We start from the raw sequence: 55,325 nt of genomic DNA on the forward strand, positions 1-55,325 counted from the left end.
TCACCCGGACCGGGCGGGGCACCCTCACCCGGCGGCGACGGAGGGTGGTGGGACGCGAGAGCCGAGGGAGGAAACGACATGGCGGTCCGGACCACGGTGCGTCCCTCGCCCGAGGACGTGTTCCCGATCCACCCCGCGTACGGCTACCGGATGCGGCGGCAACGGCATCCGGTGGGTGTACGCGGCGGGCCGCGGCCCGCCCCGGGCGGACCCTGGCTGGACGACACCGCGCGACACCGGGTACGCGCCGACTACGAGCTGCGGGACCGGCAACTCGCCCGGGCCCTGGTGGCGGCCGTCAGCCAACCCGGTGACTCGGCGGAGAACCTGGCCGGTCAGCTGGAGCAGCGGATGGACACTTTGGTGCAGCGCGCCGGGTTCGCCCGCTCCATCAACGAGGCCCGGGACCTGGTCGCCCACAACACGTTCACGGTCGACGGCGGCAAGGTCAACCGGGGCTCCTACCTGGTCAGCCCCGGGCAGACCATCCAGGTCCGGCCGGACCGGCAGTGCCGCGCCCCATTGGCGGTCGCGATGGCCGGTCACACCGCGGGCGACACCCCGCCGTACCTGGAGGTGCGGCCGGAGCACGGCACCGCGACCCTGACCCGGGAGCCGCAGCGGCAGGAGGTGCCGGCGCTGCGGGACATCCCGCTCGCGGTCCGGACGATAGAGGGGAACCCGTTGTGAGCATCGTGCCGACCGATCGACGTGTGTCCAACTACCGGCAGCAGACCCGCCGCCCGCAGCTCACCCCCCGGCAGCGCCGGCGCGTGGAGCAAAAGGAGGCGAAGGTGCAGCGGCTGCAGGCACGCGGCCCCGGACGCTGACCCGAGGGCACCCGGTGGCGGCCGCCGCGACAGCCGCCACCGCGGCTCAGCCCCGGCCGCAGCCTCGCGAACCGTGATCAGCTCCGGTTGCGGGAGGTGGCGGTACCCAACGCATGCCCTCCAGCGACACCACTCGTTCAGCCCTGCTCGGGCGCGGGTACGGTGATCGCCCACCGCTCGTGGTCCCGCCACTCCCCGTCGATGAAGAGGTAGTCCGGCGAGAAGCCCTCCAGCCGGAAGCCGAGTCGGCCGGCCAGCCGCCTCGACGGCTCGTTGCCGGGCTGGATGTTCGCCTCCAGCCGGTGCAGCCCGAGCGCGGTGAAGGCGTGCGCGATCACCAGCCGGACCCCGGCCGAGGCGTGCCCGGTGCCGGCGTACGGGAGGAAGGCCGCGTAGCCCAGGTAGCCGCCACGCAGCGCGCCCATGACGATGCCGCTGATGTTGGCGTAGCCGGCGATCTCCCCGGTGGCCACATCGCAGAACAGGTAACCGGAGTCGTTCCGCCTCCGGATCTTGCGCAGGTACGCCGCGTACCGCTCGGGGTCGTCCGGTGCCGACAGCCAGGGGTGGTGCAGGTCCCGGCTGCGCCGGGCGGCGGCGACGAACTCCGCCTCGTCGGCGGGTCGTGGGCGGCGGATGCCGACCCGCCCGTCGGTATGCAGATATCTCACGTTGCCCAACTCTCGGCCACCGGCCCGCCCGCTGTCCAACCGGGTCGGCACGGCGACCGGCGGTCTCGTCGCCCAGGCGACCGGGAGCATCCTGGCGCCGTTCTGGTTGGCCGCCGGCGCGCTGACGGTACTCACCGCGCTGGCCTGGCGGCGGCTGGCCGACACGGCCGGCTGACCCGGCGCCGCCGTTCCACGAGATCTTGGACAGTTACCGTCCGTGCGGGACGGTAACTGTCCAAGATCTGCCGTCAGGTCTTTAGAGGGCCGTCACAGCGGGCCCGGGTGGGGCTGGTCGAAGGGCATCGGCACCTCCAGGTAGGTGGCCCCGCGCAGGTCCAGCCAGGCCCGGTCGGGCGCGCGGACCAGCCGCAGCATCACCCCGCTGCAGGCCGGACAGCGGGCCACCAGGCCGGGAGCGTGCGAGTAGACGTGCAGTCCGGCCATCGGGCCGACCGCGCCGCAGGACGCGCACCGCCCGGTGGCGGCGCTCAGGTCGATCGCGAAGAGTTCCCGCAACGGCCCGTCGAGCATGTTGCCGTCCACGTAGGACATCTCGGTCATGCGTCCTCCTCGGTGCTCAGCCGGTCGGGCCGAAGCGTTCGGTCTTCACCCGCCCGGTCGGGTGACCCAGCCCCACCAGCAGGTCCGCCACGGTTTCCACGAAGCCGGTGGGGCCGCAGACGTAGCAGTGCGGCTCCAGGTCGGGCGGCCAGCCGTGGGCGCGTACGTCGGCCAGGTTGATCCGGTGCGGATCGCCGCGCCAGCCCTCGGGCGCCTGCCGGGTGTAGACGTACGCCACGTCGAGGCCCTGGTCGTCGCGGACCCGGCGGCGTAACTCGTCGGCGTAGAAGACGTCGGTGGGGGTGCGGACCGAGTAGATCAGCCGGAACGGCGTCCGGCTGCCGGCGGCGCGGCGGGCCCGGAGCATCGCCATCAGCGGCACCACGCCGGAGCCGCCGGCCACCAGCAGCACCGGCGCGGTCTCGTCGGTACGCCAGACGAACCAGCCACCGACCGGTCCGCGCACCTCCACCGGGTCGCCTTCGGCGTACACCTCGGTCAGGTACGGCGACACCTCGCCGTCCGGCACCCGCTGCACGGTCAGCGCGATCCGCTGCTCGTCCACGGGCGCCGCGAGCGAGTACGAGCGGGCCGCCTGGTAGCCGTCGGCGGCGGTGAGCCGGACGTCGAGGTGCTGCCCGGGCAGGTGGCCCGGCCAGCCGGGCACGTCCAGCACCAGGGTCTGCGCGGTCGGCGTCTCGATCCGGCGCTCGGCGAGGCGGGCCACCCGCCAGGTCAGCGGCGTGGCGCCCCGGCCGCCGGCGGTGGGCGCGGACACCTCAGTCGCCCTGGTAGCGCTGTTCGCGCCAGGGGTCGCCGTAGTCGTGGTAGCCGGCGGTCTCCCAGAAGCCGGGCTGGTCGTCGACGAGCAGCCGGACGCCACGCACCCACTTCGCCGATTTCCAGAAGTACAGGTGCGGGACGAGCAGCCGGGCCGGGCCGCCGTGTTCGGCGGGGAGCGGGCCGCCGTCGACGGTGTGCACCACCCAGGCCCGCCCGCCGCGCAGGTCGTCCAGCGGCAGGTTGCTGCTGTAGCCGCCGTACGAGTGGGCCAGCGCGTAGCGGGCGCTGGTGTCGATGCCGTCGAACAGGGTGTCCAGCGAGACGCCCCGCCAGGTGACGCCGAGCTTCGACCAGCGGGTCACGCAGTGGATGTCGACGGTGGGGGTCTCCTGCGGCAGGCCCATCAACTCGTCCCAGGACCAGCGGTACTCCGCGCCGGTCTCGGCGGTGACGACGAACTCCCAGGTGTCCAGCGGCACCCTCGGCGTCGGGCCGGCGGAGAGCACCGGCCAGTCCTCGGTGAGGTACTGCCCCGGCGGCAGGGCCGGCTCGGCCGAGCGGGGCCGGCCCTGGAACCCCGGCGACACGATTCCCACCCGTCTGTCGTACCACCTGCCGGCACCCCGGCCGGCCGCTTCCGGCCAACTCCCCCGCCGAGCCACGCCCTAGCAAGAAGGGGACCCTTCTCGACAGCAGGCGTTAATAAGGTGCCCTTCCTTTCCCCCGGGTGGTGTGGAGGCTGGTCAGGGTGACGACCAGCAGGACACCGATGATCACGCCGAGCGAGGCGAGCGTGGGGATCTGCGGCACGCCCGGCCAGATGCCGTGCGCCCAGTGCAGGCCGAGCTTGCCGCCGATGAAGGCGAGGATGACGGCCAGGCCGTAGCTGAGGTGCACGAGGCGGCTCAGCGCGGCGTGCAGCACGAAGTAGAGCGCGCGCAGGCCGAGCAGGGCGAACGCGTTCGTGGCGAAGACCAGGTACGGGTCCTCGGTGATGCCGTAGACGGCGGGCACCGAGTCGACGGCGAAGACCACGTCGGTGGCGAGCACCGCGACCACCACGAGGGCGAGCGGGGTGAGCGCCCGCCGGCCCTGTTCCCGGACGGTCATCCTGGGCCCCCGGTATTCGTCGACCACCGGCATGAACCTGCGGAGCAGCCGGACCGACCGCATCCTGTTGATCTCGATCTCCTGCTCGTGCCCGGAGAGGGCGTCGCGGAGCAGTTTGGCCGCGGTGGCGATCAGGACGACCGCGAAGAGCAGGAAGGCGAAGTCGAGCGTCTGCAGCGCGGCGGCGCCGACGGCGATGAATACCGCGCGCAGCACCAGGGCGCCGGCGATGCCGTAGAGCAGCACCCGCTGGGCGAGCACGGCGGGCACCGCGAACGCCGCCAGCAGCAGCATGAAGACGAAGAGGTTGTCGACCGAGAGGGACTTCTCCACCAGGTATCCGGTGAGGTACTCCACGCCCTGCTCGGAGCCGTAGCGGAACCACAGCCCGACGCCGAAGGCCAGCGGCAGGGCGAGGTAGAACGCCGACCAGCCCAACGCCTCGCGGAGCGACACCTCGTGCGGGCGGCGGGTGACCAGAAAGTCCAGCACCAGCAGGGCGAGTACGCCGGCGACCGTCGCGGCCCAGAGGGTGGGGGTGCCGATCGACGACAACGCGCCGGCGGACAGGTACGACAACTCGGGCACAGAGGCTCCTCGAACACCGTGTCATGTTCGAGGTCTCCTTCACCCACCTGCGTGGGCAACCACCCGGGGCGCGCACCGGGGCACGCCGTACTGACCGGGATGGTTCGTGGGAAGTACTCCCCTCGCCGCGCACCAGATTAGGGCAACCCGACCGCGCCCGCCAAGTCCGCCGCGGTGGAACCTGTCCAGATGATTGCCCTGGTCAACCGCTGCATGGATGGCCGGTGGTGGTACGTCTGTGCCCGAACGTCCTATCGTGGCGCGATGGATAACCAGGGGCCGCTCACCGGCGTACGGGTCATCGAACTGGCCGGCATCGGGCCCGGCCCGTTCGCCGCGATGATGCTGGCCGACCTCGGCGCGGAGGTGGTCCGCGTCGACCGGACCACCTCCGGCGGGTTCGGCGACGTCCCCGGCGACCTGCTGAACCGCAACCGCCGCTCGATCGCCGTCGACCTCAAGTCGGCCGCCGGGCGCGAGGTGGTGCTGGCCCTGGTCGCCGGCGCGGACGCACTGGTCGAGGGATTCCGGCCCGGGGTGACCGAACGGCTCGGCCTCGGCCCCGACGAGTGCCTCGCCGCCAACCCCGCACTCGTGTACGGGCGGATGACCGGCTGGGGCCAGGACGGCCCGCTCGCCCACACCGCCGGCCACGACATCGACTACCTGGCGCTGACCGGCGCGCTGCACGGCATCGGCCGGGCCGGTGAGCGTCCGGTGCCGCCGATGAACCTGCTCGGCGACTTCGGCGGTGGCGGGATGATGCTGGCCCTCGGCGTCGTCGCCGCCCTGTACGCGGTCCGCGCCGGCGCCCCCGGTCAGGTCGTCGACGCGGCCATCGTGGACGGTGTGTCGGTGCTGGCCGCCCAGATCCGGGCGATGCGCCGGGCCGGCATGTGGCAGGACCCGCGTGGGGTGAACCTGCTCGACGGCGGGGCACCGTTCTACGACACCTACGAGTGCGCCGACGGGCGGCATCTCGCGGTGGGTGCGCTGGAGCCGCGGTTCTACGAGGAACTGGTCCGGCTCACCGGTTTCCCGCTCGACGGCGAGGAGGTCCCGGACCGGAGCGACCCCGCGAACTGGCCGGCGCTGCGTGCGGCGTGGGCGCGGCTGTTCCGTACCCGGACCCGGGACGAGTGGACGGAGCTGTTGTCCGCCACCGACGCCTGCGTCGCGCCCGTGCTGGACTGGGCGGAGGCCCCCGACCACCCGCACCTGGCGGCCCGGGGCGTCTTCGTCGACCACGGCGGCGTCACCCAGCCGGCACCCGCGCCGCGCTTCTCCGCGACTCCCACCTCCGTACGCCGGCCGCCGCCGCGGCCCGGCGAGCACACCGACGAACTGCTCACGGAGGCCGGCTTCGACGCCGAGCGGATCGCCGCGTTGCGCGCCGCCGGCGCGGTCGCCTGATCCGGCCGATCGGGCTGACCCGACCGGCCGTCGGCGGCACCGGCCAGCGGCGGACGGCGCCGCCTGCGGGGCTCAGCGCCGCATCGCGCCGGGCGCCAGGGCCGGCTCCACCATGTCCCGGTAGTCACGTGGCATCTGGACGACCACGTCGTCGAACTCGCCGCCGGTGACCGCCTCGCGCAGGGTGGTGAAGACCGCCCGTACGGCGTTGCGCGCGGCGTTGCCGTCGACACCGGCCCGCTGCCCCACCCGGGCGATGAATTCGGCCGCCCCGAACCGGTCGGCCGCCTCGGTGTCGGGGTGCGGCTTCAGGATCCGTTGCAGCGGCTTCGACAGCTGCGCGGCCAGGTCCAGCACCTCGCCCCCGGTCAGCCGCTCGGCGAGGGTCTCCAGCGTGGCCCGGGTCAGGTCGGCCGCCCGATCCGGGGACGTTCGGGTCCGCTGTGCGACCTTGTCGACGAAGGTCTCGTAGTTCATTCGGTCGTCCCCTCTCACGGCTGCCTCGCGCCTCGCCGCCTACCCGCCGGCGCGCGACGGAAACGGCCGCGAAATTCGCAGCGGTCGTGCGTGACCGGCCGCCCGCCGGGTAACCGCCGCCGGTCGTGACCGCAACTACAGGCGCGAGGAGCTCGACCCATGGCGAGTTACACCGACGTCCTTGACTACCTGTCGGCGCTGGACTATCCGGCCGGCAAGGACGACGTCATCCGCGAGGCCGAACGGGAGGGTGCGCCCCCGGACGTGTTGCAGGCGCTTCGGGCGCTGCCTCCGGTGGACTACGCCAACGGCACCGAGGTGGCCCGGTCGGCCGGCATCGACGCCGCACCCGAGGTAGGCCGATCGCAGCGCGCGGCGCAGTCCCGGGACAAGCGCCACAATCGGGTTTCGCAGCACCTACGCGGCATCTGACACCCCCCGGTGCGCGGGACGGACCGCCACCCGGGCCGGCACATCGCGGCCGGGGCCCAGCTCGCCGTGATGGGACTGGTCGGGGTCGTCTGCGGTGGACTCGTCGGGGCGCTCATGTCGCTGGCGCTCGGCCCGTTGGTGGGCTGGGACGCCGCCGCGCTAGCCTGGCTGGTCCTGGTCTGGAGCCGGCTGTGGCGGTTGGACGCTGCGGCGACGGCCCGGCTGGCCCGGCGCGAGGACCCGAACCGGGCCGTACGGGACGTGCTGCTGCTGGCCGCCTGCCTGGTCAGCCTGTTGGCGGTGGGAGTGCTCCTGACCGCCGGTCGCCCGGTGCGGCCCGGCCTCCCGTTGGATCTCAACCGCGGCGTGGGCGTACTCAGCGTGGTGCTCTCCTGGTTCGTGGTGCACACCGTCTTCATGACGCGTTACGCCCGCCTCTACTACGGTGGGAAGCCGGGAGGCGTCGACTTTCACCAGAGCGAGCCGCCCTGCTTCACGGACTTCGCCTACCTGGCGTTCACCGTGGGCGCCACGTTCCAGGTCTCCGACACCGACCTGGGCAGCACGGAGCTGCGCCGGACGGTGCTGGGCCACACGCTGCTGTCGTATCTGTTCGGTGCGGTCATCGTGGCCACGGTGGTGAACCTGCTGGCCGGGCTGGCGGGATAGCCGCCGTGGACAGGCGGGCGCCCCGGGTCACGAACCGCGACCTGGGGCGCCACGCACACCTGTCCCTGCCGGTGTCCGCGCCCGAACCGGGTCGCGACCGCCAGGCGGTGAGTGTTCGCCCGAACCGGGCGGGCATCGCTGCCACGATCATCGTACGTTAGAAAATCAGCCGATCGGGTGACTATCGCGAGATTGTGGCCGGACGCACGTCGGGGTCACCCGGTCAGCTCCGCGTACCGCTTCTCCAGGTCCACTCGGGCCAGCGCACCCACCAGCCACGCCAACCGCTCCGACTCACCGCTCCCGGCAAGCCCGGCCAGGTCGTCGGCGGACCGCCCGAGGCCGAGCCGGCGGGCCGCGACGAGTGCTCGGCGGTCGGCGACCGGCGCCACCTCACGCCACACCGCCTGCGTCTCGCGCAGGAAGAGGTCGATCACCTGATCGTCCACCCCGGGCAGAGCGGCGAGCAGCCGCCGCTCCTGAGCCGGATCCTGTCGCGCCGCCGTACGCAGCCGGCGCAGGTCGCCCCGGTAGCGGTCCACGATCGCCCGAGCGAGGTCGCCGAGGGTGGCCGCGAGCGCGTCCACATCGCCCCGTTGACCGGCTTCGCGCAGCACGCGTACCCGGTCGGCCTGCAGCGACCGGGCCATCCGGGCGGCACTGTCCCAGCCGTTGTCCCGCAACGCCAGCGCGGCGTCGACCGCCTTGCGGAAATCTCCGCGCCGGGCGAGCAGAACGGACAGGTAGAGCACCTGGAACAGCTGGGACGGGTTGTTGGTGACCCGGAACCCGTACCGTTCGGCGAACCCGCGACCGTCCCCGGCAAGCCGGCGGACCAGTCGCTTCTTCTCCTCGATGCTGGAAACCACACTGGTCGGCATGCCCGCGGATACCCGGCCCGGGGCCGGGCATTCAGCATTCAGCGATCAGCCGTGCAGGCCACCGCGCCGGTCCCGGGCCTTCAGCCGGGTGGTGGGCAGCGCCGGGGCCGGCAGCGGAGGCGCCTGGTCGTCGGCGACCGTGCCGAAGCGCCGACCCGCCATCCAGTCCTCCCGGGCCGCGACGACCTCCTCGTGCGACCGGCCGACGAAGTTCCACCACATGACCAGGGGCTCCTCGAACGGCGTCCCGCCGAGCAGCAGCAGCCGGCTGCCGGGGGCGGCGCGCAGGTTCAGCGTGTCCCGACCGGCGCCGAGGTAGAGCAGCGCGCCGGGAGCGAACGGCACCCCGTCCACTTCGGCGGAGCCGGACATCGCCAGCAGCCCGTACTCGAAGTCGGGGCGCAGCGGCAGGCTGACCGGTGCCGACCCGCGCACCTCGAGCTGCGCCCCGACCAGCGGCGTGTGCACCACCGCCGGGGAGCGCTCGCCGCCCAGCTCGCCGACCAGCAGCATCACCGCCAGGTCGCCGTCGCGCCACCCGGGCAGCTCCGCGTGGTGGGCGAAGTCGGCCGCGCCGGCGCGGGCCGGGTCCGGCAGCGCCACCCAGAGCTGGACACCGTGCATCACCGGCGGATGCACCGCCGGGGACCGTTCCGAGTGGGCGATGCCGTGGCCGGAGGTCATCACGTTGAGTTGCCCGGGGCGGATCGGTTGCACGTTGCCCAGGCTGTCCCGGTGCAGGATCTCGCCGTCGAGCAGCCAGGTGACGGTCTGGAGCCCGGTGTGCGGGTGCGGCGGCACCTCCATGCCGGGCCGTTCGGCGACGTCGTCCGGTCCGAAGTGGTCGACGAAGCACCAGGCCCCGACCATCCGCCGCTGCCGTTGCGGCAGCAGCCGCCGCACCGTGGTGTAACGGCCGAGCGGCACGTCGTGGCCGGGCAGCAGGACACTGCCCGGGTCCGTCGGTCCCACGCCGGGTGGGAGGGTCTGCGCCGGCAAGGATTCGGTACGGTCCACCGCCCGACTGTACGCGCCGTCTCCCGCGCCGGTCGCCGCGTTCGCCGTGACGGCGGACACCGGCACGCGGAGTGTGCCAGCCGGGGCGCGGAGCGTGCCGAGGCCCGCCGGCCGGGGCTGCGGGGCTCTAGGTCAGGCGGGACCGTACCTTGGCCGCGCACCCCGACACGACGGAGCGCGCGTCCAGCCCCAGGCTCTCGATCGCGACGAGCGCCGTGAACACGACGTCCGCCAGTTCGGCCGCGACGTCGTCGCGGGTGTGGGTGACGCCCTTGCGCGGGTTCTGCCCGAGCACCCCGATCCACGCGGCGGCCGCCTCCCCCGCCTCCTCGGTGAGCTTGAGGATGCGGCAGGTCAGCTCGGTGTCTCCGGTGCCGTTGGTGGTATCCAGCCAGTCACGGGAGGCTCGGGCGGTGCTCCAGATCAACTCGTCCACCCCGACAAGTGAACCCGATGGCGGTGATTATGGTATCCGGTGACGGTCAGCGCGGACCGATACGGCAAGGGACGACCGGGCTGCCGCCCGGTGAACCGGAAGGGACGTGTCGGTTATGCCGGAGACCGTCGAGACGGTGTTCGCAAATGTGGTCAACCGCAACCCGGGTGAGCCCGAGTTCCACCAGGCGGTACGGGAGGTGCTGGAGAGCATCGGCCCGGCCATGGCCCGCCACCCCGAGTACGCGAACGCGCGGATCATCGAGCGAATCTGCGAGCCGGAGCGGCAGATCATCTTCCGGGTGCCGTGGGAGGACGACAAGGGCCGGGTCCGGGTGAACCGCGGTTTCCGCGTGGAGTTCAACAGCGCGCTGGGCCCGTTCAAGGGCGGCCTGCGTTTCCACCCGTCGGTCTACCTGGGCATCGTGAAGTTCCTCGGCTTCGAGCAGATCTTCAAGAACGCGCTGACCGGACTGCCGATCGGTGGCGGCAAGGGCGGGTCGGACTTCGACCCGAAGGGCCGCTCGGACCGGGAGGTGATGCGCTTCTGCCAGAGCTTCATGACCGAGTTGTACCGGCACATCGGCGCGGAGACCGACGTGCCGGCAGGTGACATCGGGGTCGGTGGCCGGGAGATCGGCTACCTGTTCGGCCAGTACAAGCGGATCACCAACCGGTACGAGTCGGGGGTGCTCACCGGCAAGGGCGTGGCCTACGGGGGCGCGCAGGTGCGCCGCGAGGCCACCGGATACGGCGCGGTGTTCTTCGCCGAGGAACTGCTGAAGCAGTGCGGGGACAGCCTGGAGGGCAAGCGGGTGGTGGTCTCCGGCTCGGGCAACGTGGCGATCTACGCCATCGAGAAGGTGCACCAGCTCGGCGGTCGGGTGGTGGCCTGCTCCGACTCGGACGGGTACGTGCTGGACGAGGCCGGCATCGACCTGGAGCTCCTGCGCGAACTGAAGGAGGAACGCCGGGTCCGCCTCGACAACTACGTCAAGCACGTGCCGCACGCGGTGGCGGTCTCCGGTCGTACCGTCTGGGAGGTGCCCTGCGATCTCGCGCTGCCCTGCGCGACGCAGAACGAGATCGGCGGCGCGGAGGCGGCGGCGCTCGCGGCCGGCGGATGTGTCGCGGTGGTCGAGGGAGCGAACATGCCCACCACGCCGGAGGCGGTCCGTATCCTGGCCGGCGCCGGGGTGAAGTTCGCCCCGGGCAAGGCGGCGAACGCCGGCGGCGTGGCGGTGAGCGCCATGGAGATGGCGCAGAACGCCAGCCGGGACTCGTGGACGTTCAGCCAGTCGGAGAAGCGGCTGTGGGAGACGATGCGGGACATCCACGCCCGCTGCTGGGCCACCGCCGAGGAGTACGGCCTGCCTGGCGACTACGTGGCTGGCGCGAACATCAACGGTTTCCGGCGGGTGGCGGAGGCGATGCTCGAACACGGCCTGGTCTGAGCAGCGGACCGGCCACCGATCTCGGACAGCTACCGTACGGCGACGTACGGTAGCTGCCCAAGACTCGGCAGACGCCACCTCAGGAGACGGGGCGCAGCCCCGCCTCGAAGGCGCCGCGCATGTCCACGTACCCGTTGATCCGCTTTTCGATCTCGGCGTAGTGTGCCCGCCGATCGGCGGGCACCGCCGGATCCTTGGCCGCGCCGGCCAGGTCGACCACTCGGGCTGCCGGCTTGTACTCCATCCAGGTCGGCAGCACGCTCACGTTGGTGACCTCCCAGCCGGCAGAACCGGTGCGGGTGAAGGTGAACTCGGGCACCACGGCGTCCTGCGTGTTCTCCGGGGAGCCGTCGTCGAACCGGGCGGTGAGGTTGCCCATGCCGTAGGCGACCCACTTCCGGCCGATCTTCTCGAACGGCTGCACCACGTGGACGTGGCACCCGATGATCAGGTCGATGTCGGGCGAGGCGAGCAGCGTTTGGGCCAGGTCCAGCTGGTCGTCGTTCGGCGCGTTCTGATACTCGGTCCCCCAGTGCATGGAGAGTATGACGATCTCGGCACCGGCCGCTCGCGCCCGGTGCGCAGCCGCGAGGATGGCCTCCTGGTCGATAAGGTTCGCCGCCCACGGCTTGCCCTCCGGCAGGGGGATGTCGTTGAAGCTCAGCGCGTACGACAGCTGCGCGACCTTCACGCCCGCCACGTCGAGGATGTTCGTCCGGGCCGCCTCGTCCGCGTTGCGGGCCGTGCCGGCGTGCCGCAGCCCGACCCGGTCGAGGTTGTCCAGGGTCCGGGTGATCCCCTCCATGCCCTCGTCGAGCGAGTGGTTGGACGCCGTGGAGCAGGTGTCGAACCCGGCCCAGGCCGCCGCGTCGGCCAACTCCGGCGGCACGCTGAAGGCCGGCCATCCGGTGAACGGACCCTGCGGGTCCGCCAACGGTGTCTCCATGTGGCAGATGGCGAGGTCGGCGCCGCTCACCCGGGGGCGGATCGCGGCGAGCACGCGACTGAAGTCGTGGCCGCTGCGGCCCGCGTCCTGCGCGTCGGCGGCGGCCTGCTCGGTGAGCGGCGGATGCACCAGCAGATCGCCGGCGGCCACCACGGTGAGCTGGTTCTTCGGCCCCGAGGCCGGGGACGTGGCGCGCGGCGTGGCGGAGGTACGCGGAGCGACACGTGCCGGTTCGGTACACGCTGCCGCCAACAGCACCAGGATCACCACAATGCCCAGTTTCATCCTCATCCTAGGACTTTGTCCCGGTGTCCACCGCGTCGAGGGACGAACCCGAAAGGACCCCTCCCAGGAGGGAGGGGGCCTTTCGGGTCCATGGTGACGAAACTCCGGTGACCACTCCATGTCCCGCAAAGGGCGGTTTCCACCGCCGGTCGTGACCACCACATCCCGCACACGGAGTCGATCAAGGCCAGTCGAGGCGGGCCGGCCGGGTCAATCGTTGTCCTGGCCGCCGCCGCTCAGTTGTTCGTAGGCGTCGAGCAGCCCCCGCAGGGTGGCGGCGGCATCAGCATCGATCTTCCCGTCGTCGGCCGCTTCGGCGATCCGTTCGCGCAGGTCGGCGAGGCGCTTGTGCTGGTCCTTCGGCTTGCGGGCCAGGTCGGCGGCCTTCTTCCGCAGGTCCTCGGCGGTCTTGCGGTCGATCTTCTCGTCGGCGTGCAACTGAGCGAGCACCTCGACGAACTGGGCGGCAAGCTCGCGCGGGGTGGCCGGCACCGGCTGGGTGGTGGCCGACTCCGGCGGGTCGGACGGTTCTGGAGAGTCGGACTCCGGTGCGGCCCCGTCGGCCGGCGTCGTGGCGGCCGTGTCGCCGGCCTTCGGCCGGTCCGGGCCGTCGCCGAGGAACAGCGAGCCGACCAGGCCGATCAGGAGCGCCACTCCGGCGGCGACCAGCAGGCCGAGGAGCCGGTTGGACCGAGCGGGCGGCCGGGACGCGGCCACCGGCGGGCCCGGGCGCACCGGCACCGCGGCGGCCCGGTCGATCAGGGTCCGCGGATGCTCGGGCCGGGTGATCGTGGGCAGGATCGCGGTGGGCGGATCGGCGGGCTTGCCGGCGCCGAACCGGGCGGCGAGTTGACCGGCGGTGGGCCGTTGGGCCGGGTCCACGGAGAGGCAGGCCAGGGTGAGTTCGGCGACGTCGGCGGGTAGCCCGGGGACGTGCAGCGGCGGGATCGGCGTGTGCCGGGCCTGCACGTCGAGCACGTCCTGCCAGGTCTGCACGGGCAGCGGGGCCCGTCCGGTGAGGGTGCGGTAGAGCAGCGCACCGAGGGCGTACACGTCGCTGGCGGGATTCGGCGGGCCGGGTGCCATCCGTTCCGGGGCGAAGTACGCGGGGGTGCCCATCAGCAGCTCACCGGTCTGGCCGGAGAGGGGGTGCCGGGGCCCGGCGAGGGTGGCGATGCCGAAGTCGAGCACCTTCGCGCCGGTCTCGGTGAGCATCACGTTGCCGGGTTTGATGTCCCGGTGCACCACGCCGATCCGGTGCGCGGCGGCGAGGGCGGCGGCGACCTGACCGGCCAGCCGGACCGCCTCGGGCCAGGCGAGCGGCCCGCCGGCCAGCCGGTCGGCGAGGGTGTGTCCCTCGACCAGCTCCATCACCAGGTAGGGCACCAGGCTGCCGTCGGGCAGGGTGGCCTCGGCGTAGTCGTACACCTGGGTGACGTGCGGGTGGGTGAGCCGGGCCGCGGCGCGGGCCTCACGCTGGATGGTGGCGCGCAGCTGCGGGTCGGCGGCGAGCTGCGTGGCGAGGGCCTTGACCGCGACGGGGCGGTGCAGCACCTCGTCGTCGGCGCGCCACACCTCGGACATCCCGCCGAGCCCGATGCGCTCGCGTAGGACGTACCGATCGTGCAGCCGCAGTGCTGGCGTGAACGGCGACATGGTGGTCCAGTCTGCCTGGCGCGCCGCGCAAGGCAACAGCCCGGTGCCGGTCCCGCCCGGCGGGTGCGTGACGGTCGGGGGCGCCCCCGGGTGGTGGCCGGGGGCGCCCGCCGATCACCGGGTCAGGGGCAGCAGGGCGGCGCGGGGGCCGGGCGGGGTTCCATGCGGTCGGCGAGCCGGCGCAGGGCACCCGCGGCGGCCAGCCGGGTGGGGGCCAGCCGGGGCGTACGAGGCCGGTCGGGGCGGACGGGCGCGTCGGGGCGGGCCGAGTTGACGTGCCGGGTCACGGCGTCGACGGCGAGGACGAAACCGGTGTGGTGTTCCATGGTCAGCTCCTTTGGGCGGGACCGGTGGAGGTGCGGACGACGAGGTCGGTGGGGAGCAGGACGCGCCCGCCGGCCGGGTCGGCCGGCGGTTCCAGCAGCAGCGTGGCGGCGAGGCGGCCCTTCTCCTCGGCCGGTTGACGGACGGTGGTGAGCCCGGCGGAGGCGGCCTCGGCGATGTCGTCGAAGCCGGTGACCGAGACGGGATGCGCCAGCCGCCGGCCAGTCCGGTCGAGCGCGTCGAGCACGCCGAGGGCGAGCACGTCGGAGCAGGCCAGCACGGCGGTGGGCGGCCGATCGCCGGCCAGGGCGGCGTTGACGGCGGCGGCACCGGCGGCGCGGGTGTTGTCGGCGGCGTTGAGCACGGTGACGGCGGACCAGTCCACCCCGACGGCGGCGAACGCCTCGGCGAAGCCGGTGAGCCGGCCGCGCGTCGTCGGGTGCGGGGCGTCGGCCGGGCCGGTCAGGCGGAGCGGCCCGGCGGGGGCGTGGGGCAGCACCCTGTCGCCGAGGAGGGCCACCCGGCGGTGACCGAGCGCGGCGACGTGCTCGGCGACGGACCGGGCGGCCGCCCGTTCGTCGATGCCGACGTAGCGGTCGGCCGGGCCGGCGTCCGCCCGAGGAGCGGTGGTGACGTACGGCAGCGCCCGACCCCGGATGGCGTCGAGGGCCCAGTCCTCGTCACCGGCACAGTAGACGCAGAAGCCGTCGACGGCGGCGTTGTCGATGGCGGCGCGGACCCGGGCGCGCTCGGCGGGCAGCGGCACCAGCAGCAGGTTGCTGCCGTGCTGCTCGACCGCCTCGCTGACGCCGGCGAGGAAGCGCACCGCGAACGGGTCTGTGAACGCGTACGACAGCCGGGAGGTGAAGAGGACACCGACCGCCCCGACGACACCACGGCGCAGCGAGCGGGCGGTCGGGTTGGGGCCGGGGTAGCCGAGGCGTCCCGCCGCGTCGAGAATCCTGGCGCGCAGGTCGGCGGAGAGCTGGTCGGGCCGGCTGTAGGCGTTGGAGACGGTGCTCCGGGAGACGCCCACCGCGTCCGCGACGTCCTGCAGGGTCGGCATCATCGGCCCCTTTCTGAATCGATCCAGTTACTGGATCGATTCAGAGACTACCCGCACGGGTCGGCGAGGGTCAATGGGGAATCGGGTCAGCCCGGGTAGAGCTCGTCGCGGATCCGGGTCAGCAGCTCGCGGGTCTGCTCCGGCGGCACGGCCTCCACACAGAGCCGCTCCATGGCCAGCGCGTAGTAGTCGAGGTCGTCGCGCTTGTCCAGATAGATCGCGCTGGTGAGCTGTTCGATGTAGACGATGTCCGGGAGGTCCTCGTCACCGAAACGGAGGATGCTGAACGCGCCGCTGGCCGCGGCGTGGCCGCCGGCGTCGAAGGGGATGATCTGGAGCCGGACCTGCGGCGCGGAGGTGGCCTCGATCAGCGCGTCGAGCTGGCCGCGCATCACCTCGACACCGCCGATGGGCCGGCGCAGCGCGGCCTCGTCGAGCACCGCCCAGAGCTGGGGCGGGCCGCCACGGTGCAACACCCGCTGGCGGTCCATCCGCAGGTTGACCCGCCGGTCGAGCTCCGCCGGCGGGGCGCCCCGGTGGCCGAGCAGGATCACCGCCCGGGCGTACTCGGGAGTCTGCAGCAGGCCGGGGACGAACTGGACCTCGTACGTGCGGATCAGCGCGGCCGCGGCCTCCAGCCCCAGGTAGGACTGGAACCAGGAGGGCAGCACGTCGCCGTAGCGGTGCCACCAGCCGGGACTGTTCGCGTCACGGGCCAGCTTGAGCAGCGCCCCGCGCTCCTGCAGAGCGGTGACGCCGTAGAGGGTCAGCAGGTCGGCGACGTCGCGTTCCTTGAAGCCGACCCGGCCCAGCTCCATCCGGCTGATCTTCGACTCGGAGGAGCGGATCTCCCAGCCGGCACTCTCCCGGCTCACCCCGGCACCCTCGCGGAGCCGGCGCAACTGCCCTCCGAGCAGCATGCGCAGCACTGTCGGCCCGCTGGTCGGGCCTCCCTCGGCGGACACCGTCGTCACCTGGCCGTCCTTCAACCTGCCGACTGTCCCGACCGGACGTCCTGGCCCGGCCGACGTGTAAGCATGCCATGGACCCTCGGTGAGATGAACCCCTCCGGACGGCCGAGTCGTTTCCGCCAATGGCCTCAGTCGGCGATCAGATGGTCGAAGTCGCCGTCACGCGCGCCGAGCACGAACGCGGCGATCTCGTCCACGGTGTAGATCAGCGCCGGTCCGTCGGGATGCCGGGAGTTGCGTACCGCGATGCCGGCGCCGTCGGGCAGCTCGGCCAGCTCGACGCAGTTGCCACTCGGGTTGCTGCGCCGGCTCTTCTGCCACCGCACCGGTGGCAGGTCACTGGTTGACACACCGTTCTGTGGCTGCTGCATGGGGCGTCCCTCCGTGGGATGAGCCATCCGATGCCGCGGGGAGGGGCGGTAGGTGGCGCGGGGTTCCGTCGACTGAGGATGAAGATGCACGTGCATCTGCTATTGCATCTGCAATGGACAGCGAGCATGATAGCGCACATGCGGTGTACCCATCCGTTCACTGTGGGTCACCCCGCTACCGGTTATGACCAGGAAGAACACGGTCTGGCCCGGTCGGTTCAGGTGCCGCCCGGCGAGGCCGACAGGAGCGGTGAGGAGGGCGCGTGCCGGATCCGATGACCGTCGCCTCCGGTATCTCCGCCGCCGGTGCCCTCGTCTCCGCCTGGCAGCTGCGCCGCCGGGCACTGCGGGCGGAGGCGGAGATCGAGCTACTCCAGGCCGAACTGGTGGCCGAGCGGCACGCCGCCAGCCACGACCCGCTCACCGGGCTGCCGAACCGGCGGGCCTTCTACCGGCTCGCCGCGACGCTGCTGACCGACGCCGCCGGCCAGCCGTTGGTGGCGGTCGTGCTCGACCTCGACGGCTTCAAGCTGGTCAACGACCGCTACGGACACGCTGCCGGCGATCAGGTGCTGGTCAGCGTGGCGCAGCGGCTCTCCGCGTTCGCCGGGGACAACCTGGTCGCCCGGCTCGGCGGGGACGAGTTCGCCGGGCTGCTGGCCAGTCCCACGGTGGACCGGCGCTGGATCGAGCACGCCACCCGTCGGCTCTGCGAGGCGCTCGCCGCGCCGATCCCGCTCGGCGCCCGCACCGTGCAGGTGACCGCCTCCGTCGGGCTCGCCCCGGTGCACTGCCCGACGCAGCTGACCGACGCGCTCTGCCGGGCCGACGCGGCGATGTACCAGGCGAAGAGCCTCGGCGCGGCGCAGCCCCCCCGGCAACTCGTGGACAGCCCGCAGCTGGCCGAGTGCTGAGCGGCCGGGCCACCGTCGCCGGAGCGGCAGTCGACCACCTGACCGCCCCGGATCGTCACGGCGAGGCGGTCAGCCGTCCCAGCGACCCACGCCGCGCAGGGCGTCCCGGGCGAGGCTGACCAGACCCGACGGCGACAGCAACCCCTCCACGATCCGCAGGGCCCGGACCCGGTCGGCCTCGGACCGGACGGGGTCGGCCACCTCCGCCGACCAGCTCCACAGATCGTCGAGCGTTCGAACCCCGAGGTGGTACGCGAGCCGCACCGGGTCCGGCCGCATCGGGCCGTAGCCGGCCCGGAACGCGGCCTCGTCGAGCCGGCTGTCGAAGGCCCAGGCCGGCCCGCCGCCGAGCACGAACATCAGGTCACGTTCCCGCGGGGCGAGCACCGCGTCGTCCCAGTCGATCAGCCAGACCTCCCCGTCCGGGCCCAGCAGCACATTGCCCAGGTGCGGATCGCCGTGGCAGACCACCAGGTCGGCCGGCCGGGCCCGCAACTCCGCGCCGAGCCGGTCGACCCGGTCCAGCAGCCGCGCCGTGTCGGCGGCGGCCGCCCGCCAGTGCGCGGCCACCTCCCGGGTCCACCGGTCGGCCGAGTCGTCCACCGCGCGCAGCCGCCGGTCGGTCTCCCGCACCGCCGCCGCGATCGCGGCGTGGGTGTGGTCCTCCCGGGGCAGCCCGGCCAGCTCGCCGGTCAGCGGCACCGCGTGCGCGGCGGCGAGGAGCGCACCGTACCGACGCCAGTGGGCGGAGCGCATCCCGCCGTCGGCGGCCCGCTCGCCGACGATCCACGGGACCACGGTGAGCCGGCGTCCGTCGTACACGGCGTTGAGCTGCCCGTCCCGGGTCGCCACCGGTGCCGGGACACCCGGTACGCCTCGCCGGGCGAGCCCGGCGGTCACCACGAGCCCGGCCGGGGTGCCGCCACCGCTGAGCTTCACCGCGTACTCGCGGCCTTCCCTGGTGCCAGCCTGCCACAGCTCGGCGGTGGGGTCCGCGCCGAACTCCACCGGCACGGCGGTGACCAGGGCCAGGCCGAATTCCTCCGCGACCCGGGCGGCGAGCCGATCGTCCACGGGTGCCCGATCAGAGCCAGCCGTAGCCGGCGCGCAGCGCCCGGCCCACCCGGTCGAACCGCGGCCGGTCCAGCACCGCACCCTCGCGCCGGATGCTGTCCTCACGCATGGTCAGCACGCGGTCGAGGCGTACCCAGCTCGGACGCTGGTCGCGGTCCCATTCGCCCGGGCCGAGGGCGAGCCAGTGCCGCTGGCCGTCCCGGTCGCTCTGGCTGGAGAGCATCAGCCCGAACAGGGTGCGGCTCTGCCGGCCGACCACCAGGACCGGGCGGTCCTTGCCCTGGCGGGGGTCGTCCTCGTACGGGACCCAGGTCCAGACGATCTCCCCCGGGTCGGCCTGCCCGTCCAGCTCCGGGGCGTACGACAGCTCGCGCCGCTGCAGCACGGTGACCTGGCGGCGCCTGGCCACCTGGGCGGGGATCGGTCCGGCGGTACGGGCCGGCGCCACCACACTCCCGGTGATCCGGCCGAGCCGGGATGCCACACTCCTCAACAGACCTGCCACGGCCGGCAGCCTATCCTCCGGCCCCGTCCGGCACACACCGGCCGGATCGTGACGAAACCCGGGGCGCGGCGCGCACCTTTGACCAGCCGCTGGTACGCCGCCGTGGCCAGCGGCACCGCCCGGCGGAACGGCACCGACCGGACGTCGGCGAACAGGCCGCTGTCGGCGATGTCGGCGTGGAACCAGTCGTCGGGGCGGTCGCGGAACTCCTGCGGATCGCCTCGACGAGCGCCGCTGGGTAGCCTGGACGGGCCTCGCCGTAGTCGCCGGCCACCTCTCCGAAGAGCTTGGACATGACAGCCATCACTCCAGCGCGGGCATCCCGCCGCCGACCCGCCGGGAGGCGACCATGATCCCGGAGCTCCCCCGCGATCTACCGATACTCGAACGCCGAGCGGTCCGGGTCGTGGTGCTCGACGCCGCCGAGCGGTTGCTGCTGTTCCACACCCACGACCCGGACCACCCCCGCCTCGGCACCTGGTGGGAGCTGCCCGGCGGCGGGCTCGACCCCGGGGAGACGTACCTCGACGCGGCGGTGCGGGAGCTGCGCGAGGAGACCGGCATCGTGGTCGGGCCGGCCGACGTGGGGGCGCCCACCTGGCGGCGGCGGGCCAGCTTCGTCCACCGCCGGTCGCGCCACCTCCAGGACGAGGTGGTGGTGCCGGTCCGGCTGCCCGGGCGGGGACCGGACGTGGACGAGACACACCGGCTCGACTACGAGATGGAGGACTACTTCGGGTTCCGCTGGTGGCCGGTCCCCGAGGTGATCGCCGACCGGCCGCGCTGCTATCCGGGGCGGCTGCCCGAGCTGCTGCCGGCGTTCCTGGCCGGCGAGGAGATCGACGAACCTTTCGAAATATGGTCGTGACGTTCCCGCCGGCAACCGGCACAGTGGAGCGGTGAATCCTCTCCACGGATCCCTCGCCCAGTACGCCGAGCGCCTGCACCGCGCCGCCGGGGACGCACACCACGTGGCCTCCCCGCTCGGCGCCTGGCTGCTCCTCGCGCTCGCCGGCCCCGCCGCCACCGGCGACACCCGCGGCCGGCTGGAGGAGGCGCTCGGCACCGACGTGGACAGCGCCGCCGCGGCGGCCCGCGCGCTGCTGGCAGCGCCGCACCCGCTGGTCGCCGCCGCCACCGCCCTGTGGGAGCGGACACCCTCCGCGGAGCTGGCGGGCTGGCGCGCGACCCTCCCGGAGCAGACGCAGACCGGTCCGCTGCCCGACCAGGCGGCGCTGGACGCGTGGGCGCGGAAACACACCGACGGCCTGATCGACCGGTTCCCGGTCACCGTCGCTCCGGACCTCCTGCTGATCCTGGCCAGCGCGCTGGCCACCCGGGTGTCCTGGGCGGCCCCGTTCGAAGTGGCGCCCACCGGCCAGCTCGGGCCGGACAGCGCCTGGGCGGGCCGGGTGAAGCGGGTGCTGCGTACCCCCGGCCACGGACACCGGTGCTGGATCGCGACCACCGCGCGGGTCGGTGACGTCGCGGTGCACGCCGCACCGGCCCGGCCGACGGCCACCGCCGACGGAAAGGCCGGGCTGCTGGTGGTCTCGGTGGCCGCCGCACCGGAGGTACCGGCGGCGGAGGTGCTCGCCGCCGCTCAGGAAATCGCGGCCGACGCGGCCATCGCCCCGGACGGGACCGCGCCGGGTCGGCGCTCGCTGTACGACCTGCCGCTGGGCGACGCGCCGCTGTGGACGCTGCGGGAGGAGACCGTCCACTCGTTCGGTCGTGAGGAACGGGTCGGCGCGGTGCTGCCGTGCTGGTCGGCGGAGAGCCGGCACAACCTGACGCCGGCCGGGCTCGGCTTCGACGCCGCCGCGAAGGCGCTCGGCACGCTGCTCGGGCTGGCGCACCCGAGGTTCGAGGCGATCCAGTCCGCGGTGGCGCGGTACGGGCGGTACGGCTTCGAGGCCGCCGCGGTGACCGCAATGGTCATGCCGGTGGGACTGCCGCCGGAGCGCATCGTACGCGTGGCGGAGCTGCGGTTCGGCCACCCGTACGCGGTGGTGGCGGTGGCCACCGACAGCGCCGGCGGCCCGTGGCACGGCCTGCCTGCCTACTCCGCCTGGGTGGCGCAGCCCCAGGAGCTGTCCGACGACGAACTCGCCGACCCACCGCAGCGGTGGTGACCGCTACACCATGAGTGCGGCGGTCAGGTCGGCGCGGATCGCGGCCAGCAGCTCGGCGAGCTGATCGAGCAGGAAGAAGTGCCCGCCGTCGATCTCGTGCAGGGTGAACCCGGCGGCGGTGTGCTCGGCCCAGGCGGCGCTGTGCTCGCCGGCGGCCGCCCGGTCGCGCACGCCGCTGAAGGCGACGATCGGCACCGGCAGCGGCTCGCCGGGCAGGTAGCGGTAGCCGTCCACCCGGCCGAAGTCGGCCCGTAGCTGCGGCAGCAGCAGCTCCACCAGATCGGGGTGGTCCAGCACCTCGACCGGGAGGCCGCCGCCGTCGGCGAGGCGGCGCAGCAGCTCCGCGTCGTCCACCCGGGACAGCCCGTCGAAGAAGCTGGCCGCGGTGACGTGCGGGGCACGGGCGGCGCCGACGTACAGCCGCAGCGGCAGCGGGGCCCCGGTCCGGCGCAGCTCCCGGACCACCTCGAAGGCGACCCGGCCGCCCATCGAGTGGCCGTAGATCGCGTACGGGCGGTCCGCGCGGGAGGCGATGGCGGCGGCCACGTCGGCGATGTCGAAGTGGGGGTCCTCGGCGATCCGGTTCTCCCGGCCGGGCAGCTGGACCGGCAGCACCTCGACGTCCGGGCCGAGCCCTTCCTGCCAGCGCCGGAAGACGCTCGCGCCGCCACCGGCGTAGGGCAGGCAGAACAACCGCACCGGCGCCGGGGGTCGGTTACCGGCGGAGACGAACCAGTTCACACTGGAGAGGATAGGGCTCGACCCGCTCGCCGGGGAGCGGTCAACGCTCGTCGTGGCGCGGGATCGGATCGACCATCGCGTCGAACCCCTTCGGCAGCTGCGCCACCAGGTCCTGGAACTCGCCGACCGTCACCGCCTCGCGCAACGTGGCGATCACCGCGTGGGTGCCGACCTCGGCGACCGCCGGGTCGACGCCGGCCCGCTCGGCCACCTGGCGCAGGAAGGTGACCCCTCCCCCGGTCGAGGCGCCGGCGGTCGGGGCGGCCAGGTAGCCGCCCAGCTCGTCCGGCAACTGCACGGCGAGGTCGTCCGCCTCGCCGGCGGTCACCCGCTCGGCGAGGGTCTGCAGCACCGCGCGGCAGATCGTCGCGGCCTGCCCGGTGGGCAGCTCCGCACGGCGGGACACCGCCTCGACGAATCGGGGAAACCGCACGCCGCCTCCTGTCGTCGCCGCCCGCCCGGGTCGTCGACGACTCCGGTTCGGCGCGTCCGTCGCCGCGGCGAGCGAAGCGCCCCGGGGGCTCCAGCTCGGCGCAGCGAGCTGGAGCCGTCGCCGGTTACCCGCGCCCGTCAGGGGCAAACGGCGCGCCGACCGCCATCGCCCCAGCTCACGAACCGGGTGGTGGCGGTCATTCGGGACACCATCGCCGGTGACACCACGCCATCGGACCTGGTCGGTAGGCTCCGCGCATGGCCCGTACCACGCACCCCGGTGCCTGCCCGCTGGACTGCCCGGACACCTGCGTCTGGCAGCTCACCGTGGAGGACGGCCGGGCCGTCGCCCTGCGGGGCGACCGCGACCACCCGTTCACCCGGGGCGCGCTCTGCGGCAAGGTCAACCGCTACCTCGACGCGGTCAACGGCCCCGACCGGCTGACCACGCCGTACGTGCGGACCGGCCCGAAGGGCGTCGGGCAGCTCTCCTACCGCCCGGCGAGCTGGGCCGAGGCGGTCGACCGGGTGGCCGCCGGTTTACGCACGAGCATCGACCGGGACGGCCCGGAAGCCGTGCTGCCCTACTACTTCGCCGGCACGATGGGGCACGTGCAGGGCTGGAGCATGGGCCCACGGCTCTTCGCGCACCTGGGCGCGTCGCGGCTGGACACCACCATCTGCACCGGCGCCGCGCGGGCCGCCCTGGGCTCGATCTACGGCGGCTCGGTCGGTTTCGAACCCGAGTCGATCGTGGCCGCGAAGCTGATCGTGCTGTGGGGGGCCAACCCGCTCGCCACCAACCTGCACCTGTGGCCGTTCGTGCAGCAGGCCCGGGAGCGCGGCGCGTACCTGGTCACCGTGGACCCGCTGCGCACGGAGACCGCCGCCCGCAGCGACGAGCACATCGCGCTCTTGCCCGGCACCGACGCCGCGTTGGCGCTCGGGCTGATGCGCCACGTCCTCGACGCCGGCGCCGCCGACGAGCGGTGGCTCGCGGCGCACACCGTCGGCTGGCCGGAGCTGGCGGCCCGGCTCGGCGAGTGGCCGGTGGAGCGGGCCGCCGCCGAGTGCGGCCTGCCGGTCGAGGTGATCCACCGCCTCGGCGAGCGGATCGCCACCGCCCGGCCCACCGCGATCCGGGTCGGGCTGGGCCTGCAACGGCACCGCGGCGCGGGCCAGGCGATCCGGGCGATCTGCGCGCTGCCGCTGGTCACCGGGGACTTCCGGTACCCGGGCGGGGGCGCCCTCGTCTCGACCAGCGGGCATCACCCGATCGACGAGGGTCCGGTGGTCCGGCCGCCGGACCTGCCCGCCCCGTCCGCCCGGTCGGTGAACATGAGCCGGCTGGCCGCCGTGCTCACCGGGGAGGCCGACCCGCCGGTGACGTCCCTGGTGGTGTTCAACGCCAACCCGGCCGCCACCGTCCCCGACCAGACCCGGCTGCTCGCCGGCCTGCGCCGCGACGACCTGTTCACCGTCGTGCTGGAGCAGCGCTGGACCGACACCTGCGACTACGCCGACGTAGTGCTGCCGGCCACCATGCAGCCCGAGCACCTGGACCTGCACTCCTCCTACGGCCACCACTACACGACGCTGAACCTGCCGGTGACCCGGGCGCCGGGCGAGGCGCTGCCGAACACCGAGATCTTCCGCCGGATCGCAGCGACGCTGGGCATCGACCATCCCCGGCTGCGGGACAGCGACGAGGACCTGGCCCGGCAGTTGCTGCGCGGCACCCCACTCAGCTTCGAGGAACTGCGCGAGCGGACGTACGCGCGGGCCACCGGGGTGGCGGTCGGCACGGCCCCGTACGCCGACGGCGGCTTCCCCACCCCGGACGGCCGGGCCCGGCTGCACGACCCGGCGCTGGCCCGGCACGAGGTCGATCCGCTGCCCGGCTACACCCCGCCGGCCGAGGCCGCCGACCCGGAGCTGGCCCGCCGGTTCCCGCTGGTCCTCGTCGCCCCGGCCGGCCGGTTCCTGATGAACTCCACCTTCGCCTCGCTGCCCTGGCACCTCCGACGGACCGGGCCACCCCGGGTGCACCTGCACCCGGACGACGCGACGGCGCGCGACCTCGTCGACGGCGACGCCGTACGGGTCCACAACGACCGGGGCGCCTTCCTCGCGGCGGTCGCCGTGGACGACGCGACCCGGCCGGGGCTGGCGTTCACCTACAAGGCGTACTGGGCACGGCTGAGCCCGGGGCGGGCCACCGTCAACGCGGTGACCGCCGTACGGGACACCGACCTCGGTGGCGCCCCGACGTTCCACGACTGCCGGGTCGAGGTCGAGCCGGTACCGGCCGGGCTGCTGGCCGCCGAGCCGCCCCGGGACGGCGAGGCCACGCCGGCCCCACCACCCCGCGACCCTGCGGTCGACCCGACCGGGCCCGCGATTCGACCGCCGGAGTCGGTCCCGGCGGGCTGAGGAAGCGGCGGCCGGGCCGGCAGCCCGAGGAGCCGGGGCCGGGCCGACGGCCAACGCAGGCCGGCGTGGCGGACCCGCCGCCGGTGCCGTCAGCCGACGACCGGGCTGCGTCGTTCGACCAGAACGACGTCCCGCCGGCGACCGTGTTGCCGGGCGACCCGCTCGCGTACGCCGACGGTCCGGAACCCGGCCCGTGCGTGCAGCGCCAGGCTGGCGGTGTTCTCCGGGAACACCCCGGACTGGATGGTCCAGACCCCGCGGTCGGCACGGCCACGCCGGCCGCACCCTGTCGGCGCCGGCCGACGATGATCCGGTTACGGTGGCGGAATGGGTAAGCCGACCCGCTGGGTGACCGAGACCGGGCCCGGGCACTCGCAGTGGTACATCGACCGGTTCCGCCGACTCGCCGCCGAAGGGGCGGACCTGTCCGGTGAGGCGCGGCTGCTGGACGCCATGGTCCGGCCGGGCGCGCGGATCCTGGACGCCGGATGCGGCACCGGCCGGGTCGGCGCCGCCCTCGCCGCTCGGGGCCACCGTGTCGTCGGGGTGGACGCCGACCCGGCCCTGGTCGAGGCGGCCCGCGTCGACCACCCCGGGCCGCGCTGGCTGGTCGGCGACCTCGCCGAACTGGACCTGGCCGCCCAGGGAGAGCCGGAGCCGTTCGACGCCGCCGATTGTGTGGGCAACGTGCTGGCGTTCGTAGCTCCCGGCAGCGAGCGGGCGGTGCTGAGCCGGATCGCGGCGCACCTCCGGCCGGACGGGATCCTGGTGGTCGGCTTCGGCACCGACCGCGGCTACCCGCTCACCGACTTCGACACCGACACGGTGGCGGCCGGCCTCCGGCTGGAGCACCGCTTCGCCACCTGGGACCTGCGCCCCTGGCGGGAGGACGCCGACTTCGCGGTGACCGTGCTGCGCAAGCCCGCGGAGTGACCCGTTCGCCCGGCCGGCGTCCCCGTGCCCGGGCACCGCAGCGTGGTCAGGCCGGGGCGACCGTGCGGGCGGCGGTCGGGTCGAGTGGGCTGCCGGCCGGCACCAGGCTGACCAGGCTCGCCGGCAGCCGGACCGGGCGGACATCGGCGTAGCCGAGCATGCCGAGCACGTCGCCGCCGGGGAGCACGTACCGCCGGCCCAGATCGGTGATCACGCAGAGCGCGCCGCCGGAGGCCCCGGGCGCCGCCGTGGCCTCGACCACCGCGCCCCGGCCGGGCTCGACCACCACCTGGTCGGCGAGCCCACCCCGGCCGGTCTCGGTGCGGGCGGCGGCGGAGAGGTCCGGCGGGATGGCGCCGAGCCGGACGTCGCGTACGCCGGTGTCGTCGCCGGCCCGGACGCAGAGCGCGCCGCCGTCCACGGTGGCCAGCCGGGGCGGCACGGCGGGCGGCGCGGCGGGCCCGGTCGGCACCCGGTCGGGGAGCTTGGGCAGGGCGGCGAACCGACCGAGGGTGATCGGCTTCGGGTCACCCTGGCCGGTCCGGGCGAGCAGCAGCGCGGCCTGAAGCTCGGTGACTCCGGCCAGCCCGCCCCGCTCGGCCACCGCGTACTGGCGACCCCCGCCGGAGTTGCGCACCAGGTAGACGTCGCCGACGGTGGCGCCGGCGACCCGGTCGGAGGGCTCGCCGAGGTCGGGTACCGGGGGCGGGGCCAGGTCGGCGCCGGCCGGCACGGTGTTGAGCAACGCCGCGGCCACCGGCACGGCCCGTTCCCGGGTCGCGGCCAGTGCGGCCAGCACCCGGTCGGTGTCGCGGAGCAGGTAACGCCGGTCGTGCCAGAGCAGGTGCAGGGTGCCGTCCGGGTGGCGCAGCAGCAGCCCCTGCTCGCCGAGGGGCCGGCCGCCGGTGGCGTCCCGCCCGATCAGCAGGGCCGAACGCGCCTCCGCACGCCCCGCCTCGCCGGCGCTGATCGAGCAGACCGTCCACGCCCCGCCGACCAGCCGCGCCGGCGCGGGCAGCGAGTCCGGGGCGTCGGCGATGCCGAGGGGCACTCCGCGCGGCACCCCGTCGATGGAGCGGCGGGAGACCAGCACCGTCTTCGGCTGTTCCGCCCCGATGATCAGCAGCGCGGAGGCGTAGTTGAGCACCGGGTGGAGCCTCTCCTCCCGGTAGACGAACCGCGCGCCGGACTCCTTCTCCACGATCACCGCGGTCGGGTCCCGCCAGGAGCTGCCGCCGCCGGCGAAGAGGCCGTACAGGGCGACGCCGCCGAGCGCGATCACGGCGACCAGCACGCTGGCCAGGCCCGCGCCGGCCAGCCGCCGGAACGGCGACTGCGCGGGGTCGGTCTCCCGCATCACCAGCGCGGCGACCGCCCGCTGGACGGTGAACTGGTACGAGTGGAGCTGGTCCTGCCGCGACGGCATCGCGTCCCTTCCGGTGGATCGTCGGGGCACAGGATATGCGCTGCGTCGATGTCTCGTGGACCCTCCGTGGCAGCGGCCGGTACGGTCACGGTGGCGGCGCGGCAACGCCGAGGGGAGAGACAGCGTGGACAGCAGCGACTGGGACGCGCGGTACGCCGACACACCGGAACTGGTGTGGGGCGTTGAGCCGAACCGGTTCGTCGTCGAGTCGGTCGAGGGACTCACCCCCGGCAGCGCGCTCGACCTGGCGGCCGGCGAGGGACGCAACGCGGTCTGGCTGGCCGAGCGCGGCTGGCGGGTCAGCGCGGTGGACTTCTCGCAGGTGGCCGTCGAGCGGGGACGCGAACTGGCCGCCCACCGGGGGGTGCCGGTCGAGTGGCGGGTCGCGGACGTCACCGCGTACCGGCCGGTGCCCGGCAGCTACGACCTGGTCCTGATCTGTTACCTGCACCTGCCCGCCGAGGAGCGGGCCCGGGTGCTCGACTCGGCGCGCGGCGCGCTGTGCCCCGGCGGCACCCTCGTCGTGGTCGGCCACGACCTGGCCAACCTCACCGGCGGCGTCGGCGGCCCGCAGGACCCGGGGATCCTGCTCACCCCGGAGGCCGTGGTCGACGGGCTGGCGGGGCTGCGGATCGAGCGGGCCGAGACCGCTCGCAGGCCGGTGCCCACCGCCGACGGCGGCAGCGCGGACGCCCTCGACACGCTCGTCGTCGCCACCCGACCCGCCGGCTGATCCGCCCCGGCTGGCAGCCGGTCGGCGCCGGGACGTGGCTGCCGACCGGGCCGCTGGTGCCCGGTTCACGGGCGCAGGATCAGCCGGATCGGGTCGCCCTGCTTGTCCTGCACCCGGCGCACCGCCTCCGGCGCGTCGGCCAGCGCCAGCACGTCGCTGACCGACGCGGACAGGTCGAGCCGGCCCAGCCCGGTGAGCGTCACCAGCTGCCCGACGTGCTCGGCCTCCGAGCCGTAGTGGCCGAGCACCGCCTGCCGGTTGTAGCTGAACCGGCTGTCCGACGGGATGCTGATCGGCTGGTTGGCGATGCCAGCGAGCACCAGCCGGCCGTGCCGGCCGAGCACGGTCATGGCCTGCTCGCGGACCGCGTTGACACCGGCGAAGTCGAACGCGACGTCCAACCCCCGGGTGCCGGTCAACTCCAGCACGGCGTCCTTGAAGCCGTCGTCCTTCGGGTCGAGGGCCACGTCCGCACCGAGGGCGATCGCCCGGTCCCGGGCCGCCCGCAACGGATCCACCGCGATCACCGGGGCCGCGCCGACCAGCAGCAGCAACTGCACCGCGTGCGCGCCCAGCCCGCCGACGCCCCACACCCCGGCCGCCTCCGCGGGCCGTACCCGCGCGGTGTCGGTCACCGCCGCCCACGGGGTGGAGACCGCGTCCGGGATGATGCAGGCCTGCTCGAACGGGAGCAGGTCGGGGACGGGGACCAGGGTGTCCTCGCGAGCCAGGGCGTACTCGGCCCAGCCGCCGTCGTAGTCGACGCCGCGGGTGAGCACCAGGCCGAACCGGTCCCGCTCCCCCGCCTGGAGCAGCACCCGCTGGCCCGGCTGCCAGCCCCGCACCCCCTCGCCGAGCGCGTCCACCGTGCCCGCGACCTCGTGACCGAGGGTCACCACGTCATCGGACAGGTACAGCGGGGTGAGGGTGCCGTCGATCAGGTGCACGTCCGACAGGCACACCCCGGCGGCGGCGACCCGGATCCGTACCTGCCCGCGCCCCGGCTCGGGCACCGGCACCGTCTCCATCCGCAACGCCCGCTCAGCCACGTGCAGCCGCCCGGCCAGCATCTCCGCCACGCTCTGCTCCTTCCGCCAGCTTCCTCCGTACCCGGCGTGGGACGGGCGATACCCGCCGCGACGAAAAAGGGCTGAGCCGCGCGGATCGGCGGGCGGCGCGGCGAAGGGCCGGTAACATCCGGGCACGGAGCGGCGGAGAGGACCCCGGGGTGGCGGCTCGATTCGAGGAACTGGCCTGGCGGGAGACCCCGATCGGCGAGATCAGCCTGCGGCGGCGCCGCGACCCGTCGCTCGACGTCGACGTGTACGAGGTGAAGCTCGACGACGAGTTCCTGATGTCCAGCCTGTTCCCGGTCGCGGAGATCGAACTCGCCCGGCTCGGGCTGGCGCCGCTGGCCGGGGACGCCCTGGACGTGGTGGTGGGCGGTCTGGGGCTCGGCTACACCGCGCGGACCGCGCTGGAGGATCCCCGGGTCCGCTCGATGCTGGTGGTCGAGGCGATCGAGGACGTGATCGACTGGCACCGGCGGGACCTGCTGCCGTTCACCGCCGGGCTGGCCGCCGATCCGCGTACCCGGTTGGTGCGGGCCGACTTCTTCGCGGCCGTCGCCGGCGGCACCGGCCTCGACCCGGAGTCACCGGGGCGGCGGTTCCACGCGGTGCTGCTCGACGTGGACCACTCGCCCCGCCAGGTGCTGCATCCCAGCCACGCCGCCTTCTACACCGTGGACGGGCTGCGCCGGCTCGCCGCGCTGCTGCATCCCGACGGCGTCTTCGCGCTCTGGTCCAACGACCCGCCCGACTCGGCGTTCCAGCGGGTGCTGACCGAGGTGTTCCCGACCTCGGTGGCACACGTCGTCCGCTTCCCCAACCCGCTGCAGGGCCGGGAGGCCGCGAACACCGTCTACGTCGCCCGGCGATGACCGGGCTCGACCTGCGTGGGCGACTCCCCGGCCGGTCGACCGGGAGCCGACCTACGTGGGCGACTCCGCGGTCGGGAGCCGCCCACGAGGGGAGTTCTCGCCCAGGCCGGCGGTGACCGGCCTCAGCGGGCGTCGACGGTGAACGGGACGGTGATCACGTGGCCGTCGGCGAGGCGGAACTGACCCCAGAGCCGGTACCGGCCCGGACGGGGGAAGTCGACGTGCAGGTCGAGATCCGGCCCGTAGGCCTGGCCGGGCAGGGCGAACACCGGCCGGCCGTCGGCGTCCTCGGTCTCGGCGTGCTCGTGGGCGAAGCTGTCCCCCGCCGCCGACATGATCACCACGTGCCCGGCGGCGGCGAGGTACGGCCGCAGCCCGGTCAGCGGCCGGCCGGTGGCCGCGTCGGCGAACCGGTAGGTGAACCGGCTCCGGCCGACCTTCGCGGTCCCGTCCAGGGTCACCCGTACGCCGTCGGCGACCTGCTGCCGCCCGGAGACCGCCGGCAGCTGATGGATGACGTCGGCCGGGTCGCCGACCGCCACGTCGTTCCGCTGCAGCACGTCGGTCAGCTCGCCCCTGCGGCGGAACTCGGTGTGCACGACATACCGGCCCTCGGTGGGGAAGGTGAGCGTGACGTCGAACTCGCCGGGCCGGCCCGCCGGCTGCGGGTGGACGTGCGTGAAGCTGGCCAGGTCGTCCCGGACGGCGATCAGGTGCATCCAGGCTTCGTGGCTGCGGCCGATGTCGCGTACCGGCCGGCCGGTCTCCGCGTCGGTGACCCGGATTCGCACGGTGGTGGGTCGGCCGGGCAGCACCTCGGCGGGCATCCGCAGGTCGACCCGGATCCCGGCCTCCTCGGCGGGCACCGGTTCGGTCTCGGCGGTCATCATGGTGCTCATCGCCGGGCGCATCGGCATGCCGGTGCCCTGCGTCCAGGCCAGCACCCCGTTCATGCCGCGGGCGGCGGCGTCGGTACGGCTCAGCGCGGTGAAGCCGGCGCCCACGGCGAGCGCGAGCGCGGCCACCCCGGCCAGGTACGCCCACCCGCCGACCCGGGCGGCCAGCCGGGGCCGCAGCGCGGCGGCGGTCTCCGGCCGGCGGAAGCGACGCAGCCGTAGCGCGTTGGTCACCACGCTGACCGAGCTCATCGCCATCGCGGCGGCGGCCAGCGACGGGTCGAGCAGGATTCCCCAGGTCGGGTGGAGCACCCCGGCGGCCACCGGAATGAGCAGCACGTTGTAGCCGAACGCCCAGCCGAGCCCCTGCTTGATCGTGGTGACCGTACGGCGGGACAGCGCGATGGCCGAGACGATGCCGCGCAGGTCGCCGCCGACCAGGGTGATGTCGGACGCGGCGATGGCCACGTCGGTGCCGGTGCCGATGGCGATGCCGAGGTCCGCCCCGGCCAGCGCGGGCGCGTCGTTGATGCCGTCGCCGACCATCGCCACCACCGCGCCCCGCTCCCGCAGGGCGGCGACCCGGGCGGCCTTCTCCTCGGGCCGGACGTCGGCGATCACGTGCGCGACGCCGACCTCGCGGGCGACCACCTCGGCGGTGACCCGGTTGTCGCCGGTCAGCATCCACACCTCCAGGCCGAGCGCGCGGAGCTGGGCGACCGCCTCGGCGGCCTCGGGGCGGACGGTGTCGGCCACCCCGAACACGCCGGCGAGCCGGCCGTCGAGCGCCACGTGGACCGGGGTGCCGCCGCGCGCCGCCACCTCGGCCGCCGCGCCCGACAGCGGGGCGACATCGACGCCGTGCTCTCGCAGCAGCGCCGGGTTGCCGATCAGCACCCGGCGGCCGGCCACCTCCGCCTCGACGCCGTGTCCGGGCACCGCCGCGAACGAGTCCGCCGCCGGGACGGCGAGGTCGCGGGAGCGGGCATGCCGGACGATCGCCTCGCCGAGCGGGTGCTCGGAACCGGTCTCGGCTGCCGCCGCGTAGGCCAGCAGCTGGTCGGCGTCGACGCCGGCGGCGGTGTGCACCACGGTGACGTCGGGACGGCCGCGGGTGAGCGTGCCGGTCTTGTCCAGTACTACCGTGGTGATCCGCCGGGCCTGTTCGAGGGCGTCGCCGCCGGAGATGAGGATGCCCAGTTCGGCGGCCTTGCCGGTGCCGACCATGATCGCGGTCGGGGTGGCCAGGCCGAGCGCGCAGGGGCAGGCGATGATGAGCACCGCGATCGCGGTGCCGATGCCGAAGGTCAGCCGCCCGCCGTCGGGTCCGGCGACCGCCCAGACGGCGAAGGTGAGCAGGGCCAGCCCGATCACCGCCGGCACGAACCAGGCGGAGACCACGTCGACCAGCCGCTGCATCGGCGCCTTGCCGCCCTGGGCCTCGCGGACCAGTCGGATGATCTGGGCGAGGGTGGTGTCCTGCCCCACCGCGGTGGCCCGGAACACCACCGAGCCGGTCCGGTTGACGGTGGAGCCGATGACCGCGTCGCCGACCGTCTTCGACACCGGCATGCTCTCGCCGGTCAGCATGCTCTCGTCCACCGTGGACGCGCCCTCGGTGACCGTGCCGTCCACCGGCACCTGCTCGCCCGGGCGAACCCGGACCAGGTCACCGACCGCGACGGCGTCCACCGGCACCTCGGTCTCGACGCCGTCGCGCAGCACCCGGGCGGTCCGGGGCCGCAGCCCGAGCAGCGCGCCGATCGCCGCGCCGGTCTGCCGCCGGGCCCGGGCCTCCATCCACCGGCCGGTCAACACCAGCGCGATGACCACCACGGAGATCTCGAAGTAGACGTGCAACGGCAGGCCGAGCCGTTCGGCCACCGCCGGCCAGAGCGTGACGAAGGCGCTGTAGGCGTACGCGACGGTGGTGCCGAGGGCGACCAGGGTGTGCATGTTGACGCCGCCGTGCCGGGCCGCCGCCCAGGCCGCCCGGTAGAACGGCCGGCCGGCCCCGAACTGCACCACGGTCGCGACGACCAGCAGCGCCGGCATCAGCCAGTCCATCGCGTCGATGGACAGCGGCAGGTACATCAGCACCATCATCGACAGACCGGTGGCCAGGGTGAGCTGCCATGTCCGCTTGAGCCGGGTGACCTCCCGTTCCTCGGCCCGGACGCGTTCGGCGTCGTCATCCGCCGCGCCGTGGGTGGGGGCGTCCGGCCGGCGCGGCTCGTCGGCGGGGACGGCGGCCGTGTAGCCGGCCCGCTCCACCGCCGCGGTCAGCGCCGGCGGGCTCACCCGGGCCGGGTCGTAGACCACGGTCGCCGTCTCGGTCGCCAGGTTGACCTCGGCCCGGTCCACGCCGTCCACCCGGCTGAGCGCCCGCTCCACCCGCCGCACGCAGGACGCACAGGTCATCCCGCCGATGTCCAGCGTGCCGGAGGCGACCGTCGGTGTCGTCATAGCACTGCTCCTCTCGTACCGGGCGTCGCAGCCGCCCACTGGTCCGGCCGCCTTCGCCGGCCGGTGACGCCACGCTCCCGGCCGCCGCTGTCCGCCCGCTGTCCGCGACCCGTCGGCCCGGCTGGGCGTACGCGACAGGGCGCGGACAGCGCCCGCCGGCACGGTTCGAGTTGTCGGGCCGCCACTCCGGTGGCCCACCGAACGAAGGAGCGAACCGTGCACCAGCTCGTGCTCTCCGTGCCGGACATCAGCTGCGGCCGCTGCGTCGAGGCCATCCGGGAGGAGGTGGGCCTGGTCGCCGGGGTCCGCGCCGTGGCGGTGGACCTGACGACGCGCACCGTCCGGGTCGACGGTGACGCCGACCGGGCCGCCGTCGTGGCGGCCATCGGCGAGGCCGGCCACCAGGTCGCCTGAGCGGAACAGGACACGGACCGATGGACCTGGACACCGTGGTCGTCGGCGGCGGCCAGGCCGGGCTGGCGCTCGGCCACCACCTGCGCCGCGCCGGCGTACCCTTCGCGATCCTCGACGCGCACGCCCGGGTGGGTGACGCCTGGCGGCGGCGCTGGGATTCGCTGACCCTGTTCACCCCACGACGGTTCTCCGCCCTGCCGGGCCTGCCGTTCCCCGGCGACCCGGACGGGCACCCCGGCAAGGACGAGGTGGCCGGCTACCTCGCCACGTACGCCGCGCACTTCGACCTGCCGGTCCGGCTCGGCTGCCGGGTCACCTCGGTCCGTCCCGGCACGGCGGGTGGGTTCACCGTCGACACGTCGACCGGGACGCTGCACGCCCGGCGGGTGGTGGTGGCCGCCGGGGCGTTCCACACACCCTGGGTGCCGGAGGTGAGCGGCCGGCTCGCCCCGGGGACCACCCAGCTGCACAGCAGCGCGTACCGGAACCCGGAGCAACTGCCCGGACCGGTCGTGGCGGTGGTCGGCGGCGGGAACACCGGCGTCCAGATCGCCGCCGAACTCGCCGACCACGGCCGGCGGGTGGTCCTGGCCGCCCCGGCCATCGGCCCGGTGCTGCCGCAACGGTGGCTCGGTCGGGACATCTTCTGGTGGTTCTCCCGGCTGGGCACCATGCGGCTGAGCGGCGACAGCCGGCTGGGTGGGCGGATCGCGGCCCAGAACCCGATCATCGGCGGCGACGTGAGCGGCCTGCTGCGGCGGGTGGACCGGGTCGGCCGGGTGGTGGACGCCGAGGGGGACGCCCTGCTGCTGGCCGACGGCGGGCGCCGGCGGGTGGACGCGGTGGTCTGGGCCACCGGGTTCCGCCCCCGTTACCCCTGGCTGGAGGTACCGGTGCTGGACCCGTCCGGCGCGCCGGCGCAGCGGGAGGGCGTGACCGACTGGCCCGGGCTGTACTTCCTCGGCCTGCCCTGGCAGCGCACCCGCGGCTCGGCGGTGCTGGGCTGGGTCGGCCGGGACGCCGAGGTGCTGGCGGCGCGGCTGGCCGAGGATCGGCGGCCAGCGCCGGCGGTCGCGGCCTGACCCGGCCCACCGGCCCGGGACCCGGATTCCTGGTCGCCGCAAACCCCTGGCCCACGCGCAGGTCCGGCTGGCCCGGGCGGCGGGCACTCCGCCGTTCGGCCAGGCCGGCCAGGGTTGACCGCGACGTAGCATGGGCCAGCCCGGGCAACCGCCCGGCGATCGGGGCGGGGCCAGGGCCGACGCCGCAGCGGGCGGGAGTTCGATGAGCCGGGACAGCGGGCCCACGGTGAGCTTCGGGGTGCTCGGCACCATCGAGCTCCGGGTGGCCGACCGCCCCGCCGCGCCGCTCGCCCCGGCGGTTCGGGCCCTGCTGGCCCGCCTGGTCCTCGCCCCGGGCCGGGTGGTCTCCGCCGACGCGCTGGCCGACGCGCTCTGGGGCGACCAGCTCCCGGCCGACGCCACGAATGCACTGCAACTGCGGGTGTCCAAGCTGCGGCGCGCACTGGCCGGCGCCGGGGCGGGCGGCGACCTGCTGGTCACCCGCGCTCCCGGCTACCAGCTCGCCGTCGCGCCCGACGCGGTGGACGCGTACCGCTTCGAACGGCTGCTGGAGCGGGCCCGCACCGCGCCCACCGGCGACGGACCCGCCGCCCTGGCCTGCTACGACGAGGCGCTGCGGTTGTGGCGCGGGCCGGCCCTGGCCGACGTCGGCGACGCCGACTGGGCGCTGGCCGAGACCGCCCGCCTGGCGGAGCTGCGCCTGGGCGCGGTGGAGGACCGTCTCGAACTGCTGCTGGCGGCCGGCCGGCAGGCCGAGGCGGTCGCCGACCTGGAACGCCTGGTCGTCGCCCACCCGCTGCGCGAACGGCTGCACCGACTGCTGATGCTGGCGCTCTACCGGGGCGGGCGGCAGGCTGAGGCGATCACCGCGTACCACGCGCTGCGCCACCGCCTCGCCGACGAACTGGGCATCGACCCCGCGCCCGAACTGCAGGCGCTCGCCGAGGCGATCCTGAGGCAACAGGTGCCCGCCCCCACGCCGGCGCCCGCCCCGCCGGCGGCGAGCCCGGTCGACCGAGCCGGCCCGGCGCGGATCCGGACCGCACCGGCCCCCCGGGCGTCGCAGCGGGAGGATCTGCCCCGGCGGCTCTCCTCGGTCGTCGGCCGCCAGAACGACGTACACCGGGTGCTGGACCGGCTGCGCGAGGCGCGGGTGGTGACGCTGACCGGCCCCGGCGGCGTCGGCAAGACCACCCTGGCGCTGGAGGCGGCACGCCAGGTCGACGACACCCTGGCCGACCGGCTGCATCTGGTGCGCCTGGCCGCCGTGCCGACCGGGGCGGATCTTCCCGAGGCGGTCGCCGGTCAGCTCGGCGTGGCCGCCGGCGGGCCGGGAGCGGCCGCGACCGCGGCGCTGGTCGGCTGGCTGGGCGCCGACCGGGCGCTGCTGGTGGTCGACAACTGCGAGCACGTCATCGACGAGGTGGCGGAACTGGTCGAGCGGCTGGTCGCGGCCTGCCCGGCGCTGACCGTACTCACCACCAGCCGGGAGGCCCTCGCCGTACCCGGGGAGACCCAGCTCTCGGTGCCGCCGCTCGGCGTACCCGACGGCCCGGCCGACCTGGCGCGACTCGGCGACAGCCCGGCGGTGACGCTGTTCGTCGACCGGGCGCGGGCGGTCCGCCCCGGGTTCGTCCTCGACGAGTCGGCCGCGCCGATCGTGGCGGACATCTGCCGCCAACTCGACGGCATGCCGCTGGCCATCGAGCTGGCCGCCGCCCGGGTGAAGGCGCTGCCGCCGGTGGAGATCGCGGCCCGGCTGCACGACCGCTTCGCGCTGCTCACGGCGGGAGCGCGGACCAGCGAGGCCCGGCACCGGACGCTGCGGGCCACCCTCGACTGGAGCCACGACCTGCTGACCGACGCCGAGCGTCGGCTGCTGCGCCGGCTGGCGGTGTTCGGGGGCGGCTGGGACCTGACCGCCGCCGAGCGGGTCTGCGCCTTCGCCGGCCTCGCCACGGACGAGGTCCTGGACCTGCTCTTCCGCCTGGTCGACCGCTCCCTCGTGGTGCCCGACCCGGCCACCGGGCGGTTCCGGCTGCTGGTCACCATCCGGGAGTACGCCGCCGCCCGGCTCGCCGAGGCCGGTGAGACCGCGGCGGCCCGCGACCGGCACCTCACCCACTTCACCGAGCTGGCCGAACGGTACGGCCCGCAGGTGCGCTCCGACGCCGACGCCTGGTCCCGGATGACCGAGGAGCACGACAACTTCGGGGCCGCCGTCGACCGCTGCCTCGACCGGACCGACGGGATCGACGCCGGCCTGCGGCTGACCGACGCGCTCTTCCTGTTCTGGAACTACGGCCCCCGGTACGAGGGGATCCGGGCCCTGACCGCGCTGCTCGCCACCGGCGGGGGCGCACCCGCCGCGCGGGCCGTCGCGTTGCAGCGCATCGGCACACTCGGCGTCTACTACCCCACGGCACAGACCCGGGCCGCCGCCCGGGAGAGCCTGGCCGAGTTCGAGCGGCTCGGTGACCCGGTCAACACCGCCACCTCACGGCTCGTCGTCGCCTGGGAGGGCCAGTACGACGGTGACCCGGACCGGTATCGGGCGATGGTCGTGCAGGCCCGCCGCGAGATGGGCGACACCGACGACCCCTGGTGGCACGGGACGGTCTGCTACGTGGAGGCCCTGCTGGACCTGCGCACGGGCGACTTCGCGCGGTCCGCCGAGCAGTGGCGCCGCAGCCTCGACCTGATCCGGCAGGCCGGGGACCGTCTCCTGCCGGCCGGGATCCTGGCGCACCTCGGCATCGCGCTGCGCGAGGCGGGCCGGCACGACGAGGCGATCGGCGTCCTCGAGGAGGCGGCGGCGGAGTCGCGGCGCAACCCCTCCCCGCACGCGCTGGCCTTCACCCTCGTCCAGCTGGCACACACCCGGCTGGACCGGGGCGAGGTCGACGGCGTACCGGCGATGCTCGCCGAGGCGGCCGACACCGCCCGGCGCAGCGCCAACCCGCGCTGCCAGGCCTGGGCGGCCTGGGGCCGGGCCCGGATCGCGTACGCCGACGGCGACGCGGCCACCGCGACCGACGAGTGCCGCCGGGCCGTGGAGCTCCTTGAGGAACGCGAGTTCCCGTGGGCCCGGCGCCGGCTCCGGTCGTTGACCGCCGAGCTGGCGTCCGCGAGCGGGCGGGGGCCGCAGGCCGATTCGGCCCGGTGGCCGGCCGGCCCGGCGACGGCGGATCCGGAGCACGCCGGACGGTAACCGGACGGCGGCTCGCGTCGCCCCGGCGGGGGCCCGGTCCACGGCCTAGGCGGGATGGCGGCACTTCGGGCCGGCGGGGCAGATCGCGAGGCCGGCCCGGTCCAGGGCGGCCGGGTCGATGTCGCCGCCCACCCGTAGCAGGCCCGCGTCGCCGTCGAACTCCAGCGACACCACCCCGGGCAGGTCGCTCACCCGCCGGCTGACCACGCGCACGCACCGCCGGCAGATCCCGGGCGGCAGGGCCACCGTCACCACGCCCGTCCGGTCGTTCCGTTCCACCATGCCGCCAGCCTGGCCGGGGCCGCTGGCGGTGGCCTGTCCATCCGCTGTCCGCATCGGCCGGATCGACAGCCAGTGTCCGGACAGCGCGACCCGCGACTCTCCTCCTGTCACCGAACCGCGATTGACCGAGGAGTCGTCATGAACCACCTGCTCGCCGCCGACCTGATCCGGCTGGAGCACGCCGAGCTGGTCCGCCGGCTGGGCCGCGACCGGCACGCCGCCACCACCCGGGCGGCACGGACGCTGCGCCGCCGGACAACCCGCTGAGCCCCGCCCCGACCCATCGCAACAGGAGATTCCCGATGACCACGACCACCTTGAAGGCGACCCAGCCGGCCTCGACCACCGTCGCGGTGCAGGCCCGGGACGTCGTACGGACCTTCGGGCGCGGCGCCGCCGCCGTCCGCGCCCTCGACGGCGCCACGGTGTCCATCCCGGCCGGCCGGTTCACCGCGATCATGGGTCCGTCCGGGTCCGGCAAGTCCACGCTCATGCACGCACTGGCCGGACTCGACAGCGTTGACGCCGGGCAGATCCTGCTCGGCGGGACGGACCTCGGCCAGCTCGGCGAGCGGCAGCGCACCCTGTTGCGCCGGGACCGGATCGGCTTCGTCTTCCAGTCCTTCAACCTGGTGCCGACCCTGACCGCGCGGGAGAACATCGTCCTGCCGCTCACCCTGGCCGGCCGCCGCCCCGACCCGGAGCGCCTGGCCCAGCTGGTGGCCACCCTCGGGCTGACGGACCGGATACGGCACCGACCCGGCGAACTCTCCGGCGGGCAGCAGCAACGGGTCGCGGTGGCCCGGGCGCTGATCACCCGTCCCGAGATCGTGTTCGCCGACGAGCCGACCGGCAACCTGGACTCGCAGGCGGCCGAGGCACTGCTCGGCTTCCTGCGGCAGGCCGTGGACGACCTGGGACAGACCATCGTGATGGTCACCCACGACCCGCACGCCGCCGCGTACGCCGACCGGGTGGTGTTCCTCGCCGACGGCCGGATCGACGGCGAACTCGACGCACCGACCGTGCCGGCCGTCCTGTCCCGCATGGCGCGCCTGACCGCGCCCGCCACCACCGGAGCGAACTGACATGTGGCGCCTGACTCTGCGTACCACCCTGGCCCGGCGGGCCCGGCTGGCCCTGACCCTGCTCGCGGTCGTCCTCGGCGTCACCTTCGCCACCGGCGGCCTGATCCTCACCGACACCTCCACCCGGCTGCTCGACGACCAGTTCCGCACCGCGAGCGCCGGCGTCGACCTGACCGTGCGGGACGCGGTCGCCTTCGACTCGGCGATGGGCGTCGAGGTCGCCCGGGACCCGCTCCCGGCCGACCTGCCGGCGCGGATCGCCGCGATGTCCGGGGTGGCCGCCGCCCGGCCGCTGGTCCGCGGCCAGGGCCTGCTGGAGGTGGCCGGCGCGGCGGTCGTGCCGAGCGGCGCGTCCCTGCTGGCATCGTGGGAGCCCGCACCGGCGGGCTCGTTCACCGTCCGCAGCGGCCGGCCTCCGGCCGCCGACGACGAGGTGGTCCTCGACGAGGACACCGCACGCGGTCACCGCGTCCGGCTCGGCGACACGGTCACCGTCCGGGCGGCCGACACCGCCCGGTTCCGGGTGGTCGGCCTGGCCGGGTTCGGTGACCGGGGCGGCCTGCCCAACAGCACGGTCGCCCTGGTCACCCTCCCGTCGGCGCAACGCCTGCTCCGGCTCGGCGCCGGTGTCTCCGAGGTGGCGGTCGTCGCCGCGCCCGGTGTCGCCCCCGACGAACTGCGCGACCGGGTCAGCGCCGCCGTCGGTGCCGACTACGAGGTCGCCACGAGCCGGGACATCGCCGCGGCCGGTGCGGCGGCCGCCCGCGACCAGCTGAGCTGGCTGCAGCTCGTGCTGCTCGCCCTGGCCGGTGCCGCCCTGCTGGTCGGCGCGTTCCTGATCGCCAACACGTTCTCCATCGTGGTCACCCAGCGGACCCGGGAACTCGCCCTGCTCCGGGCCGCCGGCGCGACCGGCGGGCAGGTGCTGCGCTCGGTGCTCGGCGAGGCGCTGCTGGTCGGGCTGACCGCCTCGACCGCCGGGCTCGCCCTCGGGGTCGCCGCGGCCACCGGCATCCGGAGCCTGGCCGGGGCGTTCGGCGTACCGCTGCCGGCGGGCGGGCTGGTGCTGACCGGCCGTACCGTGCTGGTCGCCTTCGCGATCGGCGTCCTCGTCACGGTCGGTTCGGCCGTCGGGCCGGCCCGCCGCGCGGCCGCGGTGGCGCCGGTGGCGGCGCTGCGCGAGGCGGCCGCCGTCCGCACCGGACGGGTCCGGGCCGTCGCCGGTGCGCTGGCCGCCGTCGCGGGCCTGGCCGCCACCGCGGCGGTGCTCGCCGCGGACGCCCCGGTCCCGCTGCTCGGCGTGGCCGCGCTGGGTGCCGTCGTCGGCCTCGCGCTGCTCGGGCCGTCGATCGCCCCCGCCCTCGTACGCCTCGTCGGCCGGCCGCTGGCCGCCGCCGGCGTGCCCGGCCGGCTGGCCACCGACTCGGCGGCCCGTACCCCGCGCCGGACCGCGGCGACCGCCCTGGCGCTGGCCCTGGGGCTCGCCCTGATCAGCTTCATGGCCGTCCTCGGCACCTCGGTCAGGAGTTCGGTCCGGCAGACCTACGCCGAGGTGATCACCGCCGACCACATGGTGGAGAGCGCCCGCAACGAGATGCTCGGCGGCCTCTCCCCCGCGGTGTACGACCGGGTCAGCCGGCTGCCCGAGGTGGCGGTCGCGTCCCGGCTGCGCTACGGCCACTGGCGGGACGGGGAGACGACGCAGGCCCTCACCGCCGTGGACCCGGCGACGCTGCCCCGGGTGGCGTCTCTGCACCTCACCGCCGGAAACCTGGCGGCGCTCTCCGGCGGCGGGATCGTGCTGGCCGAGCACGTGGCCCGGGACCGGGGCCTGGCCGTCGGGGACGAGCTGCCCATGACCTTCTCCCGTACGGGCACCCGCACGCTGCCCGTCGTCGGGGTGCTGCGCGACGGCGACGCCCGGGCGCTGGCCACCGACTACCTCATCGCGCTGGACACCTTCGCCCGGAACTACAGCGAGGAGATGGACGCGAGTGTGCTGATCCGCACCGCCGACGGGACGGGCCGGGCCGCCGCCGAGCGGGCCATCAGGGCGGCGCTGGCCGACACCCCGACCGCGCAACTACGCGACCAGGCCGCGGCGGTCGCCGGCCGGACCCAGATGATCGACCAGGTGCTCGGCCTGGTGACGGTGCTGCTGATGCTGGCCGTGCTGATCGCCCTGCTGGGCATCACCAACACCCTCGCCCTGTCGATCACCGAGCGCACCGCCGAGATCGGGCTGCTCCGCGCGGTGGGGATGACCCGCCGGCAGCTGGGCTGGATGATCCGGGCCGAGGCGGTGCTGGTCGCCGCGCTGGCCAGCGTGCTGGGGATCGTGCTGGGAGTCGGCTTCGCCGCCGCCACGGTCCGCGCGCTGGGCCGCGACGCCCCGACCGTGCTGGCGGTGCCGGCCGGCCGGCTGCTCGTGGTGCTGGCCGTCGCCCTCGCGGCCGGCCTGCTCGCCGGCCTGTTGCCCGCCCGCCGCGCTGCCCGGCTGGACGTTCTCGCCGCCATCGGCACGCCCTGACTGTCGCCCCGAAGCCACCTTGCTGTAAGGAGTAGACCATGACTGAAACCGTTACCATCCGCGCGGCCGGGCCGGCCGACGCCACCACCGTCGACACCCTGGTCCGGGAGATCGCCGCCCATGAGGGCGACAGCGAACACGTCACCGTCACCCTGGACGCATGGCGCGGCCTGCTCGGCCGCGGCGACGTCACCGTCCTGCTCGCCGAGCGGGCCGGGGAGCCGCTCGGCTACGTCTCCGCGGTCCGCCGCGCACACCTGTGGTCCGGGCGGGACATCCTCGCGCTGGACGACCTCTGGGTCCGGGCCTCCGCCCGGGACGCCGGGGTCGGGCGGGCGCTGATGCTCGCGCTGGCCCGTGTCGCGGCGAAGGACCGGCTCGTCATCCGCTGGGAGGTCAAGCCCGGGAACGCCGGGGCGCAGCGGTTCTACCAGCGGCTCGGCGCGGGCCTGTACACCAAGGTGATCGCCGGCTGGCGCCCCGAGAGCTACCTGCCGCTGCTGTCGCCGGAGCAGGACCGGACACCGGCACCGGCGTAGGGCCACTGGCGCGAGGGCCGGCGTATCGGCCCTCGCGCCCCCGCTCCGGCCCCTGGTTCCTGTCCGGCCCCGCTGGTAGAACGGCCGGATGGATCAACTGAGCGACCCGCTGGCCGGGCGTCCTGGCTGACGAACCGTCCGGGCACCGATGCTCGGGGACTGTCCGGCCCGGCCAAATCACGTTGTTGTCCGGCTGGCCCGTGTCTACCGTGAGCTGATGTTCTCGCGACCACTGACGGTGACCTACGACGCGGACAACCCGGCTCGACTGGCGCAGTTCTGGGCCAGCATGCTCGGCCGGGAGGCCGTCGAGGACGCCCACGGTGTGCTCCTGCCTGGCGAGGACGGCCAGCTCAGCCTCCGGTTCGTCCCGGGCCAGGCGAAAAAGGCGGAGCCGAGCCGCCGCATGCACTTTCACCTGACCAGCACCAGCGACGCCGACCAGCAGCACACGGTGACGACGGCGCTGGGGCTCGGCGCCAGCCACCTCGACGTCGGGCAGCTTCCCGAGGAGGGGCACCTCGTCCTGGCCGACCCCGAGGGCAACGAGTTCTGCGTGATCGAGCCGGGCAACAACTTCCTCGCCGGGTGCGGTCTGCTCGGTGAACTCGCCTGCGACGGCCCCCGGGAGGTCGGCCACTTCTGGAGCGGGGCGCTCGGCTGGCCGCTGGTGTGGGACCAGGACGAGGAGACCGCGATCCAGTCGCCGGACGGCGGCACAAAGGTCGCGTGGGGAGGCCCGCCCGTGACCCCGAAAAAGATGCGGAACCAGCAGCGCTTCGACCTCACCCCGACCGGCGGCGACCAGCAGGCGGAGGTCGACCGGCTGGTCGCCCTCGGAGCCACCCGGCTCGAGGTCGGCGCGGACGGCACCGTCGTGCTGGCCGATCCCGACGGCAACGAGTTCTGCGTCCGAGGGACCTGACTTCCGAACATCGTGCGAGCCCACAACTCGGTGGCGCGGCGCCGGCCCGGTCGTCAGGATCGGGTCCGTGCTTGCCGACCTGTGGCCCCTGTACGGCCTGACCATCTTCACGTCACGACTCGAACTCCGCCTGCCCCAGGAGGATGAACTCGCGGCCGCCGCTCAGCTGGCAGCCAACGGCGTGCACCGGGCGGACGAACGCCCGTTCCTGACCCCGTGGACCGACGGCAGCCCGGAAGATCGGGCGCGATCCGTCCTGCAGGGGCACTGGGGCCAGCGCGCGGGTTGGAGCGTGGCGGCGTGGAGCCTCGGACTCGCGGTCTTCTCCGACGGGAACCCACTCGGCATGGTCACGCTTCGAGCCCGCGATTTCCTGGTTGTCCGCGAGGTCACCACCTCCTCGTGGCTGGGGATCGAGCACCAGGGCAAGGGCTACGGAACCGAGGCTCGGATCGGCCTGCTCACGCTGGCCTTCGATCATCTCGACGCGCGCGCGGCACTCACCGAGGTGTTCCAGGACAACCACGCCTCACAGGGCGTGTCCCGCAAGCTCGGCTATGCGGCCGACGGCATCTCGGTCGACGCCCGCGGCGACGAGGCCGTCGTGTCCGACCGGCTACGCCTCACCAGGCAGAAGTGGACTCAGCAGGAGCGGCCCGCGGTGAGGGTTGACGGGATGGCGGCCTGCGGTCCGATGTTCGGCCTCTGACGGAACTCACCCAGCTCAACAGGGCCGCGCGACCGAGTGAACCGAGTCGTCGCCGGCGGTAGGCTGGTGGTGGTCGCGACCCCTCCGACGACGTAGGAGAGTGCATGGCACTGGGACGAGTGCTGGTGATCGGTCTCGATCCTGTCAGGATTCCGGGCTGGGATCCTGAGCCGGTGGTGGCGGCGATAGCACGCGGCCAGGCCCGTTTCGCCGATCACGGCATCGAGGCCGACCTGTGCCTGGTGGCACCCGACGAGGACGCCGAAGGAGCGATCGTCGAGGCGCTGAACCGAAGGGACTACGCCTGCGTGGTGGTCGGGGGCGGCATCCGCAAGCACGAGCCGTTGCTGGAGCTCTTCGAGAAGGTGGTCAACCTGGTCCGGCAGCAGGCTCCCGACGCGGCGATCGCCTTCAACAGCAGCCCAGAGGACACCGCCGACGCAGCACTACGGTGGTTGCGGTAGGGCCAGCACGGCACATGGCCGGCAATTGAAGCTGCCTCGACGGGCCGCTGCTGTCAGCATGTTCGGCATGGCGGACCGGGTGATGTTCGTTCAACTGAAGACGGACAACGACACCGACAAAGGGCCGGCGTGGATCAGCAACGTGCGGTTCAGCAAGAGCTGGCAGACGGCTTACTGGCACGGCAGGACGCTCCGGCGCGGGCGTGGCATGTCCGATGCCAACTTCTACGACGTCGAGACCGCGGAGGAGTACTGGCTCTCCGGACCGCACCGGGACGGCGCTGACACCCGCTACAGCGGCATCCGGCCCGAGATCGACGACGACGTCCGCCAGGCGTACGAGGCGTTCCTTCGCGGTGCGCCCCTGCCAGGCCGCGAACAGGGCTAGGGCCCGCGTCAGAACCAGGTCTCTCGGGCGTCCAGGGTGGTCCGGTCCAGGCTGTCCAGCAGGTCGAACTGCGGCCCGGTGCGGGGCAGCTCGTAGCGGAAGTAGAAACGGGCGGCCTGGCGCTTGCCGGCGAGGAAGTCGGCGTCCGGGCCGGCTGCCTGGCGCCCGCCGGGCGGGCGCCAGGCAGCCGGCTCTGTCAGTCGTTCTTCGAGATGCTCAGCGGGAAGGTGGGGGTGCCGACGTTGGTGAGCGTGGTGGTGTTCGCCCGCACGTACGTGTCCAGGTACGGCGAGCGGTCACCCTGGGTCGGTGAGTCGAACCGCGGGTCCTGCACCTGCAGGGCAAGCCGCGCGTCGGTGACCGTGATCGCCTCACCCGAGGGCACGGCCCGCCAGCCGTTCGAGGTGATGGTTCCGATCTGGACCCCCAGCTGGTGCCCCGGCTCGAAGGTCCAGTCCGTCGCCTTCAGGGCGAACCGGGTCGTGCCGCTGTGGTCCAGCACCGCCACGTTCTCGTTGAACATCGTCGCCTTGCCGTCCGGGGCGACATCCCACAGCCGTACCCAGACGTTGCCCTGCCCCCTGGTCTTCAGGGTGACCTCCGGGCTGCCTGTGATCCGTACCTGCTCGGCGGCGGGCGTGGACCAGGTCCAGTAGCTGTTGGCGGGTGCGTCGGCGGCGAGCGCGCTGATCTGGTCGGTCGCCGGCGAGCCGGCTTCCGGCGCGTACTCGATGTCCCAGCCCGCAGACTCCGGCGCGGTCATTGACAGGGCGGCCTTCTGGGCCTTGCCGCCGTCGTCGACGTACTGCCCCGCCGACAGCCGCACCTTGTACGCGTCGTTCGCCACCGGCCAGGTCGGCTCGGCACGCCAGTGGCCGAGGCTGTCCTCGACGGAGAACGCCGGGTCGGTCACCGACGGTTCGATGCCGCGGAGGTGCTCGTCGTAGAACCGCATCACCTCGTCGAACCAGCCCGCCCGGCCCATCTTGAGCTGGCCCCTGGCGTTGGTCTCGTTACCGCGCACGTGTTCCCACTGGCCGAGCCAGCCGCGTTCCGGGCCCTGGTGGTTGGCCAGGTACTTCTGCATCTCCTCGGGCTTGGTGTTGTCCTCGATGAAGCCCGACGTGACGAAGATCGGCGTCTGGGACCCGGCGGCGCGGGAGGCGAAGTCACGGGCCCGCCAGAACTCCGACTTCGGGTCGGGGTTCTGGGTGTTGGTGAGGTTGTCGCTCTCGCACTCGGGGTGGTTCTTCTCGTACGCCGCGTTCGCCTTGTAGTGGTCGCTGTCGCCGGCCAGCGGCGCCATCGTGGCGATCGAGTAGTAACTCCGCGGGGTGCTGGTCACGTTGGAACGCGGCACCCCGTTGCTGTAGAGGTAGTTGTACCTGTTCCACGTCGGTTCCTGGGAAACGATCGCCCGCAGCGGCTTGAGCTTGAGGGTGTTGGCCGCCAGCCCGGTGTTGGCGTCGTACGACTTGCCGTACATGCCCACCTTGCCGGTCGACCACGGCTGGCTCGCCGCCCACTCGACGGCCGCCCTGATGTCGGCCTGCTCCCCCGGACCGAGGAAGTCCAGGCACCCGGTGCTGCCGCCGAAGCCGCGCAGGTCGACCATCACGACGGTGTATCCGCGTTCCATGAGCCGCGCGCCGTCGATGAAGTCCTGAAAGCGCGCCGACGGCCCGACCCGGTCCCACCCCGCGGGAGCGGTCTCCCCCGCGTGCGAGAAGTACGGACCCACCGACAGGATCACCGGCGTTTTCGCCTCCGCCGGCAGGTCTGCCGGGCGCAGCACGTCGGCGTGCAGTTCGACCCCGCTGCCGTCCGAGGACGGGAAGTACGTCTCCGTCCACAGCGCCCCCTCGGGGACCCGTGGGTTCTCCTCATGGGTGATCGGGGCATCAGACGCCGAAGCCGCCTGTGCCGCTGCGGGCGAGGCGCCCGCGGTGAGACTTGTGATGATGGCCAGTGCACCGGCCGCCGCGACGGGCGACACCACCTTCTTCCGAAGGTTCATCGTCATCCACCTAACTCCAGACGACGTCGTCTGGTTAGCCATCGAGGCTAACGATCTTCGACGGACATGTATCCCTGAGTTATCTTCCCGTGTCCTTTCGGGTCAGCCGGTCTCGGCGAGCAGGCCGTCGACCAGGTCACGGGGCAGCCCGTGGGTGTCGTGCAGCCAGTGGTAGTCGCGCTCGCTCAGCGGCCCGCGACCGCGGAGCCGGTCGACGACCGGGCGGCCCCGGCGCAGCAGCCCGCGGAAACGCCGCTCCTCGTCGAGGAGCACCGCGCGCGGCGGCCCCACCTCCACCCGCTGCCGGAAGCGGAACAGCGTGTCCGCGTACGCCTCGACGGGCAGCTCGGTCAGGCCGCGTTCCGGGTCGTCGCGCCAGAGGATGGTGAGCGCCCGCCGGACCAGCCGGCGCAGCACGTACCCCCGGCCGGTGTTACCGGGGCGTACGCCGTCGCCCAGCACCACCACGGCGGAGCGCAGGTGGTCCGCGACGATCCGCAGGTCCGTGCCGTCCAGCGGCCACCGGTCGTGGACGGCTTCCACCCACGGTCGCAGCCCGTCGCCCTCAAAGACCGACCGGCCGCCGCGCAGCACCATCCCCAGGCGTTCCAGTCCCATTCCGGTGTCGATGTTGGACACCGGCAGCGGGGTCAGCCGGCCGTCGTCGTGTCGGTGGTGGCGCATCTGGACGTGGTTCCAGACCTCCATCCACCGGTCGTCGCCGCTGGGCGTGCCGGTGGGGGGCCCGTCCCCGGTCCACACGAAGATCTCCGAGTCGGGTCCGCACGGGCCGGTCGGGCCGTTGGACCACCAGTTCTCCGCGCCGTTCGCCTCGACCGGTACGCCCAGCTCCGTCCACGTCGCCCAGGCGGTCTCGTCCGGACCGACCTGGTCGTCGCCGCCGAAGACGGTGGCGTGCAGCCGTCCCGGGTCGATGCCGAAGCCCTCGGTGAGCAGCTCGTGGCCCCAGCGGAGGCTGGTCGCGATGCCGTAGTCGCCGAGCGACCAGGAGCCGAGCATGTCGAAGACGGTCAGGTGGGTGGCGTCGCCGACCTCGTCCAGGTCGGTGGTGCGCAGGCAGCGCTGCACGTCAACCAGCCGCCGGCCGGCGGGATGAGGTCGCCCCGCCAGGTAGGGGGTGAGCGGGTGCATGCCGGAGGTGGTGAACAGCACGGGGTCGCCGGGCGGCGGGATCAGGGAACTCTCCGGCGCGTCGCGGTGGCCGTGGCGGCGGTAGTGGTCGAGGAACGTGTCGATGATCTGGTCGGGTGTCACGGCGGGCCTTCCGGGTCGGTGCGACCGGAAAGGGTCCGCGAACGGATCGGAATGCGACGACGCCGGCGGACCGTTTCCGGTCGCCGGCGAGGAGTCGGGTGATCAGGCGGCGGCAACCGGCGAGCGGAGAGCTCGCGCGGCCGCGGCGGTGTTGCGCCTGATCTGCATGCCCCGACGGTAGCTCGGGTCGGTGTCGCCGCCCAGCGCTTTTTGCGCCGGGCGGCGGACCAAGTACGAGAGTGCGACGGCTGCCCGCCGGCGCAGCCGGGAGGACCTGGGTGGGCCCGCCGAACCCGGGCAGGCGCTACCTGGTGCGGCGCAGCCTCCGGCGTAGCTGCGCGGCCACCCGCGAGGCGGTCACCGGCACCACCGAGATCATCAGCCGACCGGAGTCGTCGAGCACCGGAGTGACCACGTACAGCCGGCCGCCGCGCCGCCGGACCAGCGGCGCCGTCGCGCGGACCCGGGGGACGCGGACGGCGGCCGAGCCGGCCGCGCCGGTGGCTGTCTGGGCACCGACCGCCCGCCCCGGGTCGAAGCCGCCGACCTGCGCGGAGACCGCCCGGCGCTGCCCGGTCACCCCGCTGCCGGCGAGCAGCTCGTCGACCCGGAACCGGATCCGCAGCGTGGTGCCGTGCTCGCCGCGTTCGACGGTGCCGACCTCGGCCGGGATCTCCTCGGCGCTGAGGGCGAGGGGCTCCGCGCCCGCCGCGGCCAGGTCGGGCAGCGGGCTGACCGCGGTGATGGTGAGCACCTTCTCGCCGCGCTCGTCGGTCTCCCAGGCCAGCGCGGTGGCGTCGAGCTTGGCGGACCAGTCGGGCACCGCGGTCACCTCGAAGCAGGAGTCCGGCAGGCCGCGCTCGGGGTCGCGGAAGCCGGGGTAGGCCGCGTACCGGCGGGCGCCCTCGACGACCGTGGGGGGCACCCCGGTCCGGGCGTCCTGGCGGATCACGGCGAGCAGGTCGTCGAGCGCGCCGTCGCGGGCCAGTGCCAGCCGGATCCGGGTCTCGGCGTTGAGCTGGCCGGCGATCCCGTCGGTGAGGTGGGTCCGGACGAGCCGTCCGATGCCGTCGTGGACGAGCTGCTGGGTTTCCCGGTCGAGGCGGAGGAGGTCGTCCTCCAGCAGCTTGGCGATCTCGTGGTCGAAGCGGCGGGCGAGGACGGCGTCACGCTGCTCCCCCGCCGGGATCAGCCCGGCGACGAACGCGGTGGTCGCCTCGACGGTCCGCAGCCGGTCCGCGTGCCGACTCAGGTAGGTGATGTTGGTGGCGCTGTGCCGGCGGACCGCGTAGTAGTAGTCGTAGTCGGCCAGCACCGAGACGCGCCGGGCCCGGTAGCAGGCCTCCAGGGTGAACGGCAGGTCGCTGCCGATCGGCAGGTCCTCCAGGTAGCGGATGCCGTACTTCTCCAGCAGCTCCCGCCGGAACAGCTTGGTGTTGGCCAGCGAACGCGGCAGCGGCGAGTCGAACAGGTCCACGTCGGCCTGGGTACGGGCGAAGATGTCCTGGTAGATGTGCCGGCTGTTGACCCCCACCACGCGGCCCAGCACCACGTCGGACTCCCAGGCGTCGGCCGCCTCCACCAGCCGGCGCAGGGCGTCCGGCCCGAGGTGGTCGTCGGCGCCGACGAAGAAGACGTACCGGCCGGTGGCCGCGTCCAGGCCCCGGTTGCACGGGCTGGCGGGGCCACCCGAGTTGGCCTGGTGGATGACGGTGAACACGCCGGGGTGGCGGGCGGCGAACCGGTCCAGCTCGGCGCCGCTGGTGTCGGTCGACCCGTCGTCGACCGCGACGATCTGGAGCCGGTCCAGGCCGATCGTCTGTTCCAGCAGCGACTTCAGGCAGTCGGTCAGGTACGGCATGGTGTTGTAGACGGGCACCACCACGCTCACGTCGGGGGCGCTCATCCGGCGAGCGCCTCCGTGGTCGACCCGTCGGCGGTCGGCGCCAGCAACCGCTGGTAGAGCGCGTCCAACCGCCCGGCCTGCGCCTCCCAGGTCCAGCCGGGCAGCGGCGACTCCGGGCCCTCGTACGCGGCCCGGTAGCGGTCCGGCGCGGCAAGCACCGCCCGGACGGCGCGTACCAGGTCGGTCACGTCCCGGGCCCGGAACACCTCGCCCTGGCCGGTGGCCCGGACGGTCTGCGCCATGGTCCGCACGTCGCTGACCACGATCGGCAGCCTGGCGTGCGAGTACTCGAAGAACTTGGTGATCAACGCGATCTCGTGGTTCGGCCAGTGGTGCAGGGGAATGAGCCCGACGTCGGCGCCGCTGAGGAAGGCCACCAACTGCCGGTGCGGCACGTACGGCACCACGTGCACCCGGTCGGCCACGCCGAGCCGGACGGCCCGGGCCACCACCTGTCGCACGTACGGGGCCGCCGGGTCGCCCACCACCAGCGCCAGGTGCACGCCGGTCAGCCCGGGCAGCGCCTCGACCACGGTGTCCAGGCCACGTTGCACCGCCATCGCGCCGCTGTAGACCAGCAGCGGGGTGTCCCGGTCGACGCCGCACATCCGCCGCAGGTCGGGGGCGGGCTCGGCGTCGCCGGCCGGCTCGTCGGCGGCCACCGGCGCGTTGAGCACGACGGCCGGGCGCTCGGCCAGGTCGTGGTCGCGCTGCAACAGCTCGGCGAGCGAGTCGGAGACGGTGACCACCGCGTCCGCGTGCCCGACGTACTCCCGCACGTACCCGAGGTGGGCGGGCAGCCAGCGGGCGTTGTCCCGGCGGGGCTTGGCGCCGGGCAGCCACTCGTGGGCGTCCCAGACCAGCCGCGTCGACCGGCCGGCGGCCTGGGCGCGCTGCTTGGCGCGGGCGGCCACGCCGAGCATCCGGAAGTCGTGCGCGTGGATGAGGTCGGGCCGCAGCTCGTCGATGATCGGGCCGAAGAGCCGCTCGTAGCCCCAGAGGCCGGGCTCCAGCCGCCGCCAGGCCCGGTCGCCCTGCAGCCCGCGCCAGAGGGCGACCTGGGCGTGCTCGACCGGCCGGCGGGCCAGCCGGGCGGCGCGCAGGGGCAGCCCGCCCCGGCTGACCAGCCGCGCGCGCAGTCCGCGGTTCCCGGCCGGGCCGGCGGCGGGCGCGCCCAACGGCAGCACCCGGACGTGGGCCCCGCCGAGCCGCCAGTCCCGCTCGCCCTCGGTCCGGGCGCAGCCGAGCAGGGTCACGTCCCAGCCCGCGTCGGCCGCCGAGCGGGCAGCCTTCTGCACCCGGGAGTCACCCTCGACCCCGTTGTCGACGAGCATGACCACCCGGCCCCGGAGGCCGTGCCCCGACGCGGCGTCGAGCTGCATGAACGATCTCTCCAATTCTTCGTCCGGGCGGTGCCCGGCGAGTGTACGGCAGATTATCGCGACGACGAGACGGCCCGGCCGCCGCCCAAATTGTGCCGGGATCGGCGTCCGCCCGCGCGGCGACTGGCTCTCACCTGCCAGGACACCAACAATCGTTCTGCTCGGCAGACAAATAGCACCCGCCGTTAACCCAATGCACACGTTGCGCCAATTAGCGTTCCCAGGACCTCTGGAAACCGAGGCCGGTCCCGGACGGACCCGCCGCCCGCCGGTTCCACGACGGCGAATACACCTCGAAATTACGTGTTAGTGAGCTGGTTTTCATGACCCGTACACCTGACGTCAGCGTGGTCATTCCCACCTGCGATCGCCCGGACCTGGTGGTCCGCGCCGTGCGCAGCGCGCTGGCCCAGACCATCGACACCATCGAGGTCGTCGTCGTGATCGACGGCGGGGACGAGGCGACCCAGTCAGCGCTGGCCGCGATGCGCGACGACCGGGTGCGGGTCGTGCCGCTACCCGAGCGCGGCGGCGCGCCGAACGCCCGCAACGTCGGCGTACGCGAGGCCCGGGCGCCGTGGACCGCCTTCCTCGACGACGACGACGAGTGGCTGCCCGAGAAGCTCGAGACGCAGCTGGCGGCGGCCCGGGCGGCCGGGGCGCCGCTGCCGATCGTGGCCAGCCGGCTGATCAACCGCACGCCCCGGGCCGAGTTCGTGCTGCCGCGCCGGCTGCCCGAGCCGGGCGAGCCGATCAGCGAGTACCTGACCGTGCGCCGGGGGCTGTTCCACGGCGACGGCTTCATCCAGACCTCGACCATCATGGCGCCCACCGAGCTGCTGCGTCGGGTGCCGTTCACCGTCGGCCTGCGCCGCCAGCAGGAGCTGGACTGGACGCTGCGGGCGGTCAGCCACCCCGACGTGGAGCTGGTGATGACCCCCGAGCCGCTGGTCGTCTGGCACCAGGACGAGGACCGGCCGCGGATCAGCCTGGCGTCACCCTGGGAGGCGCAGTTCGAGTGGCTGCAGGCCATCCGCCCGCTGCTCACCCCCCGAGCGTACGCGGCGCTGGCGATGAGTGTGATCAGCTCGATGGCCGCCACCACCCGCAGCTTCCAGGTGTTCCGGATGCTGCTCGCGGAGGCCCGCCGGCACGGCCGGCCGGGGGTCATCGACTACGTGACCTACCTGCAGATCTGGCTGATCCCGCCGGACCTGCGGCACCGGCTGCGCGACCGGGTGCTCAACCGCCGCCGCGGCGGCGGGCAGCCGCCGGTGCCGGAGGCGCGCGGCGGGGACGCCGTACCGAGCGGGCTTCCGGCCACCCACGCCGAGTCGATGCCGTCCGTGGTCGGGGAGCCGGACCCGGTGGCTGGCGGCGGCCGGCAGTAGGGTCACGATCATGTCCAGGAACAGGGCGGTGATCTGGCGCAGCCACCTGCTGCCCGGGTCGGAGACCTTCGTCCGCGGCCAGGGTGACGCGCTGACCCGGTGGGAGCCCGACTACCTGGGTGCGGTCAAGGTGGCCTCCCCGGTGGCGCGGGACACCGACGTGGTCGCCTTCGCCGACGATCCGCGTGGCCGGGCCGAGTTGCTGCTGCTCAAGCTCACCGGCCGGTCGACCCGGCTGGACGCCGCGCTGGCGGGGCTGCGGCCGGACCTGGTGCACGCGCACTTCGGTGGCGACGGCTGGCTGGTCAGCGGCAGCGCGCAGCGGCTCGGCGTACCCCTGGTGGTGACGCTGCACGGGCAGGATGTCACCCGGCAGCCGGCGCAGCCCGGGGCGCGGGGTGCCCGCACCCGGCGGAACCTGCGCCAGGCGTTCGACCGGGCGGCCCTGATCATCGCGGTGTCGGAGTTCATCCGCGACCGGGCGGTCGCCCTAGGCGCCGACCCGGCCAAGGTGCGGGTGCACCACACCGGTGTGCCGATCCCGCCCCCCTTCGGGGAGACGGCGAAGCGGTGGGACGTGATCTTCATCGGCCGGTTCGTGGCCAAGAAGGGCACCGACGACCTGATCGAGGCGGCGGGGATGCTGCCCGCCGCCCTCCGGCCCCGGCTGCTCTTCGTGGGCAGCGGGCCGCTGGAGGCCACGGCCCGGCAGCGCGCCGCCGAACTCGACCTGGACGCCACGTTCCTGGGCGCGCAGAGCCCGGCGGAGGTCCGCCGCCACCTGGCCGAGTCGCGGATCCTGGCGGCGCCGTCGCGGACCGCCCCCGACGGCGACTGCGAAGGGCTGCCCACCACCATCCTGGAGGCCGGCTCCGCCGGCCTGCCGGCCGTCGCGACATACCACAGCGGCATCCCCGAGGCGGTACGGCACGGCGAGACCGGCCTGCTCAGCGCCGAACGCGACCGGGCCGCGCTGGCCGAGAACCTGGCCGCGTTGGTCGGCGACGAGGCACTGCGGGCCCGCCTCGGCGTGGCCGCCCGGAAGCACGTCGCCGAGCACTTCGACCTGCACCGGCAGACCGGGCGGCTGGAGGAGCTGTACGACGCCGTGCTCGCCGGCGCGCTGCCGGCGAGCGACGGCGGGGACCCGGGGCGTGTGGCGGCCCTCAGGCGCCGGCAGAGCTGACCAGGGCCGCCGGGGACAGCGGCTCCGGCGTCTTGCCGCGCCGGTTCGGCAGCGACAGCCGGATCACCTTCCACCAGGCGGAGGCGACCTGCTTGGGCAGCGGCCCCGTGGTGTACCGCAGCCCGTACCGGTCGAAAATCGCCCGGACCTGCGGGGCGATCTCCTGGTAGCGGTTGCTCGGCAGGTCAGGGAAAAGGTGGTGCTCGATCTGGTACGACAGGTTGCCGGTCATGATGTGCATCAGCCGGCTGCCGCTGATGTTGGCCGAGCCGAGCATCTGCCGCAGGTACCACTGGCCCTTGCTCTCGCCCTCGATGGAGTCCGTCGCGAACGTCTCCACCCCGCTGGGGAAGTGCCCGCACATGATCACCGAGTGGCTCCACACGTTGCGGATCAGGTTGGCGGTGAAGGTGGCGGCCAGGGTGGTCAGGAACGACGGGCCGGAGAGCAGCGGGTGCACGATGTAGTCCTTGAGCACCTGGCGGCGGATCTTGCGGCCGACCGCCCGGGCCCGGGCGCGGAACTCGGGGGTCTTGTGCCCGCCGTCGCGCAGGTTCTTCCCCAGTTCCAGGTCGTAGGCGGCGATGCCGTACTCGAAGAAGCAGGCGTTGACGAGGTTGTAGAACGGCTGGCCCAGGTGGCCCGGGCTCCACGGCTGGTCCTCGTCGACGCGCATGATGCCGTAGCCGAGGTCGTTGTCCCGGTCAATCACGTTGGTGTACCGGTGGTGCAGCTCGTTGTGCGAGTGCTTCCACTGCTCGGCCGGGGTGACGTGGTCCCACTCCCAGGTGGTGGAGTGGATCTTCGGGTCGCGCATCCAGTCCCACTGGCCGTGCAGGACGTTGTGACCGATCTCCATGTTCTCCAGGATCTTGGCCACCGCGAGGCCGGCGGTGCCGACGATCCAGGCCGGCGGGAACAGCGAGAAGAGCAGCACGGCACGGCTGCTCATCTCCAGCGTCCGCT

Annotated in this window: 56 protein-coding genes and 1 pseudogene (1 of these 57 cut by a window edge); 27 read left to right on the forward strand and 30 right to left on the reverse strand. The window is 74.1% G+C overall.

The genetic code is table 11. From position 1 onward, the window contains the following. Positions 1-78 precede the first annotated feature (78 nt). Together ACIRG9_RS06940 and ACIRG9_RS06945 are read left to right on the forward strand one after the other, a co-directional pair. The gene (locus ACIRG9_RS06940) at positions 79-690 is read left to right on the forward strand and encodes a S4 domain-containing protein (protein WP_402851325.1); all 612 of its coding nucleotides are present in this window, start codon (positions 79-81) and stop codon (positions 688-690) included. Further along, the gene (locus tag ACIRG9_RS06945; RefSeq protein ID WP_402851328.1) at positions 687-830 is read left to right on the forward strand and encodes a hypothetical protein; all 144 of its coding nucleotides are present in this window, start codon (positions 687-689) and stop codon (positions 828-830) included. The genes ACIRG9_RS06940 and ACIRG9_RS06945 overlap by 4 nt, the downstream gene beginning before the upstream one ends. A 137-nt stretch (positions 831-967) precedes the next feature. Here the strand turns inward: ACIRG9_RS06945 and ACIRG9_RS06950 are convergent, their stop codons facing one another. Then, a complete protein-coding gene (locus tag ACIRG9_RS06950) occupies positions 968-1,501 on the reverse strand; it encodes a GNAT family N-acetyltransferase (RefSeq protein ID WP_402851331.1) in 534 nt (177 codons plus the stop codon). 1 nt (position 1,502) lies between these two features. On the opposite strand from ACIRG9_RS06950, the gene ACIRG9_RS06955 reads away from it, so the two are divergent. Continuing rightward, the gene (locus ACIRG9_RS06955; protein ID WP_402851334.1) at positions 1,503-1,676 is read left to right on the forward strand and encodes a hypothetical protein; all 174 of its coding nucleotides are present in this window, start codon (positions 1,503-1,505) and stop codon (positions 1,674-1,676) included. A 92-nt stretch (positions 1,677-1,768) separates the two neighbouring features. Here the strand turns inward: ACIRG9_RS06955 and ACIRG9_RS06960 are convergent, their stop codons facing one another. The 4 genes from ACIRG9_RS06960 to ACIRG9_RS06975 all read right to left on the reverse strand — a co-directional run bounded on the left by ACIRG9_RS06960 (position 1,769) and on the right by ACIRG9_RS06975 (position 4,543). Then, positions 1,769-2,062, reverse strand: a complete 294-nt coding sequence (locus ACIRG9_RS06960; protein ID WP_402851337.1) for a DUF6510 family protein — start codon at positions 2,060-2,062, stop codon at positions 1,769-1,771. 16 nt (positions 2,063-2,078) lie between these two features. Further along, on the reverse strand, positions 2,079-2,840 hold the full coding sequence (locus tag ACIRG9_RS06965; protein WP_402851340.1) for a ferredoxin reductase: 762 nt from the start codon (positions 2,838-2,840) through the stop codon (positions 2,079-2,081). Position 2,841: 1 nt separating this feature from the next. Next, on the reverse strand, positions 2,842-3,432 hold the full coding sequence (locus ACIRG9_RS06970; protein WP_402851903.1) for a sulfite oxidase-like oxidoreductase: 591 nt from the start codon (positions 3,430-3,432) through the stop codon (positions 2,842-2,844). Between the two features lie 112 nt (positions 3,433-3,544). Continuing rightward, positions 3,545-4,543, reverse strand: coding sequence for a TerC/Alx family metal homeostasis membrane protein (locus tag ACIRG9_RS06975; protein ID WP_402851343.1), 999 nt, complete (start codon positions 4,541-4,543; stop codon positions 3,545-3,547). 264 nt (positions 4,544-4,807) lie between these two features. Here ACIRG9_RS06975 and ACIRG9_RS06980 point away from each other — a divergent pair, with 264 nt between their 5' ends. Next, the gene (locus ACIRG9_RS06980; RefSeq protein WP_402851346.1) at positions 4,808-5,956 is read left to right on the forward strand and encodes a CaiB/BaiF CoA transferase family protein; all 1,149 of its coding nucleotides are present in this window, start codon (positions 4,808-4,810) and stop codon (positions 5,954-5,956) included. A 72-nt stretch (positions 5,957-6,028) separates the two neighbouring features. On the opposite strand, the gene ACIRG9_RS06985 is transcribed toward ACIRG9_RS06980, so the two are convergent. Continuing rightward, the gene (locus ACIRG9_RS06985) at positions 6,029-6,433 is read right to left on the reverse strand and encodes a DUF2267 domain-containing protein (protein ID WP_402851349.1); all 405 of its coding nucleotides are present in this window, start codon (positions 6,431-6,433) and stop codon (positions 6,029-6,031) included. A gap of 159 nt (positions 6,434-6,592) precedes the next feature. Here ACIRG9_RS06985 and ACIRG9_RS06990 point away from each other — a divergent pair, with 159 nt between their 5' ends. Further along, a complete protein-coding gene (locus ACIRG9_RS06990; protein ID WP_402851352.1) occupies positions 6,593-6,865 on the forward strand; it encodes a DUF2795 domain-containing protein in 273 nt (90 codons plus the stop codon). 9 nt (positions 6,866-6,874) lie between these two features. Then, positions 6,875-7,534, forward strand: a complete 660-nt coding sequence (locus ACIRG9_RS06995) for a DUF1345 domain-containing protein (protein WP_402851354.1) — start codon at positions 6,875-6,877, stop codon at positions 7,532-7,534. A gap of 215 nt (positions 7,535-7,749) precedes the next feature. Here the strand turns inward: ACIRG9_RS06995 and ACIRG9_RS07000 are convergent, their stop codons facing one another. The 3 genes from ACIRG9_RS07000 to ACIRG9_RS07010 form a co-directional block, all read right to left on the reverse strand. Then, the gene (locus ACIRG9_RS07000; RefSeq protein ID WP_402851356.1) at positions 7,750-8,415 is read right to left on the reverse strand and encodes a hypothetical protein; all 666 of its coding nucleotides are present in this window, start codon (positions 8,413-8,415) and stop codon (positions 7,750-7,752) included. Positions 8,416-8,460: 45 nt separating this feature from the next. Continuing rightward, positions 8,461-9,432 carry a pirin family protein gene (locus tag ACIRG9_RS07005; protein ID WP_402851358.1) on the reverse strand — a complete coding sequence of 324 codons (972 nt, stop codon included), beginning with the start codon at positions 9,430-9,432 and terminating at the stop codon, positions 8,461-8,463. Positions 9,433-9,559: 127 nt separating this feature from the next. After that, a complete protein-coding gene (locus ACIRG9_RS07010) occupies positions 9,560-9,868 on the reverse strand; it encodes a hypothetical protein (protein ID WP_402851360.1) in 309 nt (102 codons plus the stop codon). Between the two features lie 115 nt (positions 9,869-9,983). Between ACIRG9_RS07010 and gdhA the strand changes: the two genes are divergently transcribed. Beyond that, on the forward strand, positions 9,984-11,321 hold the full coding sequence (gene gdhA / locus ACIRG9_RS07015) for an NADP-specific glutamate dehydrogenase (RefSeq protein ID WP_402851363.1): 1,338 nt from the start codon (positions 9,984-9,986) through the stop codon (positions 11,319-11,321). Between the two features lie 79 nt (positions 11,322-11,400). Here gdhA and ACIRG9_RS07020 read toward each other — a convergent pair whose 3' ends face one another. From ACIRG9_RS07020 to ACIRG9_RS07045, 6 genes are all read right to left on the reverse strand, one after another. Further along, entirely contained in the window at positions 11,401-12,552 is a 1,152-nt protein-coding gene (locus ACIRG9_RS07020) for a CapA family protein (protein ID WP_402851366.1), read from the reverse strand. A 210-nt stretch (positions 12,553-12,762) separates the two neighbouring features. Further along, positions 12,763-14,208, reverse strand: a complete 1,446-nt coding sequence (locus tag ACIRG9_RS07025) for a protein kinase (protein ID WP_402851368.1) — start codon at positions 14,206-14,208, stop codon at positions 12,763-12,765. A 122-nt stretch (positions 14,209-14,330) separates the two neighbouring features. Further along, positions 14,331-14,534, reverse strand: coding sequence for a hypothetical protein (locus ACIRG9_RS07030; protein WP_402851371.1), 204 nt, complete (start codon positions 14,532-14,534; stop codon positions 14,331-14,333). Between the two features lie 2 nt (positions 14,535-14,536). After that, entirely contained in the window at positions 14,537-15,598 is a 1,062-nt protein-coding gene (locus ACIRG9_RS07035; RefSeq protein WP_402851374.1) for a LacI family DNA-binding transcriptional regulator, read from the reverse strand. Between the two features lie 86 nt (positions 15,599-15,684). Beyond that, a complete protein-coding gene (locus tag ACIRG9_RS07040) occupies positions 15,685-16,572 on the reverse strand; it encodes a helix-turn-helix domain-containing protein (protein ID WP_402851377.1) in 888 nt (295 codons plus the stop codon). A gap of 125 nt (positions 16,573-16,697) precedes the next feature. After that, positions 16,698-16,940: a DUF397 domain-containing protein gene (locus ACIRG9_RS07045; RefSeq protein ID WP_402851380.1), complete on the reverse strand. Its 243-nt coding sequence runs from the start codon at positions 16,938-16,940 to the stop codon at positions 16,698-16,700. A gap of 263 nt (positions 16,941-17,203) precedes the next feature. Here ACIRG9_RS07045 and ACIRG9_RS07050 point away from each other — a divergent pair, with 263 nt between their 5' ends. Further along, positions 17,204-17,854, forward strand: a complete 651-nt coding sequence (locus tag ACIRG9_RS07050; RefSeq protein ID WP_402851383.1) for a GGDEF domain-containing protein — start codon at positions 17,204-17,206, stop codon at positions 17,852-17,854. Between the two features lie 69 nt (positions 17,855-17,923). Here the strand turns inward: ACIRG9_RS07050 and ACIRG9_RS07055 are convergent, their stop codons facing one another. Together ACIRG9_RS07055 and ACIRG9_RS07060 are read right to left on the reverse strand one after the other, a co-directional pair. Then, entirely contained in the window at positions 17,924-18,928 is a 1,005-nt protein-coding gene (locus tag ACIRG9_RS07055; protein WP_402851386.1) for a phosphotransferase enzyme family protein, read from the reverse strand. Between the two features lie 10 nt (positions 18,929-18,938). Continuing rightward, entirely contained in the window at positions 18,939-19,433 is a 495-nt protein-coding gene (locus ACIRG9_RS07060) for a type II toxin-antitoxin system PemK/MazF family toxin (RefSeq protein ID WP_402851388.1), read from the reverse strand. Positions 19,434-19,782: 349 nt separating this feature from the next. On the opposite strand from ACIRG9_RS07060, the gene ACIRG9_RS07065 reads away from it, so the two are divergent. Together ACIRG9_RS07065 and ACIRG9_RS07070 are read left to right on the forward strand one after the other, a co-directional pair. Further along, the gene (locus ACIRG9_RS07065) at positions 19,783-20,301 is read left to right on the forward strand and encodes an NUDIX hydrolase (protein WP_402851390.1); all 519 of its coding nucleotides are present in this window, start codon (positions 19,783-19,785) and stop codon (positions 20,299-20,301) included. A 31-nt stretch (positions 20,302-20,332) separates the two neighbouring features. After that, positions 20,333-21,568 (forward strand): hypothetical protein, encoded by a 1,236-nt coding sequence (locus ACIRG9_RS07070; RefSeq protein ID WP_402851393.1) that lies wholly within the window; start codon positions 20,333-20,335, stop codon positions 21,566-21,568. Positions 21,569-21,571: 3 nt separating this feature from the next. Here ACIRG9_RS07070 and ACIRG9_RS07075 read toward each other — a convergent pair whose 3' ends face one another. Further along, positions 21,572-22,309, reverse strand: coding sequence for a thioesterase II family protein (locus tag ACIRG9_RS07075; protein WP_402851396.1), 738 nt, complete (start codon positions 22,307-22,309; stop codon positions 21,572-21,574). Positions 22,310-22,349: 40 nt separating this feature from the next. Continuing rightward, on the reverse strand, positions 22,350-22,742 hold the full coding sequence (locus ACIRG9_RS07080) for a DUF2267 domain-containing protein (RefSeq protein ID WP_402851399.1): 393 nt from the start codon (positions 22,740-22,742) through the stop codon (positions 22,350-22,352). 257 nt (positions 22,743-22,999) lie between these two features. Here ACIRG9_RS07080 and ACIRG9_RS07085 point away from each other — a divergent pair, with 257 nt between their 5' ends. Beyond that, positions 23,000-25,174, forward strand: a complete 2,175-nt coding sequence (locus tag ACIRG9_RS07085) for a molybdopterin-dependent oxidoreductase (RefSeq protein ID WP_402851402.1) — start codon at positions 23,000-23,002, stop codon at positions 25,172-25,174. Between the two features lie 89 nt (positions 25,175-25,263). On the opposite strand, the pseudogene ACIRG9_RS07090 reads toward ACIRG9_RS07085, so the two are convergent. Beyond that, positions 25,264-25,431 (reverse strand): annotated as a pseudogene (locus tag ACIRG9_RS07090) (GNAT family N-acetyltransferase); the annotation flags it as partial. Between the two features lie 70 nt (positions 25,432-25,501). On the opposite strand from ACIRG9_RS07090, the gene ACIRG9_RS07095 reads away from it, so the two are divergent. Beyond that, positions 25,502-26,107, forward strand: coding sequence for a class I SAM-dependent methyltransferase (locus tag ACIRG9_RS07095; RefSeq protein ID WP_402851405.1), 606 nt, complete (start codon positions 25,502-25,504; stop codon positions 26,105-26,107). Positions 26,108-26,153: 46 nt separating this feature from the next. Here the strand turns inward: ACIRG9_RS07095 and eccB are convergent, their stop codons facing one another. Further along, on the reverse strand, positions 26,154-27,533 hold the full coding sequence (eccB, locus tag ACIRG9_RS07100) for a type VII secretion protein EccB (RefSeq protein ID WP_402851408.1): 1,380 nt from the start codon (positions 27,531-27,533) through the stop codon (positions 26,154-26,156). A gap of 124 nt (positions 27,534-27,657) precedes the next feature. On the opposite strand from eccB, the gene ACIRG9_RS07105 reads away from it, so the two are divergent. Then, positions 27,658-28,266 (forward strand): class I SAM-dependent methyltransferase, encoded by a 609-nt coding sequence (locus tag ACIRG9_RS07105; protein ID WP_402851411.1) that lies wholly within the window; start codon positions 27,658-27,660, stop codon positions 28,264-28,266. A 65-nt stretch (positions 28,267-28,331) separates the two neighbouring features. Here the strand turns inward: ACIRG9_RS07105 and ACIRG9_RS07110 are convergent, their stop codons facing one another. Next, positions 28,332-29,336: a zinc-binding dehydrogenase gene (locus ACIRG9_RS07110; protein ID WP_402851906.1), complete on the reverse strand. Its 1,005-nt coding sequence runs from the start codon at positions 29,334-29,336 to the stop codon at positions 28,332-28,334. Positions 29,337-29,494: 158 nt separating this feature from the next. Between ACIRG9_RS07110 and ACIRG9_RS07115 the strand changes: the two genes are divergently transcribed. Then, a complete protein-coding gene (locus ACIRG9_RS07115) occupies positions 29,495-30,208 on the forward strand; it encodes a spermidine synthase (RefSeq protein WP_402851414.1) in 714 nt (237 codons plus the stop codon). A 122-nt stretch (positions 30,209-30,330) separates the two neighbouring features. On the opposite strand, the gene ACIRG9_RS07120 is transcribed toward ACIRG9_RS07115, so the two are convergent. Beyond that, positions 30,331-33,570 (reverse strand): heavy metal translocating P-type ATPase, encoded by a 3,240-nt coding sequence (locus ACIRG9_RS07120; protein ID WP_402851417.1) that lies wholly within the window; start codon positions 33,568-33,570, stop codon positions 30,331-30,333. Positions 33,571-33,786: 216 nt separating this feature from the next. Between ACIRG9_RS07120 and ACIRG9_RS07125 the strand changes: the two genes are divergently transcribed. The 3 genes from ACIRG9_RS07125 (at position 33,787) to ACIRG9_RS07135 (ending at position 38,277) form a co-directional block, all read left to right on the forward strand. After that, complete coding sequence (locus ACIRG9_RS07125; RefSeq protein ID WP_402851419.1) at positions 33,787-33,984, forward strand: heavy-metal-associated domain-containing protein; 198 nt, start codon at positions 33,787-33,789, stop codon at positions 33,982-33,984. A 20-nt stretch (positions 33,985-34,004) separates the two neighbouring features. After that, positions 34,005-35,066 carry a flavin-containing monooxygenase gene (locus tag ACIRG9_RS07130; RefSeq protein WP_402851422.1) on the forward strand — a complete coding sequence of 354 codons (1,062 nt, stop codon included), beginning with the start codon at positions 34,005-34,007 and terminating at the stop codon, positions 35,064-35,066. A 202-nt stretch (positions 35,067-35,268) separates the two neighbouring features. Then, entirely contained in the window at positions 35,269-38,277 is a 3,009-nt protein-coding gene (locus ACIRG9_RS07135; RefSeq protein WP_402851425.1) for an AfsR/SARP family transcriptional regulator, read from the forward strand. A 45-nt stretch (positions 38,278-38,322) separates the two neighbouring features. Here the strand turns inward: ACIRG9_RS07135 and ACIRG9_RS07140 are convergent, their stop codons facing one another. Beyond that, the gene (locus tag ACIRG9_RS07140) at positions 38,323-38,559 is read right to left on the reverse strand and encodes a cation transporter (RefSeq protein WP_402851428.1); all 237 of its coding nucleotides are present in this window, start codon (positions 38,557-38,559) and stop codon (positions 38,323-38,325) included. Positions 38,560-38,697: 138 nt separating this feature from the next. Here ACIRG9_RS07140 and ACIRG9_RS07145 point away from each other — a divergent pair, with 138 nt between their 5' ends. The 8 genes from ACIRG9_RS07145 to ACIRG9_RS07180 all read left to right on the forward strand — a co-directional run bounded on the left by ACIRG9_RS07145 (position 38,698) and on the right by ACIRG9_RS07180 (position 45,202). Then, on the forward strand, positions 38,698-38,826 hold the full coding sequence (locus ACIRG9_RS07145; RefSeq protein ID WP_402851431.1) for a hypothetical protein: 129 nt from the start codon (positions 38,698-38,700) through the stop codon (positions 38,824-38,826). A 35-nt stretch (positions 38,827-38,861) separates the two neighbouring features. Continuing rightward, positions 38,862-39,647, forward strand: coding sequence for an ABC transporter ATP-binding protein (locus tag ACIRG9_RS07150; protein WP_402851434.1), 786 nt, complete (start codon positions 38,862-38,864; stop codon positions 39,645-39,647). A 1-nt stretch (position 39,648) separates the two neighbouring features. After that, on the forward strand, positions 39,649-42,177 hold the full coding sequence (locus ACIRG9_RS07155; protein WP_402851436.1) for an FtsX-like permease family protein: 2,529 nt from the start codon (positions 39,649-39,651) through the stop codon (positions 42,175-42,177). 38 nt (positions 42,178-42,215) lie between these two features. Next, on the forward strand, positions 42,216-42,716 hold the full coding sequence (locus tag ACIRG9_RS07160) for a GNAT family N-acetyltransferase (protein ID WP_402851439.1): 501 nt from the start codon (positions 42,216-42,218) through the stop codon (positions 42,714-42,716). Between the two features lie 217 nt (positions 42,717-42,933). Beyond that, a complete protein-coding gene (locus tag ACIRG9_RS07165; RefSeq protein ID WP_402851441.1) occupies positions 42,934-43,641 on the forward strand; it encodes a VOC family protein in 708 nt (235 codons plus the stop codon). Positions 43,642-43,708: 67 nt separating this feature from the next. Further along, the gene (locus tag ACIRG9_RS07170; protein ID WP_402851443.1) at positions 43,709-44,350 is read left to right on the forward strand and encodes a GNAT family N-acetyltransferase; all 642 of its coding nucleotides are present in this window, start codon (positions 43,709-43,711) and stop codon (positions 44,348-44,350) included. A gap of 104 nt (positions 44,351-44,454) precedes the next feature. Continuing rightward, positions 44,455-44,814, forward strand: coding sequence for a hypothetical protein (locus ACIRG9_RS07175; protein ID WP_402851445.1), 360 nt, complete (start codon positions 44,455-44,457; stop codon positions 44,812-44,814). A 67-nt stretch (positions 44,815-44,881) separates the two neighbouring features. Next, positions 44,882-45,202 (forward strand): hypothetical protein, encoded by a 321-nt coding sequence (locus tag ACIRG9_RS07180; RefSeq protein ID WP_402851448.1) that lies wholly within the window; start codon positions 44,882-44,884, stop codon positions 45,200-45,202. An 8-nt stretch (positions 45,203-45,210) separates the two neighbouring features. On the opposite strand, the gene ACIRG9_RS07185 is transcribed toward ACIRG9_RS07180, so the two are convergent. The 5 genes from ACIRG9_RS07185 to ACIRG9_RS07205 all read right to left on the reverse strand — a co-directional run bounded on the left by ACIRG9_RS07185 (position 45,211) and on the right by ACIRG9_RS07205 (position 51,782). After that, positions 45,211-45,402, reverse strand: coding sequence for an acyl-CoA dehydrogenase C-terminal domain-containing protein (locus ACIRG9_RS07185; RefSeq protein WP_402851909.1), 192 nt, complete (start codon positions 45,400-45,402; stop codon positions 45,211-45,213). After that, positions 45,399-47,219, reverse strand: a complete 1,821-nt coding sequence (locus ACIRG9_RS07190; RefSeq protein WP_402851451.1) for a CocE/NonD family hydrolase — start codon at positions 47,217-47,219, stop codon at positions 45,399-45,401. The genes ACIRG9_RS07185 and ACIRG9_RS07190 overlap by 4 nt, the downstream gene beginning before the upstream one ends. A 102-nt stretch (positions 47,220-47,321) precedes the next feature. Continuing rightward, entirely contained in the window at positions 47,322-48,494 is a 1,173-nt protein-coding gene (locus ACIRG9_RS07195; protein ID WP_402851454.1) for an alanine--tRNA ligase-related protein, read from the reverse strand. 304 nt (positions 48,495-48,798) lie between these two features. After that, entirely contained in the window at positions 48,799-50,400 is a 1,602-nt protein-coding gene (locus tag ACIRG9_RS07200; protein ID WP_402851457.1) for a glycosyltransferase family 2 protein, read from the reverse strand. Next, on the reverse strand, positions 50,397-51,782 hold the full coding sequence (locus ACIRG9_RS07205; protein ID WP_402851460.1) for a glycosyltransferase: 1,386 nt from the start codon (positions 51,780-51,782) through the stop codon (positions 50,397-50,399). Before ACIRG9_RS07205 ends, ACIRG9_RS07200 begins: the two co-directional genes overlap by 4 nt. Before the next feature lie 323 nt (positions 51,783-52,105). On the opposite strand from ACIRG9_RS07205, the gene ACIRG9_RS07210 reads away from it, so the two are divergent. Both ACIRG9_RS07210 and ACIRG9_RS07215 read left to right on the forward strand, forming a co-directional pair. Further along, positions 52,106-53,173, forward strand: a complete 1,068-nt coding sequence (locus ACIRG9_RS07210; RefSeq protein ID WP_402851462.1) for a glycosyltransferase family 2 protein — start codon at positions 52,106-52,108, stop codon at positions 53,171-53,173. Between the two features lie 10 nt (positions 53,174-53,183). Further along, on the forward strand, positions 53,184-54,359 hold the full coding sequence (locus ACIRG9_RS07215; RefSeq protein WP_402851464.1) for a glycosyltransferase: 1,176 nt from the start codon (positions 53,184-53,186) through the stop codon (positions 54,357-54,359). Here the strand turns inward: ACIRG9_RS07215 and ACIRG9_RS07220 are convergent. Beyond that, on the reverse strand, positions 54,340-55,325 hold the 3' portion of the coding sequence (locus tag ACIRG9_RS07220) for a fatty acid desaturase family protein (protein ID WP_402851466.1). It continues 157 nt past the right edge of the window; only the last 986 of its 1,143 coding nucleotides appear in the window; the start codon falls outside the window, past its right edge; its stop codon occupies positions 54,340-54,342. The two genes, ACIRG9_RS07215 and ACIRG9_RS07220, sit on opposite strands and share 20 nt — an antisense overlap.

Source organism: Micromonospora sp. NPDC093277 (genome assembly GCF_044765245.1).
Lineage (GTDB): Bacteria > Actinomycetota > Actinomycetes > Mycobacteriales > Micromonosporaceae > Micromonospora.

Coding starts and splice junctions, on each gene's coding strand:
- ACIRG9_RS07025 (WP_402851368.1), bottom strand. CDS start 14,208: ATGTCGCCGTTCACGCCAGCACTGCGGCTGCACGATCGGTACGTCCTA.
- ACIRG9_RS07165 (WP_402851441.1), top strand. CDS start 42,934: ATGTTCTCGCGACCACTGACGGTGACCTACGACGCGGACAACCCGGCT.
- ACIRG9_RS07130 (WP_402851422.1), top strand. CDS start 34,005: ATGGACCTGGACACCGTGGTCGTCGGCGGCGGCCAGGCCGGGCTGGCG.
- ACIRG9_RS07110 (WP_402851906.1), bottom strand. CDS start 29,336: ATGCTGGCCGGGCGGCTGCACGTGGCTGAGCGGGCGTTGCGGATGGAG.
- ACIRG9_RS07215 (WP_402851464.1), top strand. CDS start 53,184: ATGTCCAGGAACAGGGCGGTGATCTGGCGCAGCCACCTGCTGCCCGGG.
- ACIRG9_RS07035 (WP_402851374.1), bottom strand. CDS start 15,598: ATGCCGACCCTGCAGGACGTCGCGGACGCGGTGGGCGTCTCCCGGAGC.
- ACIRG9_RS06985 (WP_402851349.1), bottom strand. CDS start 6,433: ATGAACTACGAGACCTTCGTCGACAAGGTCGCACAGCGGACCCGAACG.
- ACIRG9_RS07030 (WP_402851371.1), bottom strand. CDS start 14,534: ATGGAACACCACACCGGTTTCGTCCTCGCCGTCGACGCCGTGACCCGG.
- ACIRG9_RS07205 (WP_402851460.1), bottom strand. CDS start 51,782: ATGCAGCTCGACGCCGCGTCGGGGCACGGCCTCCGGGGCCGGGTGGTC.
- ACIRG9_RS06980 (WP_402851346.1), top strand. CDS start 4,808: ATGGATAACCAGGGGCCGCTCACCGGCGTACGGGTCATCGAACTGGCC.
- ACIRG9_RS07000 (WP_402851356.1), bottom strand. CDS start 8,415: ATGCCGACCAGTGTGGTTTCCAGCATCGAGGAGAAGAAGCGACTGGTC.
- ACIRG9_RS07120 (WP_402851417.1), bottom strand. CDS start 33,570: ATGACGACACCGACGGTCGCCTCCGGCACGCTGGACATCGGCGGGATG.
- ACIRG9_RS07145 (WP_402851431.1), top strand. CDS start 38,698: ATGAACCACCTGCTCGCCGCCGACCTGATCCGGCTGGAGCACGCCGAG.
- ACIRG9_RS07175 (WP_402851445.1), top strand. CDS start 44,455: ATGGCACTGGGACGAGTGCTGGTGATCGGTCTCGATCCTGTCAGGATT.
- ACIRG9_RS07095 (WP_402851405.1), top strand. CDS start 25,502: ATGGGTAAGCCGACCCGCTGGGTGACCGAGACCGGGCCCGGGCACTCG.
- ACIRG9_RS07160 (WP_402851439.1), top strand. CDS start 42,216: ATGACTGAAACCGTTACCATCCGCGCGGCCGGGCCGGCCGACGCCACC.
- ACIRG9_RS07065 (WP_402851390.1), top strand. CDS start 19,783: ATGATCCCGGAGCTCCCCCGCGATCTACCGATACTCGAACGCCGAGCG.
- ACIRG9_RS07150 (WP_402851434.1), top strand. CDS start 38,862: ATGACCACGACCACCTTGAAGGCGACCCAGCCGGCCTCGACCACCGTC.
- ACIRG9_RS07085 (WP_402851402.1), top strand. CDS start 23,000: ATGGCCCGTACCACGCACCCCGGTGCCTGCCCGCTGGACTGCCCGGAC.
- ACIRG9_RS07200 (WP_402851457.1), bottom strand. CDS start 50,400: ATGAGCGCCCCCGACGTGAGCGTGGTGGTGCCCGTCTACAACACCATG.
- ACIRG9_RS07190 (WP_402851451.1), bottom strand. CDS start 47,219: ATGAACCTTCGGAAGAAGGTGGTGTCGCCCGTCGCGGCGGCCGGTGCA.
- ACIRG9_RS07135 (WP_402851425.1), top strand. CDS start 35,269: ATGAGCCGGGACAGCGGGCCCACGGTGAGCTTCGGGGTGCTCGGCACC.
- ACIRG9_RS07020 (WP_402851366.1), bottom strand. CDS start 12,552: ATGAAACTGGGCATTGTGGTGATCCTGGTGCTGTTGGCGGCAGCGTGT.
- ACIRG9_RS07210 (WP_402851462.1), top strand. CDS start 52,106: ATGACCCGTACACCTGACGTCAGCGTGGTCATTCCCACCTGCGATCGC.
- ACIRG9_RS07155 (WP_402851436.1), top strand. CDS start 39,649: ATGTGGCGCCTGACTCTGCGTACCACCCTGGCCCGGCGGGCCCGGCTG.
- ACIRG9_RS07140 (WP_402851428.1), bottom strand. CDS start 38,559: ATGGTGGAACGGAACGACCGGACGGGCGTGGTGACGGTGGCCCTGCCG.
- ACIRG9_RS07180 (WP_402851448.1), top strand. CDS start 44,882: ATGGCGGACCGGGTGATGTTCGTTCAACTGAAGACGGACAACGACACC.
- ACIRG9_RS06990 (WP_402851352.1), top strand. CDS start 6,593: ATGGCGAGTTACACCGACGTCCTTGACTACCTGTCGGCGCTGGACTAT.
- gdhA (WP_402851363.1), top strand. CDS start 9,984: ATGCCGGAGACCGTCGAGACGGTGTTCGCAAATGTGGTCAACCGCAAC.
- ACIRG9_RS06960 (WP_402851337.1), bottom strand. CDS start 2,062: ATGACCGAGATGTCCTACGTGGACGGCAACATGCTCGACGGGCCGTTG.
- eccB (WP_402851408.1), bottom strand. CDS start 27,533: ATGCCGTCGCGGCAGGACCAGCTCCACTCGTACCAGTTCACCGTCCAG.
- ACIRG9_RS06940 (WP_402851325.1), top strand. CDS start 79: ATGGCGGTCCGGACCACGGTGCGTCCCTCGCCCGAGGACGTGTTCCCG.
- ACIRG9_RS07045 (WP_402851380.1), bottom strand. CDS start 16,940: ATGCAGCAGCCACAGAACGGTGTGTCAACCAGTGACCTGCCACCGGTG.